The organism is Erwinia sp. STN24, assembly GCF_041320675.1.
Taxonomy (GTDB): domain Bacteria; phylum Pseudomonadota; class Gammaproteobacteria; order Enterobacterales; family Enterobacteriaceae; genus Erwinia; species Erwinia aeris.
Map to the genome: position 1 here is coordinate 1,604,135 of NZ_JBGGPM010000001.1, position 56,043 is coordinate 1,660,177.

The 56,043-nt window shown below is 58.1% G+C and carries 57 protein-coding genes and 1 riboswitch (2 of these 58 only partly in view); of the genes, 36 read left to right on the forward strand and 21 right to left on the reverse strand.

Annotated elements, in window-relative coordinates; genetic code table 11:
- The 12 genes from mdtC to ACA373_RS07750 form a co-directional block, all read left to right on the forward strand.
- Nucleotides 1-1,214 carry the final stretch of a multidrug efflux RND transporter permease subunit MdtC gene (gene mdtC / locus ACA373_RS07695; RefSeq protein ID WP_253460028.1) on the forward strand. Its footprint begins 1,864 nt before the window's first position, so only the last 1,214 of its 3,078 coding nucleotides appear in the window; its start codon lies off the left edge, out of view; its stop codon occupies nt 1,212-1,214.
- On the forward strand, nt 1,214-2,617 hold the full coding sequence (gene mdtD / locus ACA373_RS07700) for a multidrug transporter subunit MdtD (protein WP_370734294.1): 1,404 nt from the start codon (nt 1,214-1,216) through the stop codon (nt 2,615-2,617). Before mdtC ends, mdtD begins: the two co-directional genes overlap by 1 nt.
- On the forward strand, nt 2,618-4,009 hold the full coding sequence (baeS, locus tag ACA373_RS07705; RefSeq protein ID WP_253460024.1) for a two-component system sensor histidine kinase BaeS: 1,392 nt from the start codon (nt 2,618-2,620) through the stop codon (nt 4,007-4,009). It begins immediately after the preceding gene.
- 26 nt (nt 4,010-4,035) lie between these two features.
- The gene (gene baeR / locus ACA373_RS07710; protein WP_301251121.1) at nt 4,036-4,743 is read left to right on the forward strand and encodes a two-component system response regulator BaeR; all 708 of its coding nucleotides are present in this window, start codon (nt 4,036-4,038) and stop codon (nt 4,741-4,743) included.
- 88 nt (nt 4,744-4,831) lie between these two features.
- Nucleotides 4,832-6,172 (forward strand): tRNA 5-hydroxyuridine modification protein YegQ, encoded by a 1,341-nt coding sequence (gene yegQ / locus ACA373_RS07715; protein ID WP_253460020.1) that lies wholly within the window; start codon nt 4,832-4,834, stop codon nt 6,170-6,172.
- Nucleotides 6,173-6,417: 245 nt separating this feature from the next.
- A complete protein-coding gene (yegS, locus tag ACA373_RS07720; protein ID WP_301251123.1) occupies nt 6,418-7,320 on the forward strand; it encodes a lipid kinase YegS in 903 nt (300 codons plus the stop codon).
- A 493-nt stretch (nt 7,321-7,813) separates the two neighbouring features.
- Entirely contained in the window at nt 7,814-9,028 is a 1,215-nt protein-coding gene (gene manD / locus ACA373_RS07725; RefSeq protein WP_301251126.1) for a D-mannonate dehydratase ManD, read from the forward strand.
- A 10-nt stretch (nt 9,029-9,038) separates the two neighbouring features.
- On the forward strand, nt 9,039-10,049 hold the full coding sequence (locus ACA373_RS07730; RefSeq protein WP_370734295.1) for a Zn-dependent oxidoreductase: 1,011 nt from the start codon (nt 9,039-9,041) through the stop codon (nt 10,047-10,049).
- Between the two features lie 117 nt (nt 10,050-10,166).
- Nucleotides 10,167-11,450, forward strand: a complete 1,284-nt coding sequence (locus tag ACA373_RS07735) for an MFS transporter (protein WP_253460011.1) — start codon at nt 10,167-10,169, stop codon at nt 11,448-11,450.
- Nucleotides 11,451-11,490: 40 nt separating this feature from the next.
- Entirely contained in the window at nt 11,491-12,948 is a 1,458-nt protein-coding gene (locus ACA373_RS07740) for a mannitol dehydrogenase family protein (RefSeq protein WP_370734296.1), read from the forward strand.
- Nucleotides 12,949-13,053: 105 nt separating this feature from the next.
- Nucleotides 13,054-13,740, forward strand: a complete 687-nt coding sequence (locus ACA373_RS07745) for a GntR family transcriptional regulator (protein ID WP_253460007.1) — start codon at nt 13,054-13,056, stop codon at nt 13,738-13,740.
- A complete protein-coding gene (locus ACA373_RS07750; protein WP_369895615.1) occupies nt 13,727-13,894 on the forward strand; it encodes a hypothetical protein in 168 nt (55 codons plus the stop codon). The genes ACA373_RS07745 and ACA373_RS07750 overlap by 14 nt, the downstream gene beginning before the upstream one ends.
- Nucleotides 13,895-13,909: 15 nt before the next feature.
- Here the strand turns inward: ACA373_RS07750 and thiD are convergent, their stop codons facing one another.
- The 3 genes from thiD to ACA373_RS07765 all read right to left on the reverse strand — a co-directional run bounded on the left by thiD (nt 13,910) and on the right by ACA373_RS07765 (nt 15,822).
- Nucleotides 13,910-14,707: a bifunctional hydroxymethylpyrimidine kinase/phosphomethylpyrimidine kinase gene (gene thiD / locus ACA373_RS07755; RefSeq protein ID WP_370734297.1), complete on the reverse strand. Its 798-nt coding sequence runs from the start codon at nt 14,705-14,707 to the stop codon at nt 13,910-13,912.
- Nucleotides 14,704-15,489 carry a hydroxyethylthiazole kinase gene (gene thiM, locus ACA373_RS07760; protein ID WP_301251127.1) on the reverse strand — a complete coding sequence of 262 codons (786 nt, stop codon included), beginning with the start codon at nt 15,487-15,489 and terminating at the stop codon, nt 14,704-14,706. Before thiM ends, thiD begins: the two co-directional genes overlap by 4 nt.
- 32 nt (nt 15,490-15,521) lie before the next feature.
- A riboswitch (TPP riboswitch) is annotated at nt 15,522-15,618 on the reverse strand.
- 72 nt (nt 15,619-15,690) lie between these two features.
- A complete protein-coding gene (locus ACA373_RS07765; protein WP_370734298.1) occupies nt 15,691-15,822 on the reverse strand; it encodes a hypothetical protein in 132 nt (43 codons plus the stop codon).
- Between ACA373_RS07765 and ACA373_RS07770 the strand changes: the two genes are divergently transcribed.
- The 3 genes from ACA373_RS07770 (at nt 15,808) to ACA373_RS07780 (ending at nt 16,848) form a co-directional block, all read left to right on the forward strand.
- Complete coding sequence (locus tag ACA373_RS07770; RefSeq protein ID WP_253460001.1) at nt 15,808-16,041, forward strand: hypothetical protein; 234 nt, start codon at nt 15,808-15,810, stop codon at nt 16,039-16,041. The genes ACA373_RS07765 and ACA373_RS07770 overlap by 15 nt on opposite strands.
- Nucleotides 16,042-16,168: 127 nt before the next feature.
- Nucleotides 16,169-16,429: a hypothetical protein gene (locus tag ACA373_RS07775; protein ID WP_253459998.1), complete on the forward strand. Its 261-nt coding sequence runs from the start codon at nt 16,169-16,171 to the stop codon at nt 16,427-16,429.
- A complete protein-coding gene (locus ACA373_RS07780) occupies nt 16,426-16,848 on the forward strand; it encodes an N-acetyltransferase family protein (RefSeq protein ID WP_370734299.1) in 423 nt (140 codons plus the stop codon). Before ACA373_RS07775 ends, ACA373_RS07780 begins: the two co-directional genes overlap by 4 nt.
- Nucleotides 16,849-16,942: 94 nt before the next feature.
- On the opposite strand, the gene apbC is transcribed toward ACA373_RS07780, so the two are convergent.
- Nucleotides 16,943-18,049 carry an iron-sulfur cluster carrier protein ApbC gene (apbC, locus tag ACA373_RS07785; RefSeq protein WP_253459992.1) on the reverse strand — a complete coding sequence of 369 codons (1,107 nt, stop codon included), beginning with the start codon at nt 18,047-18,049 and terminating at the stop codon, nt 16,943-16,945.
- Between the two features lie 163 nt (nt 18,050-18,212).
- Here apbC and metG point away from each other — a divergent pair, with 163 nt between their 5' ends.
- From metG to ACA373_RS07820, 7 genes are all read left to right on the forward strand, one after another.
- Nucleotides 18,213-20,246 (forward strand): methionine--tRNA ligase, encoded by a 2,034-nt coding sequence (metG, locus tag ACA373_RS07790; RefSeq protein ID WP_370734300.1) that lies wholly within the window; start codon nt 18,213-18,215, stop codon nt 20,244-20,246.
- A 111-nt stretch (nt 20,247-20,357) separates the two neighbouring features.
- The gene (locus ACA373_RS07795) at nt 20,358-20,744 is read left to right on the forward strand and encodes a CidA/LrgA family protein (protein WP_253459986.1); all 387 of its coding nucleotides are present in this window, start codon (nt 20,358-20,360) and stop codon (nt 20,742-20,744) included.
- Nucleotides 20,737-21,429 (forward strand): CidB/LrgB family autolysis modulator, encoded by a 693-nt coding sequence (locus tag ACA373_RS07800; protein WP_369895608.1) that lies wholly within the window; start codon nt 20,737-20,739, stop codon nt 21,427-21,429. Before ACA373_RS07795 ends, ACA373_RS07800 begins: the two co-directional genes overlap by 8 nt.
- 126 nt (nt 21,430-21,555) lie before the next feature.
- Entirely contained in the window at nt 21,556-22,437 is an 882-nt protein-coding gene (cdd, locus tag ACA373_RS07805; protein ID WP_253459980.1) for a cytidine deaminase, read from the forward strand.
- 151 nt (nt 22,438-22,588) lie between these two features.
- Entirely contained in the window at nt 22,589-24,286 is a 1,698-nt protein-coding gene (locus ACA373_RS07810) for an NAD-dependent malic enzyme (RefSeq protein WP_253459977.1), read from the forward strand.
- Between the two features lie 164 nt (nt 24,287-24,450).
- A complete protein-coding gene (sanA, locus tag ACA373_RS07815; RefSeq protein ID WP_253459974.1) occupies nt 24,451-25,188 on the forward strand; it encodes an outer membrane permeability protein SanA in 738 nt (245 codons plus the stop codon).
- A gap of 96 nt (nt 25,189-25,284) precedes the next feature.
- On the forward strand, nt 25,285-26,037 hold the full coding sequence (locus ACA373_RS07820) for an SDR family NAD(P)-dependent oxidoreductase (RefSeq protein WP_370734301.1): 753 nt from the start codon (nt 25,285-25,287) through the stop codon (nt 26,035-26,037).
- Between the two features lie 46 nt (nt 26,038-26,083).
- On the opposite strand, the gene mglC is transcribed toward ACA373_RS07820, so the two are convergent.
- From mglC to ACA373_RS07855, 7 genes are all read right to left on the reverse strand, one after another.
- Nucleotides 26,084-27,094 carry a galactose/methyl galactoside ABC transporter permease MglC gene (gene mglC / locus ACA373_RS07825; protein ID WP_125288171.1) on the reverse strand — a complete coding sequence of 337 codons (1,011 nt, stop codon included), beginning with the start codon at nt 27,092-27,094 and terminating at the stop codon, nt 26,084-26,086.
- A gap of 17 nt (nt 27,095-27,111) precedes the next feature.
- Nucleotides 27,112-28,620 (reverse strand): galactose/methyl galactoside ABC transporter ATP-binding protein MglA, encoded by a 1,509-nt coding sequence (gene mglA, locus ACA373_RS07830; RefSeq protein ID WP_125288172.1) that lies wholly within the window; start codon nt 28,618-28,620, stop codon nt 27,112-27,114.
- A gap of 81 nt (nt 28,621-28,701) precedes the next feature.
- Nucleotides 28,702-29,694 carry a galactose/glucose ABC transporter substrate-binding protein MglB gene (gene mglB, locus ACA373_RS07835; RefSeq protein ID WP_253459968.1) on the reverse strand — a complete coding sequence of 331 codons (993 nt, stop codon included), beginning with the start codon at nt 29,692-29,694 and terminating at the stop codon, nt 28,702-28,704.
- Nucleotides 29,695-29,829: 135 nt separating this feature from the next.
- Nucleotides 29,830-30,870, reverse strand: coding sequence for an HTH-type transcriptional regulator GalS (gene galS, locus ACA373_RS07840; protein ID WP_253459965.1), 1,041 nt, complete (start codon nt 30,868-30,870; stop codon nt 29,830-29,832).
- Nucleotides 30,871-31,021: 151 nt separating this feature from the next.
- Entirely contained in the window at nt 31,022-32,173 is a 1,152-nt protein-coding gene (gene yeiB / locus ACA373_RS07845) for a DUF418 domain-containing protein YeiB (protein WP_301251136.1), read from the reverse strand.
- 52 nt (nt 32,174-32,225) lie between these two features.
- Nucleotides 32,226-32,891, reverse strand: a complete 666-nt coding sequence (gene folE / locus ACA373_RS07850; protein ID WP_125288176.1) for a GTP cyclohydrolase I FolE — start codon at nt 32,889-32,891, stop codon at nt 32,226-32,228.
- 125 nt (nt 32,892-33,016) lie between these two features.
- Complete coding sequence (locus tag ACA373_RS07855; RefSeq protein ID WP_370734302.1) at nt 33,017-34,153, reverse strand: YbfB/YjiJ family MFS transporter; 1,137 nt, start codon at nt 34,151-34,153, stop codon at nt 33,017-33,019.
- A gap of 116 nt (nt 34,154-34,269) precedes the next feature.
- On the opposite strand from ACA373_RS07855, the gene ACA373_RS07860 reads away from it, so the two are divergent.
- From ACA373_RS07860 to ACA373_RS07885, 6 genes are all read left to right on the forward strand, one after another.
- Nucleotides 34,270-35,151: a LysR family transcriptional regulator gene (locus ACA373_RS07860; RefSeq protein ID WP_253459956.1), complete on the forward strand. Its 882-nt coding sequence runs from the start codon at nt 34,270-34,272 to the stop codon at nt 35,149-35,151.
- A 75-nt stretch (nt 35,152-35,226) separates the two neighbouring features.
- Nucleotides 35,227-36,351 carry an S-(hydroxymethyl)glutathione dehydrogenase/class III alcohol dehydrogenase gene (locus ACA373_RS07865; RefSeq protein WP_253459953.1) on the forward strand — a complete coding sequence of 375 codons (1,125 nt, stop codon included), beginning with the start codon at nt 35,227-35,229 and terminating at the stop codon, nt 36,349-36,351.
- 10 nt (nt 36,352-36,361) lie between these two features.
- Nucleotides 36,362-37,204: an S-formylglutathione hydrolase gene (fghA, locus tag ACA373_RS07870; protein WP_253459950.1), complete on the forward strand. Its 843-nt coding sequence runs from the start codon at nt 36,362-36,364 to the stop codon at nt 37,202-37,204.
- Nucleotides 37,205-37,368: 164 nt separating this feature from the next.
- Complete coding sequence (locus ACA373_RS07875) at nt 37,369-37,590, forward strand: type II toxin-antitoxin system RelE/ParE family toxin (RefSeq protein ID WP_253459947.1); 222 nt, start codon at nt 37,369-37,371, stop codon at nt 37,588-37,590.
- On the forward strand, nt 37,520-37,747 hold the full coding sequence (locus ACA373_RS07880; protein WP_253459943.1) for a hypothetical protein: 228 nt from the start codon (nt 37,520-37,522) through the stop codon (nt 37,745-37,747). Before ACA373_RS07875 ends, ACA373_RS07880 begins: the two co-directional genes overlap by 71 nt.
- On the forward strand, nt 37,744-38,082 hold the full coding sequence (locus ACA373_RS07885) for a DNA-binding transcriptional regulator (RefSeq protein ID WP_253459939.1): 339 nt from the start codon (nt 37,744-37,746) through the stop codon (nt 38,080-38,082). The genes ACA373_RS07880 and ACA373_RS07885 overlap by 4 nt, the downstream gene beginning before the upstream one ends.
- A gap of 106 nt (nt 38,083-38,188) precedes the next feature.
- Here ACA373_RS07885 and ACA373_RS07890 read toward each other — a convergent pair whose 3' ends face one another.
- The 5 genes from ACA373_RS07890 to ACA373_RS07910 all read right to left on the reverse strand — a co-directional run bounded on the left by ACA373_RS07890 (nt 38,189) and on the right by ACA373_RS07910 (nt 43,085).
- Entirely contained in the window at nt 38,189-38,977 is a 789-nt protein-coding gene (locus tag ACA373_RS07890) for an ABC transporter ATP-binding protein (RefSeq protein WP_253461271.1), read from the reverse strand.
- Nucleotides 38,974-40,056, reverse strand: a complete 1,083-nt coding sequence (locus ACA373_RS07895) for an iron ABC transporter permease (RefSeq protein ID WP_253459936.1) — start codon at nt 40,054-40,056, stop codon at nt 38,974-38,976. The genes ACA373_RS07890 and ACA373_RS07895 overlap by 4 nt, the downstream gene beginning before the upstream one ends.
- A 164-nt stretch (nt 40,057-40,220) precedes the next feature.
- Nucleotides 40,221-41,687, reverse strand: a complete 1,467-nt coding sequence (locus ACA373_RS07900; protein ID WP_125288184.1) for an amino acid permease — start codon at nt 41,685-41,687, stop codon at nt 40,221-40,223.
- A gap of 150 nt (nt 41,688-41,837) precedes the next feature.
- Nucleotides 41,838-42,704: a DNA-binding transcriptional regulator YeiE gene (gene yieE, locus ACA373_RS07905; RefSeq protein ID WP_253459933.1), complete on the reverse strand. Its 867-nt coding sequence runs from the start codon at nt 42,702-42,704 to the stop codon at nt 41,838-41,840.
- Nucleotides 42,705-42,713: 9 nt separating this feature from the next.
- A complete protein-coding gene (locus tag ACA373_RS07910) occupies nt 42,714-43,085 on the reverse strand; it encodes a YkvA family protein (protein ID WP_253459930.1) in 372 nt (123 codons plus the stop codon).
- A 105-nt stretch (nt 43,086-43,190) separates the two neighbouring features.
- On the opposite strand from ACA373_RS07910, the gene ACA373_RS07915 reads away from it, so the two are divergent.
- Entirely contained in the window at nt 43,191-44,231 is a 1,041-nt protein-coding gene (locus ACA373_RS07915; protein WP_253459927.1) for a YeiH family protein, read from the forward strand.
- Nucleotides 44,232-44,291: 60 nt separating this feature from the next.
- On the forward strand, nt 44,292-45,134 hold the full coding sequence (nfo, locus tag ACA373_RS07920) for a deoxyribonuclease IV (RefSeq protein WP_301251142.1): 843 nt from the start codon (nt 44,292-44,294) through the stop codon (nt 45,132-45,134).
- Between the two features lie 55 nt (nt 45,135-45,189).
- Here the strand turns inward: nfo and fruA are convergent, their stop codons facing one another.
- The 4 genes from fruA to ACA373_RS07940 all read right to left on the reverse strand — a co-directional run bounded on the left by fruA (nt 45,190) and on the right by ACA373_RS07940 (nt 49,490).
- The gene (fruA, locus tag ACA373_RS07925; RefSeq protein ID WP_253459921.1) at nt 45,190-46,896 is read right to left on the reverse strand and encodes a PTS fructose transporter subunit IIBC; all 1,707 of its coding nucleotides are present in this window, start codon (nt 46,894-46,896) and stop codon (nt 45,190-45,192) included.
- A gap of 16 nt (nt 46,897-46,912) precedes the next feature.
- The gene (gene fruK, locus ACA373_RS07930) at nt 46,913-47,851 is read right to left on the reverse strand and encodes a 1-phosphofructokinase (protein WP_253459920.1); all 939 of its coding nucleotides are present in this window, start codon (nt 47,849-47,851) and stop codon (nt 46,913-46,915) included.
- Nucleotides 47,848-48,981 (reverse strand): fused PTS fructose transporter subunit IIA/HPr protein, encoded by a 1,134-nt coding sequence (fruB, locus tag ACA373_RS07935; RefSeq protein ID WP_370734303.1) that lies wholly within the window; start codon nt 48,979-48,981, stop codon nt 47,848-47,850. The genes fruK and fruB overlap by 4 nt, the downstream gene beginning before the upstream one ends.
- A 251-nt stretch (nt 48,982-49,232) precedes the next feature.
- Nucleotides 49,233-49,490, reverse strand: a complete 258-nt coding sequence (locus ACA373_RS07940; protein WP_125288192.1) for a YkgJ family cysteine cluster protein — start codon at nt 49,488-49,490, stop codon at nt 49,233-49,235.
- 159 nt (nt 49,491-49,649) lie between these two features.
- Between ACA373_RS07940 and yeiP the strand changes: the two genes are divergently transcribed.
- Nucleotides 49,650-50,225, forward strand: a complete 576-nt coding sequence (yeiP, locus tag ACA373_RS07945) for an elongation factor P-like protein YeiP (RefSeq protein WP_370734304.1) — start codon at nt 49,650-49,652, stop codon at nt 50,223-50,225.
- 135 nt (nt 50,226-50,360) lie between these two features.
- On the opposite strand, the gene ACA373_RS07950 is transcribed toward yeiP, so the two are convergent.
- A complete protein-coding gene (locus ACA373_RS07950) occupies nt 50,361-50,660 on the reverse strand; it encodes a type 1 fimbrial protein (RefSeq protein ID WP_253459911.1) in 300 nt (99 codons plus the stop codon).
- A 97-nt stretch (nt 50,661-50,757) separates the two neighbouring features.
- Here ACA373_RS07950 and ACA373_RS07955 point away from each other — a divergent pair, with 97 nt between their 5' ends.
- The 5 genes from ACA373_RS07955 to ACA373_RS07975 form a co-directional block, all read left to right on the forward strand.
- Entirely contained in the window at nt 50,758-51,738 is a 981-nt protein-coding gene (locus ACA373_RS07955; protein WP_125288195.1) for a GTP-binding protein, read from the forward strand.
- 38 nt (nt 51,739-51,776) lie between these two features.
- Nucleotides 51,777-52,484, forward strand: a complete 708-nt coding sequence (locus tag ACA373_RS07960) for a phosphatase PAP2 family protein (RefSeq protein WP_253459905.1) — start codon at nt 51,777-51,779, stop codon at nt 52,482-52,484.
- Nucleotides 52,485-53,002: 518 nt separating this feature from the next.
- On the forward strand, nt 53,003-53,578 hold the full coding sequence (mepS, locus tag ACA373_RS07965; protein ID WP_125288197.1) for a bifunctional murein DD-endopeptidase/murein LD-carboxypeptidase: 576 nt from the start codon (nt 53,003-53,005) through the stop codon (nt 53,576-53,578).
- Nucleotides 53,579-54,030: 452 nt separating this feature from the next.
- Nucleotides 54,031-55,605, forward strand: a complete 1,575-nt coding sequence (locus ACA373_RS07970) for a cyclic di-GMP phosphodiesterase (protein ID WP_301251146.1) — start codon at nt 54,031-54,033, stop codon at nt 55,603-55,605.
- A gap of 102 nt (nt 55,606-55,707) precedes the next feature.
- A protein-coding gene (locus tag ACA373_RS07975; protein WP_253459896.1) for an extracellular solute-binding protein crosses the window boundary here: on the forward strand, nt 55,708-56,043 show its beginning. It continues 1,470 nt past the right edge of the window; 336 of the gene's 1,806 nt are visible here — the first part of the coding sequence; its start codon is at nt 55,708-55,710; its stop codon lies beyond the right edge, outside the window.

Genomic DNA, 56,043 nt, shown 5'->3' on the forward strand with positions numbered 1-56,043 from the left:
GCGCCCAGGCGGTGATCGCCCGGCTACGCGGCAAGCTGGCGAAAGAACCGGGCGCGAGCCTGTTTTTAATGGCGGTACAGGATTTAAGAGTGGGCGGGCGCGAGTCGAACGCGGGCTATCAGTACACGCTGCTGTCGGACGATCTGGACGATTTGCGCAGCTGGGAGCCGAAAATTCGTCAGGCGTTTTCTAAGCTGCCCGAGCTGGCGGACGTTAACTCCGATCAGCAGGACAAAGGCGCCGAGATGGCGCTGGTTTACGATCGCACCCGCATGGCGCAGCTGGGCATCAACGTCGCCGACGCCAACAGCCTGCTGAATAACGCCTTCGGCCAGCGGCAGATCTCCACCATTTACCAGCCGCTGAATCAGTATAAGGTGGTGATGGAGGTCGACCCGCGCTATACCCAGGACGTCAGCTCGCTGGATCTGATGTACGTGATCAACAACGACGGCAAGGCGATTCCGCTTTCCGGCTTTGCGAAGTGGCAGCCCGCCAACGCGCCGCTGTCGGTGAACCATGAGGGGCTTTCCGCCGCTTCGACGGTGTCGTTTAACCTGCCGGAAGGCGTCTCGCTTTCTCAGGCGTCCGAGGCTATCGAGCGCAGCATGACCGCGCTGGGCGTACCGTCCAGCGTGCGCGGCAGCTTTGCCGGCACGGCGCAGATCTTTCAGGAGACGCAAAGCAGCCAGCTGTGGCTGATCCTGGCCGCCATCGCCACCGTTTATATCGTGCTGGGCATTCTTTACGAGAGCTATGTGCATCCGCTGACTATCCTCTCCACCCTGCCCTCTGCGGGCGTGGGCGCGCTGCTGGCGCTGGAGCTGTTTGGCGCGCCCTTCAGCCTGATTGCGCTGATCGGCATTCTGCTGCTGATCGGCATCGTGAAAAAGAACGCTATCATGATGGTCGACTTCGCGCTGGATGCGCAGCGCAACGGTAATCTGAGCGCGCGCGAGGCAATCTTCCAGGCCAGCCTGCTGCGCTTCCGCCCTATTATGATGACCACGCTGGCGGCGCTGTTGGGCGCGCTGCCGCTGGTGCTGACCACGGGCGACGGCGCGGAGCTGCGCCAGCCGCTGGGGATCACCATCGTCGGCGGCCTGGTGATGAGCCAGCTGCTGACGCTCTACACCACGCCGGTGGTTTATCTCTATATGGATAAGCTGCGCAGAAAACCGGCCGCGCGCAGGCGCGCAGGCGCGACCGGCTGATGGAGACGCTTCCGGCCGGCGTGCGCTGGCAGCTGTGGATTGTGGCGTTCGGCTTCTTTATGCAGTCGCTGGACACCACTATCGTCAACACCGCGCTGCCCGCGATGGCGCACAGCCTGCACCAGGATCCGCTGCAGATGCATTCGGTGGTGGTTTCCTACGTGCTGACCGTCGCGGTGATGCTGCCGGTCAGCGGCTGGCTGGCCGATCGCTTCGGCGTGCGCAATATCTTCTTCAGCGCCATCGTGCTGTTCAGCGTTGGTTCGCTGTTCTGCGCGCTCTCCTCCACGCTTGACCAGCTAATCGCCTCGCGCGTGCTGCAAGGATTAGGCGGCGCGATGATGGTGCCGGTCGGCAGGCTGACGGTGATGAAGCTGGTGCCGCGCGCGCAGTATATGGCCGCGATGACCTTTGTGACGCTGCCGGGCCAGATCGGGCCGCTGCTGGGGCCGGTTCTGGGTGGCGCGCTGGTGCAGTACGCCAGCTGGCACTGGATTTTCCTGCTGAACCTGCCGGTCGGCCTGGCGGGCGCGGCGGCAACGCTGCTGCTGCTGCCCGATCTGCGCCTGCCGCGCCGCCGCTTTGACTTTCGCGGTTTTCTGCTGCTGGCCGCAGGCATGGCGACGCTGACGCTGGCGCTGGACGGCTCGCGCGGCGCCGGTTTTTCTCCGCTGATACTCTGTTTGTTTATCCTGACGGGCGTCCTGGCCCTGCTGTCCTATCTGCTCTATGCCCGCGCCAACGACCAGGCGCTGTTCAGCCTGAAGCTGTTCGACAACCGTATTTATTCTGTCGGCCTGTTGGGCAGCCTTACCGGGCGGATCGGCAGCGGCATGCTGCCTTTTATGACGCCGATCTTCCTGCAGGTCGGCATGGGCTATACGCCTTTTCACGCGGGGCTGATGATGATCCCGATGGTGCTGGGCAATATGGGCATGAAGCGCATTGTGGTGCAGATCGTTAACCGTTTCGGCTACCGTAACGTGCTGGTCGGCGCTACCGTCGCCCTGGCGCTGGTGGTGCTGCTGTTCCCGGTGACGGCGCTGCTTGGCTGGGAGGCGCTGCTGCCGCTGGTGCTGTTCCTGCAGGGCATGGTTAACGCCATTCGTTTTTCGGCCATGAACACGCTAACGCTGAAGGATTTGCCGGACGAGCTGGCCAGCAGCGGCAACAGCCTGCTATCGATGGTGATGCAGCTGTCGACGAGCGTGGGCGTCACGCTGGCCGGGCTGCTGCTCGGCACCTTTGCTGCTCAACAGTCGCAGCCTGAGCTGATGCAGCAGGCCTTTATTTCAACCTGGATCTGTATGGCGGCGGTGATTGTTCTGCCCGCGCTGGTGTTTCGCCACGTGCCGCCAGACGTCACCAAAAACGTGGTGCTGAGCCGTCGGAGAAAGCCCTGAATGTTTGCAAAATTACGTATCGGCATCACCGCCAAGCTGTTTATCGCTATTTTTTCCACCTGTATGCTGGTGCTGATCACCATGCACTGGGGCGTGCGCCTCAGCTTTGAGCACGGCTTTATCGACTATATCAAAAAAGGCAACGAGCAGCGGCTGGGGCTGCTGAGCGACGCGCTGGCCGATCAGTACGAGCAGCACGGCAACTGGGACTTTCTGCGCCATAACAACAAGCTGGTGTTTCAGATCCTGCATTCGCTGGAGCAGAACCCGGAGGCGAATAATCAGCTGCCGCCGCACGGCTGGCGCACGCAGTTCTGGATCATCGATCAGCAATATCGCGTGATGATGGGGCCGCGCGGGCCGGTGCCGCCGGAAGGCACCCGCCGCAGCATTACCACCAGCAGCGGCCATATCGTGGGCTGGGTGATCGGCTCGCCGCCGGAAAGGCTGACCCGCAGCGCGGATATTAACTTCGATCAGCAGCAGAAGCGCACCAGCTGGATGATTGTCGGCCTGACCATGCTGCTGGCGGCGCTGGTGACCTGGCTGATGTCGCGCGGCCTGCTCGCGCCGGTGAAAAGGCTGGTCGAGGGCACGCATCACCTGGCCGCCGGGGATTTCGCCACGCGCGTTAAAGCCGACAGCCGCGACGAGCTGGGCCGCCTGGGCCAGGATTTTAACCGACTGGCCAGCACGCTGGAGAAAAACGAAAGTATGCGGCGGGCTTTTATGGCGGATATTTCGCACGAGCTGCGCACGCCGCTGGCGATCCTGCGTGGCGAGCTGGAGGCCATTCAGGACGGCGTGCGCAAGCTGACGCCGGAGTCGATTGTCTCTCTACAGGGTGAAGTCGCGACGCTGACCAAACTGGTGGAGGACGTGCATCAGCTTTCACTCTCTGACGAAGGCGCGCTGGCCTATCGCCGCAGCGATATCGATCTGGTGCCGCTGCTGGAAATGGTCGCCGCGAATTTTGCGGGACGTTACCAAAGCCGACATCTGACTTTGCAGCTTCGCCTGCCCGATTCCGCACCGCTGTTTGGCGATCCGGATCGCCTGATGCAGCTGTTCACCAACCTGATGGAAAACAGCCTGCGCTATACCGATGCGGGCGGCGGCCTGGTGGTGACGCTGCGCGCGGAACAGGGCCAGCAAATTATCGATTTTGAGGACAGCGCGCCGGGCATTACCGACGAGCAGCGCGAGCAGATTTTTGAGCGTTTCTACCGGGCGGAAAGCTCGCGCAACCGCGCCAGCGGCGGTTCCGGCCTGGGGCTGGCCATCTGTCAGAATATCGTGGAGGCGCACGAGGGCGCGATCAAAGCGGATCACTCTGCTGCCGGTGGCCTTAAAATTACGGTACACTTACCCGCAAGACTAACCCGGGCGTAATGCGCCTGCTTGCAAAGAAGAGTGTCATGAATCAGGAACCGCTTAGCCCACTGATCCTGGTGGTTGAGGATGAACCCAAGCTCGGCCAGCTGCTGGTCGATTATTTGCAGGCCGCCAATTACCGCACGCATCATCTGCTGCGCGGCGACGAGGTGCTGGAATGGGTTAAGCAGACGCCGCCGGATCTGATGCTGCTGGATTTAATGCTGCCGGGCGTGGATGGCCTGACGCTGTGCCGCGAGCTGCGCCGTTTCTCTGAGCTGCCGGTGATTATGGTTACCGCCAGAACGGAAGAGATCGACCGGCTGCTGGGGCTGGAGATTGGCGCCGACGACTATATCTGCAAGCCTTTCAGCCCGCGTGAAGTGGTCGCGCGGGTGAAAACTATCCTCAAGCGCTGCAAGCGTACGCCGGAAGAGGCGCAAAAAGCGTCGCTGCTGGTGGTGGATGAAGCGCGTTTTCAGGCCAGCTGGAACAGCACGCCGCTGGAGCTGACGCCCGCCGAGTTTCGCCTGCTGAAAACGCTGGCGCATGAGCCAGGCAAAGTCTTTTCGCGCGAGATGCTGCTGAACCATCTGTATGACGACTATCGCGTGGTGACCGACCGCACCATCGACAGCCATATCAAGAATCTGCGCCGCAAGCTGGAGGCGCTGGATGCCGATCAGCCCTTTATCCGCGCGGTCTACGGCATGGGCTACCGCTGGGAAGCGGACGTGTGCCGCTTGATCTAGCGCAATTTACATTCCTGCCGCCAGCTTTTACAATCCCCGCACATTTTGTAAGGCCGTCATACGGCCTTATGCCAGGATTGAGACCTCTATGTTTAAACCAGAACTGCTTTCTCCCGCCGGCTCGCTGAAAAACATGCGCTACGCCTTTGCCTATGGCGCGGACGCCGTCTATGCCGGTCAGCCTCGCTACAGCCTGCGCGTGCGCAACAATGAGTTCAACCACGAAAATCTGGCTATCGGCATCAGTGAAGCGCACGCGCAGGGAAAGCGATTCTACGTCGTGGTGAATATCGCGCCGCATAACGCCAAGCTGAAAACCTTTATCCGCGATCTGACGCCCGTCGTGGCGATGGGGCCGGACGCGCTGATTATGTCCGATCCCGGTTTAATTATGATGGTGCGCGATGCCTTCCCGGAGATGGACGTTCACCTTTCCGTGCAGGCCAACGCGGTCAACTGGGCCACGGTCAGGTTCTGGCAGCAGATGGGGCTGACGCGCGTTATCCTCTCGCGCGAGCTTTCGCTGGAGGAGATCGCCGAAATCCGCGAGCGCGTGCCGGAAATGGAACTGGAAATTTTCGTGCACGGCGCGCTCTGCATGGCCTATTCCGGCCGCTGCCTGCTTTCCGGCTATATCAACAAGCGCGACCCGAATCAGGGCACCTGCACCAACGCCTGCCGCTGGGAATATAAGGTGCAGGAAGGCAAAGAGGATGAAATCGGCAATATCGTGCACCAGTATCAGCCCATTCCGGTAAAAAACGTCGAGCCGACGCTGGGCGTGGGCCAGCCAACCGACAAAGTCTTTATGATTGAGGAAGCCATGCGTCCCGGCGAGTATATGACCGCCTTTGAGGATGAGCACGGCACCTATATTATGAACTCCAAAGATCTGCGCGCGGTGGCGCACGTGGAGCAGCTGACGAAGATGGGCGTGCACTCGCTGAAAATTGAAGGCCGTACCAAATCGCATTATTACTGCGCCCGCACCGCGCAGGTTTATCGTCGCGCCATCGATGACGCCGCCGCAGGCAAACCCTTTGATGCCTCCCTGCTGGAAACGCTGGAAGGCCTGGCCCATCGCGGCTATACGGAAGGCTTTTTACGCCGCCACACGCATGACAGCTACCAGACTTACGACCGCAGCTTCTCCGCTTCCGAGCGCCAGCAGTTTGTCGGCGAGTTTACCGGCGAACGCCGTGGCGACATGGCGCTGGTCGAAGTAAAAAACAAGTTCAGCCTGGGCGACAGCCTGGAGCTGATGACGCCGGCAGGCAACGTCAATTTCCGCCTGGAGCAGATGGAAAATCAAAAAGGCCAACCGACCAGCGTCGCGCCGGGCAACGGCCACTTTGTCTGGATCCCGGTGCCGGAAGCGATCGACCTCGCTTTCGCGCTGCTGATGCGCAATTTTCCTGAATCGGCATAACGTTCAGGGTGCTAAAAGTTTCCTGACGTGACTTTTAGAATGCCATCACATTCCGGCGCGCCGTTTCCGGTTATGATGCACGGGCCTCGAATGAAAAATTCTAAATAGCGGTTTTTAAAACCACCTCCTGGCCCGCCCGGCTCGCCGAGCGGGCCTTTCTTTTAGCCCACGGTTTTTTCCACCGATGGTCGGATGTGCTATAACAGAAGCTCGTCTGGCTAAGGCCATTTTGACAGGAAAAGAAGATGGACCAACAATCGCTTACGCTGGTAATCCTTAATGGTAAAGGTGCAGGTAATGAGGAACTGCGCGAAGCTATTCTGTCGCTGCGCGAGGAAGGACTGCAGATTGAAGTCCGCGTTACCTGGGAACACGGCGATGGCGAACGCTTCGTCAAAGAGGCGGTAGATCTGCACGCGGCGACCGTGGTTGCGGGCGGCGGCGACGGCACGATTAACGAAATCGCTACCGCGCTGGCGGGCGTGGATGCGCCGCTACGTCCGGTATTGGGGATTATTCCCCTCGGCACCGCCAACGATTTTGCCACCAGTGCGGGCATACCTGAAGAGATGGAGCACGCGCTGCGGCTGGCTATCGTCGGCAAGGCCACCTCCGTCGATCTGGCGCGGGTCAATCAGGATCGCTACTTTATCAATATGGCGACCGGCGGCTTCGGCACGCGTATTACCACCGAAACGCCGGAGAAGCTCAAATCAGCGCTGGGCGGCGTCTCTTATCTGATCCACGGCCTGTTGCGCATGGATACGCTTAAGGCGGACAGCTGCGAACTGCGCGGCCCGGACTTTAGCTGGCAGGGCGACGCGCTGGTGATCGGTATCGGCAACGGACGCCAGGCGGGCGGCGGCCAGCGGCTCTGTCCGACCGCGCTGATCAACGACGGCCGGCTGGAGCTGACCATTGTCACCTCAAAAGAAATTTTGCCGACGCTGTTTAACTCGCTGACCGGCGGCGATGATGAAAATCCAAACATCATTCGCGCTTCGCTGCCGTGGCTGGAAATTACCTCGCCAAACGAGATGGCCTTTAATCTTGATGGCGAACCGCTGCGCGGCACCACTTTCCGTATTGAGATTTTGCCCGCCGCGCTGGCCTGCCGCCTGCCGCCTTCCTGCGAGCTTCTGGCCTGACCGACCGGGGCCATTGCGCCCCGGTTTTGGACAGCGATGCATAAAGGCGAAGGCAGGCTTTTAGCCTTGTCCCACGCAGGCCGCCAGCCTGAACGTTCAGGGCGACCGGCGCTGACCGCAAGCCTTAGCGTTCAGGACGACCGGCGCTGACCGCCAGCCTTAACGTTCAGGGCGACCGGCGCTGACCGCCAGCCTTAGCGTTCAGGGCAAACCGACGCTGACCGCCAGCCTTAGCGTTCAGGGCGAACCGGCACGCGCCCTCTTCCGCCGTTACCGATCTTATCTCCTGCCGCATAGCGGCGCCGTTTCCGTCTGGATGCTGAAAAGCGCGCTTCCGGTGGATCCGGCATCGGCTTCCGCCAGCAAAAATGCCTCTCTGCTCATAACAATGCTTTCACAAGTGTGATCGCTATCGGAGTTTCGTCGCCTGCAACTTGTATGGTAGTACGCCAGAACGTATTTTCTCCTCATTCTCTTCACCAGGACGACAAGAATGAAAATTGTAAAAGCGGAAGTCTTTGTTACCTGCCCCGGCAGGAACTTCGTTACGGTTAAGATCACCACGGATCAGGGGCTGACCGGCATCGGCGACGCCACGCTGAACGGCCGCGAGCTGCCGGTGGCCTCCTATCTGAAAGATCACGTTTGCCCGCAGCTGATCGGTCGCAACGCGCATCAGATCGAGGACATCTGGCAATATTTCTATAAAGGCGCCTACTGGCGTCGCGGCCCGGTGACCATGTCCGCCATTTCGGCTGTCGATCAGGCACTGTGGGACATCAAAGGCAAAGCGGCCAATATGCCGGTCTACCAGCTGCTGGGCGGCGCCTCGCGCGAGGGCGTGATGGTTTACTGTCACACCACCGGCCACAGCATTGATGAAGTCATGGACGACTACGCAAAGCATAAAGAGATGGGCTTTAAGGCTATCCGCGCGCAGTGCGGCGTGCCGGGCATGAAAACCACCTACGGGATGGCCAAAGGCAAAGGCCTGGCCTACGAGCCAGCCACCAAAGGCGACTGGCCGGAAGAGCAGCTCTGGTCTACGGAAAAATACCTCGATTTTACCCCTAAACTGTTTGCCGCCATTCGCGACAGGTTCGGTTTTAATGAGCATCTGCTGCATGATATGCACCACCGCCTGACGCCGATTGAGGCCGCCCGCTTTGGTAAAAGCGTGGAAGATTACCGCCTGTTCTGGATGGAAGATCCTACGCCTGCCGAAAATCAGGAGTGCTTCCGCCTGATCCGCCAGCACACCGTTACGCCGATTGCGGTAGGCGAAGTCTTCAACAGCATCTGGGACTGCAAGCAGCTGATAGAAGAGCAGCTGATCGACTATATCCGTACCACCATCACCCATGCGGGCGGCATTACCGGTATGCGCCGCATCGCCGATTTCGCTTCGCTTTATCAGGTACGTACCGGTTCGCACGGCCCGTCCGATCTGTCGCCAATCTGCATGGCGGCCGCGCTGCATTTTGACCTTTGGGTACCGAACTTCGGCGTGCAGGAATATATGGGCTATTCCGAACAGATGATGGAAGTGTTCCAGCACAGCTGGACTTTTGAAGACGGCTATATGCATCCGGGCGATAAACCGGGCCTGGGCATTGAGTTTGACGAGAAGCTGGCGGCGAAATACCCCTATGAGCCTGCCTACCTGCCGGTAGCCCGCCTTGAAGACGGCACTTTATGGAACTGGTGAGGAAAATAAAATGAAAAGCGTCGTTATTGCTAAACCCGGCGAGCTGGTAATTGAGGAGCGCGCCTTACCGGAGCCAGCCGCTGGCGAAGTACGGGTAAAAATAGCCTATGCCAGCATCTGCGGTTCAGACGTGCATATCTGGCACGGCCACAATCCTTTCGCCCGCTATCCGCGCGTGATCGGCCACGAGTTTTTTGGCGTGATCGAGGCAGCAGGCCCGGGCGTAGAGGCATCGCGCGTTGGCGAGCGCGTAGCGGTCGATCCGGTGGTCAGCTGCGGCCACTGCTATCCCTGCTCCGTTGGTCGCCCCAACGTTTGTAGCGAGCTACAGGTGATCGGCGTCCACCGCGACGGCGGTTTTAGCGACTATGCCGTCGTACCGACGCGCAACGCTTACGTGGTGCCGCCATCGATCCCCGATAAGCTCGCCAGCCTGATCGAGCCTTTTACCATCGCCGCCAATATCTGTGCTTTCCTGAAGCCCGTGCCGGACGATGTTGCGCTGATCTTCGGGGCCGGCCCGATGGGCTTAACCGCTATCCAGGCGCTGAAAGGCGTATTCAACGTGCGTAACGTCATTGTGGCGGACAGGCTGCCGGAAAGGCTGACGATGGCGCAAGAAAACGGCGCGGATACCGTGCTGGATAACAGCGAGATCCCGCTGGCTGCCCAGCTGGAAGGGGTCAAGCCAACGCTGATTATCGATGCCGCCTGCCATCCCGCTATTCTGGCCGAAGCCGTCGCGCTCGCTTCGCCAGCGGCGCGTATCGGGCTACTGGGTTTTTCCGGCGAGCCGTGCACCGTAACGCAGCAAAGCCTGACCAGCAAAGAGCTCTCCCTGTTTACCTCAAGGCTGAATAGCCACCGTTTCCCTCAGGTGATCGAGTGGATGGAAAAACGCCTGATCCAGCCAGAAAAGCTGGTCACGCATTATCTGCCGCTGAGCGAGGTGGAGGCAGCGATGACGCTGTTTGAAAAAGATCCGCGCAGCTGCTGCAAAGTTGTCCTTAAAGTCAGTTAACGAACGCCGGGCTTAACGGTCAGGGCGGTAGTCGGTAAGGGAGGGCCAGCCTCCCGTTACCAGGCTCCCTGAGTCGTCAAGAGAATCACTTAAAACCATAAGAAATAAGGATTTTATATGTTCAAGCATCTCCGCTGGACTATCGTACTCCTGCTGTTTCTGGTCTACATGATCAACTATCTCGATCGTGTGGCGCTCTCTCTGACCGTGCCGATGATTGAAAAAGATCTGTTGCTGAACGCCGAACAGTTCGGTTTGATTTTCGGCAGCTTTTTCTTTGGCTATGCGATTTTCAACTTTGTTGGCGGCCTGGCCACCGATAAATATGGCCCGACGCTGGTGCTGGGGATTGCCGTCGGCCTGTGGTCGCTGTTCTGCGGCTTTACCGCGCTGGCTACCGGCTTCTGGTCGATGCTGATCCTGCGGGTGCTGTTTGGCATGGCCGAAGGGCCGATCTGCGCCTCGGCGAATAAGGCGATCAACGGCTGGTTTCCTAAAAAACAGGCCGCGACCGCGATGGGCTTTCTCAGCGCCGGTTCGCCGCTGGGCGGCGCGGTAGCCGGCCCGATTATCGGCTATCTGGCGCTGGCCTTCGGCTGGCGGCCGGCGTTTATGATTATTTGCTCTATTGGTATCGTCTGGATGGTGGCGTGGTTCTTTATCGCCGCGGATAACCCGTTAAAAAGCCGCCTTGTCAGCGCGCGCGAGCGTGAGCTGATTGCCAGTCTGAAAGCGGAGCAAACCACGCCGGACGAAGAGCTGGCGCAGGCGTCCCACGGCCTGGGCTACTATCTGCGCCAGCCGATTATCCTGGTGACCGCCTTTGCCTTCTTCTGCTACAACTATATTCTGTTTTTCTTCCTGAGCTGGTTCCCGGCCTATCTGGTGCAGGCGCATAACCTTGATATCAAATCGATGAGTATGACTACGGTGATCCCCTGGGTGGTGGGGTTCGTCGGGCTGGCGCTGGGCGGCTTAATCTCCGACAAAATCTTTAAGGTCACCGGTAAGCTCCTGCTCTCCAGAAAAATTGTGCTGGTGGTGTCGCTGCTGGCCGCCGCTATCTGCGTCGCTTTCGCCGGCTCGGTAAAAGGGGTTTATCCGGCCGTTATCCTGATGTCGGTCTCTATCTTTTTCCTCTATATCACCGGGGCTATCTACTGGGCGATTATTCAGGATGTGGTGCATAAAAGCCGCGTCGGCAGCATCAGCGGCTTTATCCACCTGATCGGCAGCCTTTCCGGCATTATCGGCCCTGTCGTTACCGGCTATATCGTGCACCACACCGGCAAGTTCGACAGCGCTTTCGTGCTGGCCGGCGTGATTGCCGCCGTGGGCGCGGTGCTGGTACTGCTGGTGATCAAAAGCCCGAAAAACGCGGCGGCGCGAGTTTCCGTCTGACTGGCGCATTGCGGCGCCTTTTATTTGATAAGGATTTATCATGTTACTTGTCGATGTGTTACCTGAAGGCACCCTCCTCCCGCGTTACGATCGTAGCGCGCTGCGTACGCGTATCGTGCATTTTGGCTTCGGCGCTTTCCATCGCGCTCATCAGGCCGTGTGTACCGACAGGCTGGCCGCCGAGCAGCAAAGCGACTGGGGCTATTGCGAATGCCAGCTTAACAGCGGCGATCTGATTAAAGCGCTGCGCGAGCAGGATTGTCTCTACAGCGTAACGGAAAAAAACGCCGACGAGCTGCGCACCCGCGTGGTTGGCGTGGTCAAAGAAGCGCTCTTTGCGCGCGAAGACGGCGTCGAGCGCGTTATTACCGCGCTCTGCCAGCCGGACGTGGCGATTGTCTCCGCCACCATCACGGAAAAAGGCTACTGCTACCAGCCTGCCAGCGGCGAGCTAAACCTGACGCATCCGTCCATTGTGCATGACCTGGCTCATCCTGAGCAGCCTGTTTCTTTTCCGGGGATCGTGCTGGCGGCCATCAGACGTCGGCGCGCGCTCGGCCTGCCGCCCTTCAGCGTGATGTCCTGCGACAATATGCCGGAAAACGGTCGGGTAACGCGCAACGTCATCACGCAGCTGGCGCAGCAGCAGGAGCCGGCGCTGGCCGACTATATCCGTAAACACCTTACCTTCCCTTCCACTATGGTGGACCGCATCGTGCCCGCCATGACGCCGGAAGCCTTTGACGAACTGAGCCGCAAGCTGGGCTGCGCCGATCCGGTGGGCGTCGAATGCGAGCCTTTTTTCCAGTGGGTCATTGAAGATAATTTTGTGAATGGTCGCCCGGCATGGGAAAAAGCGGGCGCGGAGCTGGTGGCGGATGTGCTGCCATTTGAGGAGATGAAGCTGCGGATGCTCAACGGCAGCCATTCGCTGCTGGCCTACCTCGGCTATCTGGCTGGCTATGAGCATATCAGCGACTGTATGGACGATCCTTACTACCTCAAGGCCGCCCGCAGCCTGATGCTGGATGAGCAGGCGCCCACGCTGAGCACTAAAAATGTGGATCTGACAGCCTATGCGGATTCGCTGATCGCGCGTTATCGCAACCGGGCGATTAAGCACCGCACTTATCAGATCGCTACCGACGGCACGCAAAAGCTGCCGCAGCGCTGGCTGGACAGTATTCGCTGGCATCTGGCTAACGGCAGCGATTTTACGCTGCTGGCGCTGGGCGTGGCAGGCTGGATACGCTTTGTTGGCGGCGTGGATGAGCAGGGCAAGCCAATCGTCATTAACGATCCGCTGCGTGCGGAGCTGGCGCAGCGGGTAAACGACAGTCAGGAAGGCGATGAGCGCGTCGCCGCTCTGCTCTCGCTGCGGGCTGTTTTTGGCGAGGATCTGCCCGATAATTCGCTGTTCCGCGAAAAAGTCGGCCATTACTACGCGCTGTTACTGAAGTTGGGCGCGAAAGAAACGGTCAGGCAGGTTATCGGCTGACCGCCGCTTAATGGCAAAAGAACTGGCGCTGGCGCAGCAGGCTGATTAGACTGGCTGTTTCCAGCGTCAGGCTTCGCGACGCACTAATGAAATGAAAATTGCCGCATGTCTACTGCCTATATCATTACCGCCAGCGAACCAGTCAATCAGCAAATCTATCGCTTTTTACGCCAGGATATTGTGACCTGCGTGATTTCACCGGGTGCCTTACTGTCTGAAAAAGAGGTTTCTGCCCGTTTCAGCGTCTCGCGCCAGCCGGTGCGGGAAGCCTTTATTAAGCTGGCCGAGGCCGATCTGGTGCAAATTCTGCCGCAGCGCGGCACCTTTGTGCGCAAGATTTCTGCGCGACGCGTTGCCGACGGCCGTTTTATTCGTGAAGCGGTGGAAACGGCGGTAATAAGGCGAGCGGCGACGGAAGCGACCCCAGAGGCGCTGGCCCGGCTGGAGCATAATTTGCGCCTGCAAAAGCTGTCTGCGGAGCGCAACGACAGCCAGGCGTTTTTGCTGCTGGATGATGAGTTCCACCGCCTTATCGCGCAGAGCATCAACTGTGAGCTGGCATGGGAAACGGTAGAAAATATCAAGGCGACGATGGATCGCGTGCGCTTCCTGACCCTCAGTAAGGTTTCGCCGCCGGAAAGCCTGATCAATCAGCATGAAGAGATCCTGCAGGCGCTGCTGGCGAAAGACGCCGACGCCGCCGAACGGGCGCTGCGGCATCATTTGCAGGAGATGATTTTTTCCATCACGCCGATTGCAGAGCAAAACGGCGCGTGGTTTGAACAGGAGTAATCCTGCCGGGCTGGCGAGCGGTTCCGGCCGTCAGCGTCCTTCCACCCGCGCGTCTCATCACTACCGCTACACGCGCCGGTTCAGCCGTAACGTTTTCGCTCGTCGATGCACTACTAATCATCCTCTCCCGGCCCGTCAGCAGTTTGCCCGCTGATAGCGTTCCAGCGCGCTACCACCAGCGGTAGAAATGATGCACCGGGCCAATGCCTTTACCCACTCCCAGCGTATCTGCGTGCTGCAATGCGCCCTGCAGCCACTGTTTCGCTGCGCTTACCGTACCCGGCCAGCTGGTATGACGCGGGCGCAGCGCGGCCAGCGCGGAAGAAAGCGTGCAGCCGGTGCCGTGCGTATTTTTAGTCGGCACGCGCGGCGCGGTAAAGCGCTCTTCTCCTTCCGGGGTCAGCAGCCAGTCCGGGCTTTCGTTGTCGCTCAGGTGGCCGCCTTTCATCAGCACCGCCTGACAGCCCAGCGCCAGCAGCGCCCTGCCCTGTTGCAGCATCTCCTGTTCGTTGCGGGCCGGTGAGCACTCCAGCAGCGCAGCGGCTTCCGGCAGATTCGGCGTGATAATGGAAACCTGCGGCAGCAGTTTTTCCCGCAGCGTCGCCACGGCCCGCCCGGAAAGCAGCGGATCGCCGCTTTTCGCCAGCATCACCGTATCCAACACCCGCCAGGGGATCGCCGCCTTTGCCAGCCCTTCTGCTACCGCCTCCACAATATCGCTGTCCTGCAACATACCGATTTTGACGCTGTCGATGCGCACGTCGCTTAATACCGAGGCTAGCTGGGCCGAAACAAAATCGGCCGCCACGGGATAGACGGCCTGCACGCCGCAGGTGTTCTGCGCCACCAGCGCGGTGATCACGCTGGTACCGTAGGCTTCAAGCGCGGAGAACGTTTTCAGATCGGCCTGGATCCCGGCTCCGCCGCTGGGATCCGTACCGGCGATGGTCAATGCGTTGACTCTCATACCGCCTCCTTGTACAGACGGTAGAGCGCATCGAGAAACAGCGGTTCAAAGGTGCCCGGCCCGTTGGCCGCCGCCGCCGCCTGCTCGCCCGCCTGGCTCATTACCCGACAGGCGGCAGCGATATGCAGCAGCCTGTCGCCCGGTAGTGCGCAAAATGCGGCCACCACGGCGGAGAGCGCGCAGCCCGTGCCAACCACGCGCGTCATCAGCGGAGAGCCGCCCGATACCGCCAGCAGCCGCCGTCCATCGGTGACGTAATCCGTTTCGCCCGTCACGGCAACCACCGCGCCGCTGGACTGCGCCAGCTGAATAGCGGCCTCCAGCGCGGCGGAAGGATGATGCTGGCTGTCGACGCCGCGACCGGAAACCGCCTGTCGGGCCAGCGCCATAATTTCAGAGGCGTTGCCGCGAATGGCGGCAGGACGGAATGCCAGCAGCCGCTGGCAAAAATCGCTGCGAAAAGTCAGCGCGCCGACGGCAACCGGATCCAGCGTCCACGGTCGGCCTGCCGCCGTCGCTCCCTGCACCGCGGCCAGCATCGCTTCGCTACGTGCAGCGGTCAGCGTGCCGACGTTGATCAGCACGGCATCGGCAATGGCGCTGAACTGTGCCGCTTCCACAGGTTCAGTCACCATCGCGGGCGACGCGTCCAGCGCCAGCAGCACGTTAGCCGTCAGGCTTTGTACCACATCATTGGTCAGGCAGTGAACCAGCGGCGACCGCTGGCGGAACAGAGCAAGAGACGCGGCCGGGCTGGCCGTATAGTGAGTAGGTTGGATCATAGCGCTCCCAACCGGCGATCAAGAAGGCGATGCGATAAAGCATCTGACTTCCCTCCGCTGGCATTATCCAGTTCAGGTTCAACGGGTATTTCTCAGCCTTCACAAGGAAGGGCACCCCGAGTCGTAGTGCTTGCCAGCATAGGGAAACGCGCTGTTTTACGCAAGCGCGGAACGGCTTGCTAACGCAGATAGCGCCAGGGTTTACACTGCTGCCAGCGCCAGCGCCAGCAGCAGCAGCGGCAGACGGCATGGATTGGCGGCCTGGCCTGGGATTACACGCTGCCGATAGTCCCTGGCACCCTGCATCTGGGCATGGACATGCACTGGCTTCATCGTCCGGCAGGCCAGGGCAAAGTAACCGTTAGCGATGGCCACAACCGTGACGCCTTCCGTACCGGCAACGGCGGCGATGCGCTGGCTGTGCAAGCGGAGGCCAGGCTGGCCGTTACCGACAATGTGACCTTCTCCACCCGCCTCAACCATCAGCGCAGGCTGCAACGGGAAGGCGCCAACGACTGGCTGCTGGCTGGCGGCGTGACGGTGAATTTCTGATTATTTTCCGGCGGCCTCTTTTGCCGCCGGGAATTTTTGCGTCATACTCTCCGATCCCGTAGCGGCTTTTGATAAAGTCCGCCCATTCGCTAATCTGAACGCCATTCCTGTCCTGACGAGAAGTAAGATGACAAGACCGCTTAATGAACAATACGGCATCAGCGTCGCGGCGCTGCAAATGCTGCACTATCTGCAACAGATAGCGCGCGGCGATCGTGCCTTTACCATTCAGGATACCGTGCTGAATAGCCGCTGTAACGTTACGCCCCCGGACAATTTCCGCTTGCTGGATCAGCTTTTTGAAGCGGGCAAAATCGACTATGACTATCGCGGCACGGGCATTGAGGGCGAAAGACACGTAAAGCCCGTCTGGGGAGAAAACGGATGACGGTACGCGCCTTTACCGAAGCCGACCGCCCTTTTCTGCGCACGCTGTTTCTGGCCGCCCGCAAGGCGAACTGGCACTGGCTTGACGGCAGCGACTGGCAGCTGGAGGATTTCGACCGCGTGACGCTGGGCGAACGCATCCTGGTCGCCGAGCACGACGGCCACCGCACGGGCTTTGCCGCGCTGCTGCCCGCCGATAATTTCCTGCACAGTTTATTTGTCGATCCTGCGCATCAGGGGCAGGGTATTGGCAGCGAGCTGCTGGAGGCGGTGCAGGCCGGCTTCACCTCGACCGGCGCGCTAAAGTGCCTTAAGGCAAACGACCGGGCGCTGGCTTTTTATCAGCGTCACGGCTGGCAGGTTATCAGCAGCGGCGAAGGCGACCAGGGAGAATACCTGCTGCTGCACTACGTGCTGTAAAAGAAAACGGGCGCATGATGCGCCCGTCGGTTACTGACAAACTTAAAAGCCTGGCGGCGCCCTGTCGTTTTGCAGCAGCAAAGCCGAGTTGCCGTCAGACTACGCGGAAAGCGATATCGTCCGGGATCACTTCGCCATCCCAGTAGAGCTGTGCGGCGACCTGGCCTGCCAGCTGGCGATACAGCCAGGTAAATTCGCTGTCGGGACGGCGCACCACCGTCGGCATCCCGTCGTCCAGATCCTCGCGCAGCGTGATGTGCAGCGGCAGCTGGCTCAGCAGGCGCGTATGATACTGCTCTGCCAGCGCCAGCGCGCCGCCGCTGCCGAAAATCGGCTCGTGATGGCCGCAGTTGCTGCACACGTGCACGCTCATATTCTCGACGATGCCCAGCACCGGCACGCTGACCTTTTCAAACATCACAATCCCCTTACGGGCATCGATCAGCGCGATATCCTGCGGCGTGGTCACCACCAGCGCGCCGGTCACCGGCACGTTTTGCGCCAGCGTCAGCTGAATATCGCCCGTGCCCGGCGGCATATCCAGGATCAGGTAGTCCAGATCCGGCCACAGCGTTTCGTTCAGCAGCTGCATCAGCGCCTTGCTGGCCATCGGCCCGCGCCACACCATCGCGTTGTCATCGGTCACCAGATAGCCGATAGAGTTGGTCGCCAGCCCGTGCGCCATAATCGGCGCCATATGCGTGCCGTCCGGCGAGGTTGGCCGTTCGTTTTGCGTGCCGAGCATATCGGGGATCGACGGGCCATAGATATCCGCATCCAGCAGGCCGACTTTTGCGCCTTCGGCCATCAGTGCCAGCGCCAGGTTGACCGCCGTGCTGGATTTGCCGACGCCGCCCTTGCCGGAGCTGACGGCAATAATATTTTTCACGCCCTTTACGCCTGGCTGGTTCTTCACCCTTTTCAGCGTGGCGATATCCAGGCTCAGCTTCCAGCTGATGGCGGTGGCATTAGTCAGGCGCAGCAGCTCCGCGCTGGCGCTCTCCTTTAAGGCTTCAAAGCCGCTGTGCCAGGCGAAAGGCATCAGCAGTTCAATATGCAGGGTGTTGTCCAGCATTGCGCAATGGTGCAGCGCCTTCAGCGCGGTGAGGTTGCGCTGTAGCGTTGGATGTTCAAACGTGGTTAAAACGCCCATCACTATCGCGCGCAGCGCTTCAGGTGAATGTTGGGATTGAGGCATCATCCCGGCTCCTTTTTTTCTGTGACGTTATTCAGAGCATATCAGATAAGGCTGTCGGCGGCAGGCAGTAAAAAACGGCACGGTCGGCGCGGCGTTGTTTACGCAGGCCGGGCCTTTCGGGTAACATCGGAACCCCCTATTTTAAACAGGTATAGCAAGTCTCACTATGACTCAAGTCGCGAAAAAAATATTGGTAACGTGCGCACTCCCTTACGCCAACGGTTCTATTCATCTCGGCCACATGCTCGAGCATATCCAGGCGGATATTTGGGTCCGTTACCAGCGAATGCGCGGCAACGAGGTTTACTTCATCTGCGCCGACGATGCGCACGGTACGCCGATCATGCTGAAAGCTCAGCAGATGGGCATTGCGCCTGAGCAGATGATTGCCGAGATGAGTCAGGAACATCAGAATGACTTCGCCGGTTTCAATATCAGCTACGATAACTACCACTCCACGCACAGCGAGGAGAACCGCGAGCTGTCGGAGCTGATTTATACCCGTCTGAAAGAGAACGGTTTTATCAAGAACCGCACTATTTCGCAGCTTTACGATCCGGAAAAAGGCATGTTCCTGCCGGATCGCTTTGTGAAAGGCACCTGCCCGAAATGTAAATCGCCGGATCAGTATGGCGACAACTGCGAAGTGTGCAGCGCCACCTACAGCCCGACCGAGCTGATCGACCCTAAATCCGTGGTGTCCGGCGCGACGCCGGTGCTGCGCGACTCCGAGCACTTCTTCTTCGATCTGCCGGAGTTCAGCGCCATGCTACAGGCCTGGACCCGTTCCGGCGCCTTGCAGGAGCAGGTCGCCAACAAGATGCAGGAGTGGTTCGAGTCGGGTCTGCAACAGTGGGATATCTCCCGCGACGCGCCCTACTTCGGCTTTGAAATTCCGGGCGCGCCGGGCAAATATTTCTACGTCTGGCTGGATGCGCCTATCGGCTATATGGGCTCGTTTAAAAATCTCTGCGACAAGCGCGGCGATATTGATTTCGACGCCTTCTGGCAAAAAGACTCCGGGGCCGAGCTGTATCACTTTATCGGCAAGGACATCGTCTATTTCCACAGCCTGTTCTGGCCAGCCATGCTGGAAGGCAGCAACTTCCGCAAGCCGAACAACCTGTTTGTCCACGGGTACGTGACGGTTAACGGCGCGAAAATGTCCAAGTCGCGCGGCACCTTTATCAAGGCCAGCACCTGGCTACAGCATCTGGATGCCGACAGCCTGCGCTATTACTATGCCGCCAAGCTCTCTTCGCGCATTGATGATATCGACCTGAATCTGGAAGATTTCGTCCAGCGCGTGAATGCGGATATCGTTAATAAAGTGGTTAACCTGGCGTCCCGTAACGCCGGATTTATCAACAAGCGCTTTGGCGGCAAGCTGTCCGCCGAGCTGGCCGATCCGGCGCTGTATCAATCCTTTGTGGACGCCTCCGCCAGCATTGCGGAAGCCTGGCAGAGCCGTGAGTTTGGCCGTGCGGTGCGTGAAATCATGGCGATGGCGGACGTAGCGAACCGCTACGTTGACGAGCAGGCGCCGTGGGTGGTGGCGAAGCAGGAAGGCCGCGATGCCGACCTGCAGGCGATCTGCTCAATGGGCATCAATATGTTCCGCGTGCTGATGACCTGGCTGAAGCCGGTGCTGCCTTCGCTGAGCGAGCGCGCCGAAGCCTTCCTGAACCAGGAGCTGAGCTGGGACGGTATTGCGCAGCCGCTGCGCGATCACACGCTTTCCGCCTTTAAAGCGCTGTACAACCGCGTCGAGATGGACAAGGTCAACGCGCTGATCGAGGCCTCGAAAGAGGACGCGGCGGCGGCGAACAAACCGGCGCTGACCGGCCCGCTGGCGGACGATCCGATTCAGGAAACCATCACCTTTGACGACTTTGCCAAAGTGGATATGCGTATCGCGCTGATCCAGAACGCCGAGTTTGTCGAAGGCTCCGATAAGCTGCTGCGCCTGACGCTGGATCTGGGCGGCGAAACCCGCAACATTTTCTCCGGCATTCGTACCGCCTATCCGGATCCGTCGGTGCTGGTAGGCCGCCTGACCATGATGGTGGCTAACCTGGCGCCGCGTAAGATGCGCTTCGGCATCTCGGAAGGTATGGTGATGGCCGCCGGCCCTGGCGGCAAAGAGATCTTCCTGCTGTCGCCGGACAGCGGCGCTCAGCCGGGAATGCAGGTGAAATAAGCAACGGAGACGGGCGAAGCGATTCGCCCGTTTTTTTGCGGCCCACTGTGATCTCTGGCACAAATCTCCTGCCGATCGTATGATTAATGCGTTGCAAAACCGGAGCTTATCATGCGTACCGTACTGTTGATCCTCTGGCGCTATCTGCGCGCCTTTCTGATTATCTATCTCTGCCTCTATGCCGGAAACGCGCTGGGGCTGCTGCTGCCGGTCACGATCCCGGGCAGCATTATCGGTATGCTGATCCTGTTTTTTCTGCTGGCTTTTCAACTGGTTCCACCCGACTGGATCAGGCCCGGCAGCCTGCTCCTGATCCGCTATATGGCGCTGCTGTTTGTGCCGATCAGCGTCGGCGTGATGAGCTATACCGACCTGCTCAGCGCGCAGTTCGGCCCGATAGTGGTTTCCTGCGTGGTCAGCACCTTTATTGTTTTGCTGACCGTGGGGCTGGCTTCGCACCAGCTGCATGGCAAAGTGAAAGGAACAGGCGATGAGTGATATCTGGTGGTCTCTGCCGCTGACCATGCTGGTCTTTTTCGGCGCTCGCCGGGTGGCGGCGAAGGTGAAAATTTCCCTGCTCAATCCGTTGCTGATCTCCATGGCGATCATCATTCCGCTGCTGCTGCTGATGCAGATGCCCTACGCCCGCTATTTTCAGGGCAGCGCGATCCTGAACCAGCTGTTGCAGCCCGCCGTGGTGGCGCTGGCGCTGCCGCTGTATGAACAGATGCATCAGATCCGCGCGCGCTGGAAGTCAATTATCGGCGTCTGCTTTATCGGCAGCATGACGGCGATGATTTCCGGTACGGCTATCGCGCTGTGGATGGGCGCCACGCCGCAGATAGCGGCGACTATTATGCCTAAATCCGTGACCACGCCGATTGCCATGGCGGTTTCCGCCACGCTGGGCGGCATTCCGGCCATCAGCGCCATTTGCGTGCTGATTGCGGGCGTACTCGGCGCGGTTTTCGGTCATATGCTGCTTAACCTGCTGAAGATCCGCAGCAAGGCCTCGCGCGGTCTGGCGATCGGCAACGCTTCTCACGCGCTGGGTACGGCGCGCTGCTCGGAGCTGGATTACCAGGAAGGCGCCTACAGCTCGCTGGCGCTGGTGATCTGCGGCATTATCACTTCGCTGCTGGCACCGTTTCTTTTTCCGCTACTGATGCATTTCTGGCGATAAAACTTGCGATGCGTCGCGCATTTTGTGGTTCTCTTTCATAAATTGCATAATCTGTGTGATTATAATCACATACATTAGCCTGGCTGCCCGCCAGAATAAGCGGCCACTTATGCAAGAGAAGCCACTATGCAACCACGTTTTCAAGCGGCTTTCGCCGCGCTGCCTTCCCCGCTGCAGGCGGCGTTGCAGCCTTTGCTGACCGACACCTTTCCCGCTTTTTTTACCCCAGAACAAATGGCCGCCATCAGAACCGAAACCGGTCTGGACAACCGCGAACTTACCTTTGCGCTGCTGCCGCTGGCGGCCGCCTGTGCCGTCGCGCCGCTGTCGCGCTTTAACGTCGGCGCGCTGGCGCTGGGCCGCAGCGGCCATCTCTATTTTGGCGCAAACATGGAGTTTTCCGGCGCGACCATGCAGCAAACCGTCCACGCCGAACAGAGCGCGGTAACCCATGCCTGGCTGCGCGGCGAAAAAGGTCTTGAGGCGATTACCGTCAACTACACGCCCTGCGGCCACTGCCGCCAGTTTATGAACGAGCTGAACAGCGGCACCGCGCTGCGCATTCATCTGCCGGGACGCGAACCGGCGACGCTGGGCGATTACCTGCCAGATGCTTTCGGCCCGCGCGATTTAGCGATTGAGACGCTGCTGCTGGACGAGGTCGATCACGGCCTGACCATTACCGGCGACGCGCTGGTCAGGGCCGCGCTTGAGGCGGCTAACCGCAGCCATGCGCCTTACTCGCAGGCGTTAAGCGGCGTGGCGCTGCAAATGGCCGACGGCGCGATTTTTGCCGGCAGCTATGCGGAAAACGCCGCCTTTAACCCAAGCCTGCCGCCGCTGCAGGCCGCGCTGATCCTGCTGAACCTTGCAGGCTACGACGTGCTGCAAATTCAGCGCGCCGTGCTGGCGGAAGCGCCCGATGCCCGCCTTATCCAGCGACAGGCAACCGCCGCGACGCTTCAGGCGCTGGGCTGCGCGACGTTGCAAACCGTGCCGCTGCGCTGATCCGCTTCGCCAGCCCGCAAGCCCCGCTGCCGGCTGGCTTTTTATTGCCAAAAAAGTGCCCGCATTTGTTATAAGCTGTTAACAAATGCTGTACTTTCGGATGAATTATTTTAGGATTGGGCCACTACCGATCCCAGTGAGCATTGATTACATGGAACTCGACTACGAAAGTAAACGCCCTCTCTACATTCCCTACGCTGGCCCTATCCTGCTGGAATTTCCGCTGTTGAATAAGGGCAGCGCCTTCTCTATAGAAGAACGCAATGACTTTAACCTGAACGGTCTGCTGCCCGAGACGGTGGAAACCATTGAAGAGCAGGCCCAGCGCGCCTGGCGTCAGTTTCAGGATTTCAAAAACGCCAACGACAAGCACGTTTATCTGCGCAACATTCAGGACACCAACGAAACGCTGTTCTACCGCCTGCTGGATAATCATCTTGAAGAGATGATGCCGATTATCTATACCCCGACCGTCGGCGCGGCCTGTGAACACTTTTCTGAAATCTATCGTCGCGCGCGCGGGCTGTTTATCTCCTATCCGAACCGCGCCAGCATTGAAGATATGCTGCAAAACGCCACCAAGCAGAACGTGAAGGTCATCGTAGTCACCGACGGCGAGCGTATTCTTGGCCTGGGCGATCAGGGCATCGGCGGCATGGGCATTCCTATCGGCAAGCTGTCGCTGTATACCGCCTGCGGCGGCATCAGCCCGGCCTATACGCTGCCGGTGGTGCTGGACGTCGGCACCAACAACCAGCAGCTGCTGAACGATCCGCTCTATATGGGCTGGCGTCATCCGCGTATCACCGGCGAAGAGTACGATAACTTCGTTAATGAATTTATCCAGGCGGTAAAAAGCCGCTGGCCAAACGTGCTGCTGCAGTTTGAGGATTTCGCGCAGAAAAACGCCATGCCGCTGCTGGAGCGCTATCGCGATGAAGTCTGCTGCTTTAATGACGATATCCAGGGCACCGCCGCCGTCACGCTGGGCACGCTGATCGCCGCCAGCCGCGCAGCAGGCAGCAAAATGAGCGAGCAGAAAGTAGTGTTTTTGGGCGCGGGGTCTGCCGGCTGCGGCATCGCCGAGCAGATTATCGCGCAGATGAAATCAGAAGGTCTGAGCGACGAAGAAGCCCGCGCGCGCGTCTTTATGGTGGATCGCTTCGGCCTGCTCACCGACAAGCAGCCAAACCTGCTCAGCTTCCAGAGCAAGCTGGTGCAGAAGAGCGAGGATCTGGCCGACTGGGATTCCAGTTCCGATTCCCTGTCGCTGCTGGACGTGGTGCGTAACGCGCGCCCGGATATTCTGATCGGCGTTTCCGGCCAGCCCGGCCTGTTCAGCGAAGAGATTATCCGCGAGATGCACAAGCACTGCGCGCGCCCAATCGTCATGCCGCTCTCCAACCCGACCTCCCGCGTGGAAGCAACGCCGCAGGATATTATGGCGTGGACCGACGGTGCCGCGCTGGTCGCGACCGGCAGCCCGTTCGCGCCGGTCACCTGGAAAGAGCAAACGTTCCCGATCGCGCAGTGCAACAACTCCTATATCTTCCCCGGCATCGGCCTGGGCGTGATCGCTTCGGGCGCCACCCGCGTGACCGACAGTATGCTGATGGCCGCCAGCCGCGCGCTGGCCGACTGTTCACCGCTGGTCAACGACGGCGCTGGCCCGGTGCTGCCGGAAGTGAAAGATATTCAGGGCGTGTCGAAAATAATTGCGATGGCCGTAGGCAAAGCGGCGCAGCTGGCCGGCGTGGCGGTGGTCACCTCGGAAGATGTGCTGTCCAAAGCGATTGCCGCCAATTTCTGGTTGCCGCAGTACCGTAACTATCGCCGTACTTCTATTTAATACCGCTGACCGGGCGCGCCGTGCGCCCGGTTTTTATCCCCTTTCCACAGCGTTTGACGATTTTGTGCAAAAAGCCGCCAGCCGGTGCGCTACCGCTTGCTTCACCTCGTCGGGTACAGTAGCCTTGAGCCACCTTTTCGGCTTCAGTCTGAGTACCGTACGGCATGATAAAACGCTTGATCTACGGCCTGATTATCATCGTTACCCTGATGGTAATAACCGCGCTCGGCCTGGATCGCTGGATAAGCGTCAAAACCGCGCCTTACGTCTACGATAATCTCAAATCCCTGCCCCATCGTCAGGTCGGCGTCGTATTAGGCACGGCAAAATATTATCGTACCGGCGTCATCAATCAGTATTACCTTTATCGGATGCAGGGCGCGCTCAACGCCTATAACAGCGGCAAGGTTAACTATCTGCTGCTGAGCGGCGATAATGCGCAGCAAAGCTACAACGAGCCGATGACCATGCGGCGGGATTTGATTGCCGCCGGCGTGGCGCCTGCCGATATTGTGCTGGATTACGCCGGCTTCCGTACGCTGGATTCTATCGTGCGCACGCGCAAGGTCTTCGACACCAACGACTTCATCATCATCACCCAGCGTTTCCACTGCGAGCGCGCGCTGTTTATTGCGCTGCATATGGGTATTCAGGCGCAGTGTTACGCGGTGCCCTCGCCGAAGAACATGCTGAATATCCGCACCAGGGAAGTGGCGGCTCGCCTGGGCGCGCTGGCCGATCTGTATCTGATGAAGCGCGAACCGCGCTTTTTGGGGCCGCTGGTGCCGATCCCGGCGCGGCACGAAGTCCCGGAAGATGCGCAGAGCTATCCGGCGGTCACGCCTGAACAGCTGCTGGAGCTGGAACAAAAAATGAAGGCGGATGCCCGTCCGCCAGCGTGACATGCCGCCGTTAACGCACTGATTGTTATGAACCTGCCCGCTTCTTCTGTCAGTCTGTCTGCCGAATAGATCACTAAACGTTAACAGGAGAGACAAATGGATCTGAACTTGAAGGATCGTCGCGTACTGGTCAGCGGCGGCTCGCGCGGCATTGGACGAGCAATTGTGGAATGCTTTCTTGCCGAAGGCGCACGAGTGGAGTTTTGCGCGCGCAGCCCTGAAGGCGTGCAGGAAGCGCAACAGGCGCTGGGTTCACGCGCAAACGGCACGGCGGTCGATGTCACCTCCCCAGAGCAGATGCAAACATGGATTCAGGAAGCGGCAAACCGCCTTGGCGGGCTGGATATTATCGTGCCTAACGTCAGTGCGCTGGCGGCAGGCAGCGATCCGGACGTGTGGCGTAAAGCGTTCGACACCGACCTGATAGGCACCGTAACGATGGTGCAGGCCGCCCTTCCTTACCTGAAAAAATCCTCTGCGGCATCCATAGTGCTGATCTCCAGCGTGGCGGGACGCGAGGTCGATATGTTTGCCGAGCCGTACGGCATCATGAAAGCGGCGCTGATCCATTACGGCAAAACCTTATCGGAACGCCACGCGGCAGACGGCATTCGCGTGAATACCGTTTCGCCGGGCAACGTTTATTTCAGTGAAGGCGTGTGGGGCGATATTGAACGCAACCAGCCGGAAACCTTTGCCAAATGCCTGGCGGCGAATCCGCTGGGAAGAATGGCGACGCCGCAGGAAGTAGCGAAAGCCACGGTGTTCCTTGCCAGCGAGGCGGCCAGTTTCACCACCGGCACTAATCTCCTGGTGGACGGCGGGCTGACCAAAGGCGTGCAGTTCTGACAGGAAAAAGAGAAAGGCCGGGCTGGCCTTTCTCTACAGGAGGACACTATTTCTTGCGGGCGTATTTCAGGGAGTCGAGCGCCACGGCGAAAATAATGATGCCGCCTTTGATAATGTACTGCCAGTAAGGGTTAACGCCGATATAGGTCAGGCCGTAGTTGATAACGGTGAAAATCAGCACGCCCGTTACCACACCGGCCACGGTGCCCACGCCGCCGGCGAAGGAGACGCCGCCTACTACGCAGGCCGCAATCGCATCCAGCTCGTACATAAAGCCCAGGTTATTGGTTGCCGAGCCGATACGCCCCGCTTCCAGCATCCCGCCGAAGGCGTAGAACACGCCGGAAAGCGCATAAATCAGGATCAGGTTGAAGTTAACGTTCACGCCCGACACTTTTGCCGCTTCCGGGTTGCCGCCGATAGCAAAGATGTTTTTGCCAAAGCGGGTCTTGTTCCACAAAATCCAGACAAAGAAGATAGCAATAGCCGCATAGAACGTAATGTAGGAGAGCTTGAAGTCGCCCAGGCGAATAAAGCCCTGCGCAAAGGTCGAGAATTTCTCATCGAACCCGGCGATCGGCGAAGCGCCTACATAGTCGTAATAAAGGGAGTTAATGCCGTAAACGATAATCATCGTGCCCAGCGTGGTGATAAAAGGCGTCACCTTCAGATAGGCGATGATCACGCCGTTGATCAGGCCAATCAGGCCGCCGACAACGCAGACAATCAGGATAACCAGCGGGATCGGCACGGTATCCATATGTGGAAACACCTTGTTGGCGTTATCCATCGCCTGGAGCAGCGTCGCCGCCACTACCGCGGCCAGACCAACCTGACGACCGGCGGAAAGGTCGGTGCCCTGCGTTACAATCAGCCCGGCCACGCCAAGCGCAATAATAATGCGCACGGAGGACTGGGTCAGAATATTACTCAGGTTCATCAGGCTTAAAAATGTCGGATCCTGGAAAATAATAATTGCCAGCAGAACCAGCAACACTACATAGATGCCACCCTCTTTCAGCCAGGTGAGCGCATTCTTCTTATTCACAGCATTCATGGACAGCCCTTACCTCATTAAAGGTGCTTGGATGCTAAACGTAATATTTCGTTTTGCGTGGTAGTTTTGGTTTCGACAATGCCTGCGACCATGCCGTTGCTCATGACCAGGATCCTGTCGGTAATGCCCAGCAGCTCCGGCATTTCGGAAGAGATAATAATGATGCCCTTCTCTTTTTTCGCCAGATCGGAAATCAGCTGATAAATTTCAAACTTTGCGCCGACGTCGATGCCGCGCGTCGGTTCGTCCAGCATTAATATTTCCGGCTGGGTTAACAGCCAGCGGCCAATAATGACTTTCTGCTGGTTGCCGCCCGAAAGCGAGCCGATAGAGGTCGCGTGTCCCGGCGTTTTTACCCGCATGGCATCGATAACCCATTGGGTATCGCTTTTCATCCGGTTATTATCCAGCAGGCCAATCGAGTTTTTATATTTGCGAATATTTGAAATCAGCGAGTTAAAACCGATATCCAGAAACGCATAAATCCCCGTGGCGCGACGCTCCTCCGTCACCAGCGCAAAGCCGTGATTAATCGCTTCGTTAGCCGAGTTATTGTTGATTTTTTTGCCGTGCAGCTTAATGGTGCCGCCGGACTTTTCGCGGATGCCGAACAGCGTTTCCACGATATCGGTACGTTTAGCCCCCACCAGCCCGGCCACGCCAAGGATTTCGCCCTTGCGCAGATCGAACGAAATATCGCGAATAGACGGCTGGCGCAGCGAGGTAAGGTTACGCACCTCCAGGATAGTTTCGCCCGGCACGTTGGACTTATCCGGGAAGCGCTGGTTCAGCGAGCGCCCTACCATCATGGCGATGATCTTATCCATATCCAGCCCTTCCAGCGGCTGGGTAGCGATCCACTGGCCGTCGCGCAGAATAGTAATTTCGTCGCACAGCTGGAAAATCTCTTCCATCTTGTGGGAGATATAAACTATGCCGCAGCCGCGATCTTTTAATTTACGGATAATAGTGAACAGGTGGTTCACTTCTTTTTCCGTTAATGAAGAAGTCGGCTCGTCCATAATGACGATTTTGGCATCATAAGAGAACGCTTTAGCTATCTCTATCATCTGCATCTGCGAAACGGAAAGGTTAATCACTTTGTCGCGCGGATCGATATCAATATCCAGCTCTTCAAAAATGGCTTTGGTATCGCGATACATTTTATCCTGGTCGACGAAAAAGCCTTTTCGCGGATAGCGGCCCAGCCACATGTTATCCATGACCGTGCGCTGTAAAACCAGGTTTAATTCCTGATGCACCATAGATACGCCGTTTTCCAGCGCCTCTTTGGAGCTTTTAAAGTCGATCTCTTTGCCCTGAAAAAGAATGCTTCCCGTGTCTTTGCTATAAATACCAAACAGGCATTTTAATAAAGTCGATTTGCCCGCGCCGTTTTCCCCCATCAGCGCGTGAACCGAATGGGGACGAATTTTTAAATTAACGTTATCTAACGCCTTTACGCCCGGAAAGGACTTGCTGACGTTAGTCATTTCCAGCAGATACTGCCCCTGATCGCTGCTCATAATTCTACCTGGCGGATCGTTTTACGATCGGGCCCGTTCTGCGACGGGCCCGGTAACGGACGCGAGTGCGCCCGGAAAGACTTATTTACTGAACTGAGCGAGGTTCTCTTTATCAACCGGCACATAGGCCACGCGCACCACTTTACCTTCCAGCTTGTAGTTGGTGCCTTCGGTCGCCGGTTTGCCCGCCGCCAGGTTTTTCGCCATTTCAAAAGTGGCTCTGGCCTGGTTTTCCGCATCGTTCAGCACGGTGCCTTCCATCGCGCCGGATTTCACCATCGCCATCGCTTCCGGCAACGCATCCACGCCGAAGACCGGTACGGACGTTTTGTTATGCGCCTTCAGCGCCTCTACCGCGCCCATCGCCATCGCATCGTTATTGGCGATCACCACTTCGATTTTGTTGCCGTTCGGGCCGGAGAGCCACGCGTCCATCTTGTCTTTTGCCTGAGCGGTATCCCACATGGCGGTATCCAGATGCAGCTGCTGCGTTTTCAGGCCGTCTTTATTCAGGGTTTCGATCACGTATTTGGTACGCGCTTCGGCATCCGGGTGGCCCGGCTCGCCTTTCAGCAGCACAAACTGCACCACGCCGTCTTTGTTCAGATCCCAGTTGGCATTGGCTTTCCAGTGTTTCTCAATCAGCTCGCCCTGCTTGACGCCGGACTCTTTAGAATCGGTACCGACATAGTAAGCTTTGTCGTAGCTGGCCAGCGCTTTAGCAGAAGGCTCTTTGTTGAAGAAAACAATCGGAATATCGTTGGCTTTGGCTTTACTGATCACCACCGCCGCCGCCGCCGGATCGACAAGGTTAATCGCCAGCGCCTTCACGCCTTTCGCCACCATCACGTCAATCTGATCGTTTTGCGTTGACTGGCTGTTCTGCGAATCGTTCATCAGCAGCTGAATGCCGCTGCTGTTTTTCGCTTCCTTCTCGATATCCTTGCGCACCACGGACATAAAGTTGTCATCATATTTATAAATGGTTACGCCAATGCGGGTATCGGCCGCCTGCGCCGTTGCGCCAAACATCATGCTGGCAACCAGGGCTGTGAGGGTGAATGCCTTCTTCATTGTTCTCTCCGGTTCTTTGTAGGGTCGGTATGCGTGTGCAGCCGGACCGTGTTGTTATTCTGTCCCGGCCAGGCACGGCCATCTTAGTGAAGCAGATGTTAATTAACTGTGAACTTACTCACGGATTGAAAACGGTTACATGGCGGTATCGTTGCGTATAGTGATCGCCGCCACACTTTGGCAGGGCGCGACGGAATGACGGCGCACCAGCGTTGGCATAAAGCAGTGACCGGCCGACTCGTCCAGCAGGCCCGCCGCGCCTTTCAACGCCAGTTCGGTAGCCAGTTTAGCCATGGAAACAATAGGATAGCGGACGGTCGTCAGCTGCGGGTCGGTATAGCGGGAAATGGGGATATCGTCGAAGCCAATCACCGACAGCTGCTGCGGCACCGCAATGCCGTTATCTTTCAGCGCGGTCAGTGCCCCGGCGGCCATGCTGTCGTTATAGGCGAACACGGCGCTGAGGTGGAGATTACGCCCCAGCAGCTCCACCATCGCCGCCTCTCCGCCCTGCATATCCGGCTCGGCGCTGGCGATCCAGCTTTCGGCAGGCTGGGTAGCCTGCTCGGCCAGCGCCTGCCGCCAGCCCGCGCGTCGCTGGTCTGTATCTTCGATAGTATGGCTCGACCCCAGATAACCGATGCGCCGGTGGCCCTGCTGTTGCAACATGCGCATCGCCATCAGCGCGCCGCTGACGTTGTCCAGGCAGACGCAGCGGTGCGCGTAGCCCGGCACGACGCGGTTGATCAGCACCATGCCGGGCACCTGATCCATCAGCGAGGCCAGCTCGTCGTCTGCCAGCGCTTTGGCATGAACGATCAGCGCGCCGCAACGCTGACGGATCAGCACCTCGATAGCGTGCCGCTCTTTGTCCGCCTGATGATAGGAGTTGTTGATAAGTACGTGTTTTTGCATACGCTGCGCGACGGTATCCACCGCTTTGACCAGCGCGCCGAAGAAGGGATCGGAGACGTCCATCACCACCACGCCGATGGTATCGCTGACCTGGGAAGCCAGCGCCTGCGCGTTGGCGTTGGGTCGGTAGCCCAGCTGGCCGACGATGCCCAGCACTTTTTCCCGCGTTTCCTGTGTGACCGCCGCGCTGTGGTTAAGCACGCGTGAAACCGTCGCCACCGATACGCCAGCCTCACGGGCTACATCGCGAATGGTGATCATGGCTGACTGCCTGTGGAAGATAAGGTTTGCATAGCCCTCCCGGATGCGTTGTTTGCGGGGCTATTCTGACAAAGGGCAAGGCAAGACTGCGTGAATCAGGTCACACCGATGAAAACGGTTACATCCCTTTCCGTCACATTTGTGACACTTATCATTTTTGTAACATTACGTCGCGGCTGCTCAGACGGGTGAGCTGACGCCAGCACCATTCGACCGGCCCCTGGCGGAAATAGCGCAGCCAGCACAGCGAAAAGAGGAGATTTACCAGCCAGACCAGCAGCACTACCACCAGCAGCTGCGGCCGATCGAGCCGGTTGAACCAGCCGAAATGGTTAAAAAGCGTGGTGCAAAGCAGCGTTTGCAGTAAATAGTTGCTCAGCGCCATCCGCCCTACGCTGCTGATGGCGCGCGTGAGGGTAAAACGGGCCAGCGTAGGCCAGAAACCAAAGCAAAGCGCGGCATAGCCGATAGCCTGAAGCGGCGCGCTCAGCTCGCGCGGCAGCTGTAAATAGAACGCTGACGGATAAAATGCCCAGCCGCAAGCCCACTGCAGATAAATGCCCGGTATTTCGATGATGGCCGCCAGCAGCAGCAGGATCAGCGCAGTACGCCGGTAGTGGGTCAGGCTCCAGCGCCCCTGTAGCCAGCCGCTGCGCATCAAGGCGCCGCCAATCAGCATCAGGCCGGCCAGCTGCCAGCCGTACTGCGCCGCCAGCGACAGCAGGCCTGACGAGAGCAGATCGAGACGGTTGCGCACCGCTTCCCAACCGCCGTGGGTTTTCCAGAAGGTTTCATACTGAATATCCGCCGCCCCCGCCAGCCAGGAATTGTTAGGCTGATGGCCCGACAGCAGGCCGAACACCAGCAGCACGCCGCAGCCCACGATATAAAGCATCACGCCGGTATTAAACAGCTGCCGCGTCGAGGAGACGTCGCGGATCATCCGCCAGGCTACCAGCCCAATCAGCCCGTAATCCAGCAGGATGTCCCCTTCCCAGAACAGCAGACAGTGCAGAAAACCGAGCAGCACCAGCCAGCTCAGGCGCGCCTGTAGCCAGCGTTTGCCGCGCGAAAGCAGCAATTGCAAGCCGCCGCCAAACAGCAGCGCAAACAGCGCGAGGAATTTCAGCTGGGCAAAGAAATCGATCAGCGCCCACGTCCAGGCATCGCCCGGCGTAACGCTGCCCTGCCACGCCGGGTTCAGATAGGCGGCGCCCGGCAGACCGAAGGCGTTAATGTTGAGCAGCAGGATCCCCAGAATGGCGATGCCCCGAATAAAATCCAGCGTCTGAATACGAGGCATCGGCAGGCCCTGACTGTGGTGAAGGGTAACGACTACGACGGCGCGCCGTAGCTTAGCTGTGGCGAACGGCGCGCAGAAACTCCTGACGGGTGTTCTGGCTGGATTTGAACAGGCCGCCCAGTGAAGTGGTGGTGGTGGCGCTGGTCGCATCACGAATGCCGCGCGCTTTTACGCAGTAGTGCACCGCGTCGATGGAAACCGCGACGTTATTGGTGCCAAGCAGCGTTTGCAGCGCAACCAGGATCTGCTGGGTCAGCCTTTCCTGTACCTGTGGACGGGAAGAGAAAAACTGCACGATGCGGTTAATCTTCGACAGGCCAATCACTTTATCTTTCGGGATATAGGCTACCGTCGCTTTGCCGTCGATGATCACAAAGTGGTGCTCGCAGGTGCTGGTCAGCGTGATATCCCGCACCGTCACCATTTCGTCCACCTTCATTTTGTTTTCAATCAGGGTGATTTTCGGGAAGTTGGCGTAGTCCAGGCCGGAGAACACCTCATTCACATACATCTTAGCGATGCGGTGCGGCGTTTCCATCAGGCTGTCATCTTCTAAATCAAGATTAAGCAGCTGCATGACTTCGGTCATGTGCCCGGCGATCAGCCGCCTGCGGGTTTCGTCATCCATATCACGCGCAGGCGAGCGTAGGGGTGTTTCCAGTCCACGCGCAAGCAGCGCTTCGTGAACAAGTGTGGCTTCCTGACTTAACGTAGCCATGGCGATCTATTCTCCAGCAGGTGTAACGCCGGTCCCGACGGGACCGGTACAATTTCAGAGGGCGTATTTTGGTACACAACGCGTCGTTAATCCAGCGAATCAAGCTAAACCACCCTGAAACTGTTTCATGCAGCACCGGGATCGCGCCGCCAGACCAGCAGCCCGGCCACCAGCAGTCCCGCGCCCGCGACGTAAAGCGCTGGCTCAAGGCGATGGGTAAAAGTGGTGGAAAGTGCGGAAACCAGCGGCCCGGCCAGCTGGCCGATAGCGTAACCGGTGGTCAGCAGGCCTGCCATATACCGGCTATGGCGCGGCGCCATCTCGCGGGCATATTGCAGCGAAAGCGACACCAGGTTAAGAAAGCCAATGCCCATCAGTATTGAACCGACCACCAGCCCGCTCAAACCCGGCACCACGGCGGCGCACAGCACGCCCAGCGCCTGCGCCCACAGGTTAAACGCCAGCCGCGTATTGGATGAACCAATATGCCGCATAACAATGCCCAGCCCGACGCCTAACACCGCCGTGCCGCCAAAAATGGGCCAGACAAACTGCGCAAAAACGCTGGCAGGAAAACGGGCCGCCGCCATCTGCGACAGAAACGTGGCGGGAATGATGTAGCCAAAGCCGGCCAGGCTATAGCTCCAGACCAGCTTTTTCAGCCCGCTGGTCAGCACCAGCGGTTCCGGCGTGGTTTCGGGCCGGTGCAGCTCGCCTTTACGCGGCAGGAAACGAAAAATAAGAGAAGCCAGCACCAGCGCCAGCACGCCATAGGCGCACCAGGCCTGCGCGGCGCTGACCTGGCGTGCGTGAAGAAACACGGCCAGCAGCCCGCTCAGAAAGATGCCCATGCCCGGCCCGGCGAAGACGGCGGCGCTTAAGCCGGGACGGCCATATTTATGCAGCTGCTCGTTGCTCCATGCCGCTACCAGCACCATCGCCCAGCCGCTGGCCCAGCCGATCGCAAAGCGCACCACGCCGTGCAGCCAGGCATCGGACACGCAGGCGGAAAGCAGCGTCAGGATCACCGCGCCGCCGATGCCTGCCTTAAGCCTGGCCTCCACGTGCGTGGTCGTCCGCATCGCGTTCCAGGAGCCGCAGAGGTAGCCCAGGTAGTTGAAGGCCGCGACCACCGCCGCGCTGGTCAGCGTCAGCTGATGCTCCGTAATCATCAGCGGCACCTGCGGCGTAAAGGTAAACCGCCCAATGCCCATCGCGACAATCAGCGCAATAAAAGCGCTTAGCGCTACCCGTATTACCATTTGTTCTCCCTTCCGGCTTTATCCGGCTTGATGAAAGTGTTGCAGTCAGTCTGCATCATGGCTAGACTTACAAAAAGTGAATAATACAAACCAACTTGTTTACGAAAAGAGAATAAATGGATCTGACCCAGCTTAAAATGTTCTGCGCGGTAGCGGAGACCGGTTCGCTGGCGCGCGCCGCCGAACAGCTGCATCGCGTGCCGTCCAACCTGACGACCAGGCTGCGCCAGCTGGAGCAGGAAACGGGCATCGATCTTTTTATCCGCGAAAAGCAGCGCCTGCGGCTGTCGCCGATGGGCCATAATTTTTTGTGCTATGCGCAGCGGATCCTGGCGCTCAGCGAGGAAGCGCTGGCAATGACGCACAACGGCGAGCCTGGCGGCATATTTGCGCTGGGATCGATGGAGAGCACCGCCGCTGTCCACCTGCCCTCTTTATTGTCGACCTACCATCAGCGCTATCCTGAGGTCACGCTGTCGCTGGTCACCGGTACCTCGGGTGAAATCATTGAGCAGGTGCGGAAAGGCACGCTGGCCGCCGCGCTGGCCGAAGGCCCGGTCGTGGCCGACGAGCTGAACAGCTGCAAAACCTTTAGCGAGCGCATGGTGCTAATCAGCAACCTGCACCATGCGCCCATTCAGCGCCCTGAAGATGCCGCAGGCGATACGCTGTTCGCCTTCCGTCCCGGCTGCTCTTACCGTCTGCGTTTAGAAAACTGGTTTCGTCAGGCGGGGATTTCACCCGGCCCGTTTATGGAGATCCAGTCCTATCACGCCATGCTGGCCTGCGTAGCCAGCGGCGCCGGGCTGGCGATACTGCCGGAATCGGTGCTGGAAAGGATCGCCGCGCCGGGCCAGGTGCAAAAACATGCGCTGCCTGCGGATATCAGCGAGACCACGACTTACCTGGTGTGGCGTCGGGATGCGTTTACCCCCAACGTCAAGGCGCTGAAGTACCTGATTATAGAGCAATCCCCGGACGATGAAATTCAGCCATAATTAAATGGTTTGAGCGGCGTCAGGCCGCTCGCCAGATCCCTGCCAAATGGCAACCTCTACAAGGAATAAACTGATATGCAGATGATTAAAACTCGCGCCGCTGTTGCCTGGGCCGCCGGCGAGCCGCTGTCGATTGAAGAAGTCGACCTGATGCCGCCGCAGAAAGGCGAAGTGCTGGTACGCATCGTCGCGACCGGCGTCTGCCACACCGATGCCTATACCCTTTCAGGAAAAGATCCTGAGGGCGTGTTCCCGGCTATTCTGGGCCACGAAGGCGGCGGTATTGTCGAAGCGGTTGGCGAAGGCGTTACCAGCGTGGCGGTCGGCGATCACGTCATTCCGCTGTACACGCCGGAATGCGGCAAATGTAAGTTCTGCCTCTCCGGCAAAACCAACCTGTGCCAGGCTATCCGCGCCACCCAGGGCAAAGGGCTAATGCCGGACGGCACCACCCGTTTCTTTAAGGACGGCAAGCCGATTTTCCACTATATGGGCACCTCGACCTTCTCTGAGTACACCGTTATCCCGGAAATTTCACTGGCGAAAATCAGTAAAGAAGCGCCGCTGGAAGAAGTTTGCCTGCTGGGCTGCGGCGTCACCACCGGTATGGGCGCGGTGATGAACACGGCCAAGGTAAAAGAAGGCGATACCGTGGCGATCTTCGGTCTGGGCGGCATCGGCCTTTCGGCGATTATCGGCGCGAAGATGGCGAAAGCGGGCCGGATTATCGGTATCGATCTCAATACCAGCAAGTTCGATCTCGCCAGAAAGCTGGGCGCCACCGACCTGGTTAATCCAAAAGATTACGATAAGCCCATTCAGGATGTGATTGTTGAAATGACCGATGGCGGCGTCGATTTCTCCTTTGAGTGCATCGGCAACGTTAACGTGATGCGTTCCGCGCTGGAGTGCTGCCACAAAGGCTGGGGCGAGTCCGTGATTATCGGCGTGGCTGGTGCAGGCGAAGAGATTTCTACCCGCCCGTTCCAGCTGGTGACCGGACGCGTCTGGCGCGGCTCCGCGTTTGGCGGCGTGAAAGGCCGCTCGGAGCTGCCGGGGATCGTCCAGCGCTACCTGGATGGTGAATTCCAGCTGAATGATTTCATCACCCACAATATGCCGCTGGAAGAGATCAACGACGCGTTCGATCTGATGCACGAAGGGAAATCTATCCGTTCCGTGGTGCATTTTTCTAAATAAGGAGACAAGGATGGTATCCACCCTGGAGTTACTGGAAGAACACCGCATGTTTGGCGGCTGGCAGCAGCGCTATCGCCACCAGTCGGCCACGCTGAACTGCTCTATGACCTTCAGCATTTTTTTGCCGGGTCCGAAAGGCGATACCGCCCCGCCGGTGCTCTGGTTTCTGGCCGGGCTGACCTGTAGCGACGAGAATTTCTCGACCAAAGCGGGCGCGCAGCGCGCGGCGGCAGAGCTGGGTCTGGTGCTGGTGATGCCGGATACCAGCCCGCGCGGCGAAGTGGTGCCCAATGACGAAGCCTACGATCTGGGCCAGGGTGCCGGATTCTATCTGAACGCGACCCAGGCGCCGTGGGATGCGCATTTTCGGATGTACGACTACCTGACGGAAGAGCTGCCCGCGCTGATTGCCGGCAACTTTAACGTCAGCGATAAGCAGGCGATTATGGGCCATTCTATGGGCGGTCACGGCGCGCTGATGCTGGCGCTGCGTAATCCGCAGCGCTATGTTTCGGCCTCCGCCTTTGCGCCGATCGTTAATCCAACGCAGGTGCCGTGGGGCGAAAAAGCCTTTACGGCCTATCTGGGCGAGGATCGCGCGCTGTGGGAAGCCTGGGACAGCTGTCTGCTGATGCAGCAGGCGACGCATCCGCTGCCGATGCTGCTGGATCAGGGCGACAGCGATCAGTTCCTCGCCGATCAGCTGCGCCCGGAACGGCTGGAAGCGGTGGCCAGCGAGAAAAACTATCCGCTGACCGTGCGCATTCAGCCCGGTTACGATCACAGCTACTACTTTATCGCCAGCTTCGTGGAAGATCATCTGCGCTTCCATGCCCGCTATTTGCTGGCGTAACCCTTCAGGGCCGGGATCTTCCCGGCCTTTTTTTTCTTGCGCTCCCCTCAGGATCCGCCCTGCAATAGCAATACATCCTCCTGTCGGCATGGCCATAACCACTTGTAGTGAAGCCGTAATGGTTATTATAATAATGGTTACTATATGGAGCGGAGGCCAGGGAAATGGCGATTTATATCCATAAGCGCCTGGACAAGATGTTTGCAAAAGCTGGCATTGCAGATACCGACCTTTGTCTGGCCGCAAGGGAGATTGAGTGCGGCAACTATGAGGCAGATTTGGGCGGGGGCGTTAAAAAAAAGCGGATTGCTTTGAATGCAGGCAAACGCGGCGGCGCCCGCACAGTGGTATTTTTTAAAAAAGATAACAATCTGTTTTTTTTATGATGGCTGGCTGAAAGACGGTTCGAAAAAAGCGGCAAAAGAGATTGGCGAGGATGAGCTGGAGATTTATAAGAAGCTCGCCAGAGCTTATTTTAAAGCGGATAAAAACATGCTGGATCGACTGAAAGCAAGCGGGACGTTCAGAGAGGTAAAACAATGAAAACGAAACCGGCCGAGTTACATGAGATGCTTGACGATGCTAAAGAGCTACAGGCGCTGGGGCTAATGAGCAATAACGATGTGCAGGAAATCGCTGCCCGCGTCAGCCTGCGTGAGTTTCGTCAACGTATTGCCGCAGTCCGCACCATGTCCGCCAGCGAAATCAAAGCCGTTCGCGCCCGCTGGGGACTGACCCAGGCCACGCTGGCCTATACGTTGGGCATGACGGTAGACAGCGTTTCCAAATGGGAGCGTGGCGAGATTACCCCAAGCGGCCCGGTTCTGCGCATACTGAACACGCTGGCGGTAAAAGGCCCCGATGTTTTCGCTATCTGAGCACAAACGCAGGGTAAAAATCTGAGCGTCAGGGAATTAACAATGATGCGCCAGACAGAGAGGGAAGCAATGCACAAGAGAGCCGGCAAGAAACCGACTCGTCCATTCAGGAAACCGGCTCGCTGACCAGGCCATCAATCAGCACCTGCGGCGTCCCCTGCGAGCAGCGCTCAATACGGCCCCGCACGCCGTATACCTTCGCCAGGCTTTCTGGTGTAATCACCTCTTCCGGCAGACCGTCAGCAATCAGGCCGCCGTTTTGCAGCATCAGCACGTGCTGACCGTGACGCAGAGCGATATTGATATCGTGCACCACGACTACGGTAACGATATTCCGCTTGCTGGTTTCCCGGCGCACTAAATCCATGACGTGGAACTGATAGTTAAGATCCAGCGCGCTTAGCGGCTCGTCCAGCAGCAGCAGCTCCGGGCGACGGATCAGCGACTGCGCCAGGCCAACCAGCTGCTTCTGGCCGCCGGAAAGCTGATCGAGGTAGCTCAGCGCCAGATGCGCGATGCCCAGCCTTTCCAGCAGCGCCATCACTTCCGCCTCGCTCGTCGCGCTACCGCGTGCGCCGGAAGCGCGCTGGGCGACAATAATGGATTCAAGCACGTGCAGATGCACGCCAGCGGGCAGCGACTGCGGCAGGTACACCACTTTTTCCGCCCGGCGGGCAAACGGCTGGCTCAGCAGCTCCGTGCCGTTCAGCCACAGCTCGCCCTGCGCCTGATTCAGTCCGGCAATCGAGCGCAGCAGCGTGGATTTTCCGCAGCCGTTCGGCCCCAGCAGCACGGTGATTTTGCCTCGCGGCAGCAGCGGCACGTTCAGGTTGCTGATAATCTTGCGTTTAGGATAACCGGCGTGAAAGCCTTTAATAGCTAAACCGTCCATCAGACGCTCCCCCGATGACGCAGAATAATGCTCAGGAAGAACGGCACGCCGACCAGAGAAGTGACGATGCCGACCGGGATAATCACGCCGGGCACCAGGTTTTTCGACACCACCGACGCCATTGACAGCACCAGCGCGCCGGTCAGCGCGCTGGCTGGCAGGTAAAAACGGTGATCCTCGCCAAAGATCAGGCGAGCGATATGCGGCGCCACCAGGCCGATAAACCCGATTGGGCCGACAAAAGCCACCGCCAGCGCGGAAAGCACGCTGATGCGCAGCAGCGTGCCCAGACGCAGGCGGCGCACGTCAATACCAAAACTGACGGCGCGATCTTCGCCCAGGCGCAGCGCGGTGAGCTTCCAGGCACTCATCATGGAGAACGGCAGAACCAGCAGCAGCGCCAGCGTCAGCACGCCCAGTTTCTCCCAGGAGGCGCGCGCCAGGCTGCCCATCGTCCAGAACACCAGGCCCTGCAACGTATCTTCGCTGGCGATAAACTGCATCATGGATACCAGCGCGTTAAAGGTAAACACCAGCGCGATGCCGAACAGCACCACGCCGGAAGTCGCCACGCGCGTCCAGCGGGTAACGCCGTCCAGCATCAGCGCGGCCAGCAGCGCAAAAATAAAGGCGTTAGCTGAGATAAACCACTGATCCGGGATACCGGGCAAACCGATGCCCAGCACGATAGCCAGCGCGGCGCCAAAGGCGGCGGCGGAAGAGACGCCCAGCGTAAACGGACTGGCCAGCGGGTTATTCAGGATAGTCTGCATTTCCGCACCGGCCAGCCCCAGCGCCAGCCCGACCACCACTGCCATCAGCGCGTAAGGTAAACGAATATCCCAGACGATAACGCGCGAACCGGCATCCACGCTCTGCGGCGACAGCAGCGTTTGCCACAGCGTTTCCAGCGACAGGCCCGACGGGCCTAAAGTAAAGTCGAACAGCAGCGAAGCGAGGATAGCCAACACCAGCACGCCCATAAAAAACAGGCGGCGGCGCAGCAGATGATGATAACGATCCATCGCGCCTTCGTGCTGTTGGACGCTGGCGTAGCGGTCGGTGTTGTGGGTCACGCTCATGGTTTCTACCTGTCATGGAGTTCGCACCAGGCCGGCTGCAAACCCTGAAAATTAGCAAAGCGGAAAACGTACGGCGCTAACAATAAAGGAAATGATAATAGTTATCAATCCTATATGTAACAGAGTATGTCAAAGAAAAAGGCGCGGAAACCGCGCCTTCACCCTTATTTAAATTTGGGGAACTGCATTTCGCTGTATTTCACAAAGCGCGTGCGCTTCGTCAGCTTGTAGCCGAACCAGATAATCAGGAACAGCGGGATGCCGATATAGGTTGCCGCCGCGCCGTACCAGTCAATGCGATCCGCCAGGAACGCCTGGTAGTTTTGCCCCAGGGTGATGATCAGGCAGAGCACGAAAGCGAAGATCGGCCCCAGCGGGAAGAACTTAGAGCGGTACGGCAGATCGTTGATATCGTAGCCCTGCGAGACAAAGCCGCGACGGAAACGGTAATGGCTGATGGCTATCCCCAGCCAGGCGATAAAACCGGTCATGCCGGAAGTATTCAGCAGCCAGAGATAGACCGTCTGGTTGCCGAACATTGAGGTCAGGAAACAGAGCGCGGCAACCACGGTGGTGGCATACAGCGCATTGCGCGGCACGCCGCCTTTTGACAGCTTGCCAAACATACGCGGCGCTTTGCCTTCGCGCGCCAGCGTAAACAGCATACGGGTCGACGCATACATCCCGGAGTTGCCCGCTGACAGGATAGCGGTGAGGATCACGGCATTCATGATCGCCGCCGCTGAAAGCAGCCCGGCATGTTTAAACACCAGCGTGAACGGGCTGACGCTGATGTCTTTCACATCGTTACGCAGCAGGCTTGGGTCGGTGTAAGGGATAATCAGGCTGATCACCAGGATCGCCAGGATATAAAACAGCAGGATGCGCCAGAAGACCTGACGAACCGAGCGCGGAATATTTTTGGCCGGATCTTCCGATTCGCCTGCGGCGATACCAATCAGTTCCGTTCCCTGGAAGGAGAAGCCGGCAATCATCGCCACGCCGATCATGGCGGAAAAGCCGCCGGAGAAAGGCGCATCGCCGATCTGCCAGTTACCCCAGCCCGCGACCGGCTGGTCGCCGCGCAGAATGCCGAGGATCATCATCACGCCCACTACGATAAAAATCACTACCGTGACCACTTTGATCAGGGAGAACCAGTATTCTGCCTCACCAAAGCCCTTTACCGAGATGTAGTTGAGCAGGAAGATAACGCTCAGAAAGAGTACGCTCCAGATCCAGCCGGGCGTATCCGGGAACCAGTAGGTCATCACCAGCTGCGCGGCAACCAGTTCAATCGCCACGGTCACGGCCCAGTTGTACCAGTAGTTCCAGCCCAGCGCAAAGCCGAAGCCTTCTTCAACGAAGTTGGAGCCGTAGGTAGAAAAGGAGCCGGATACCGGCATAAAGGCGGCCAGTTCGCCGAGGCTGGTCATCAGGAAATAGACCATCAGGCCGATCAGGGCATAGGAAAGCAGTGCGCCGCCTGGGCCTGCCTGGGAGATAGTCGCGCCGGAAGCGACAAACAGGCCGGTGCCTATGGAACCGCCGATGGCGATCATCGTCAAATGACGCGCCTTTAGTTTGCGCTGTAATTCAGGCTGTTGTGTTGTTTTTGTGTCATGATCCATTGGTAAATGCTGTGCTCTGGCTAAAATGAGGCGCGATTGTAACAAACTCCTTCGTCAGAAGAAGTCATTCCGCGACGTTATAAGATAGCTTCATGATCTGCGGCGAATTATTAGCGCCTGATTAAGCCCCGTTTTTCTGACTGCTCCGCTTTATTCCGCGCAGTAGCTTAGAAAACGCAGCAGCGCCTTCGAGAGATGCTTCTGCCGATGATGAATACGGTACAGCGTGCGTTTGAGTTTGGGCAGCGGGATCGGCACTTCTTTTAACGTGCCTGCCGCCAGCTGTTCCGCAATAACCCGCCGCGACAGACAGCTGATGCCCATCCCGTGGCGCACGGCATGCTTGATTGCCTCTGAGTTGCCCAGCTCCAGCGCCAGGCTAAACTGCGGCAGATGCGAAAGCAGCAGATAATCGACGATTTCGCGCGTGCCGGAGCCGTGTTCGCGCAGGATCCACGACGCGGCCGCCAGGCTTTCCAGCGTCACCGGCTGACGCAGAATAGCCGCGTCGGCGGCGGCAAAAACCACCAGCTCATCTTCCAGCCAGGGTTCGCCAACCAGCTCGCTGACGTGGCACGGCCCTTCGATAAAGCCCACATCGACGCGAAAATCAGCCACGGCGTTAATCACATCCTGGCTGTTGCCCACGCTCAGCTCCAGCGGCAGCTCGGGAAAGTCGCGCCGCCAGCCGGCAATCATGCCCGGCAACAGATAGTTACCAATGGTGCTGCTGGCGTAGACCCGCAACGCGCCGTTATCTTCGCGAAACAGCTGTTCGATTTCAGTGGTTTGCTCCAGCAGCGCCACCGCCCGTGGATAAAGCAGGCGGCCGTGCTCGTTAACCACCAGCCGTTTTCCAACCCTGTCGAACAGCTGAACGCCCAGCTGATTTTCCAGATCCGCCAGCGCCGCGCTGACCGCCGACTGCGACAGCGACAGCACCTGCGAGGCCTGAGTTGTCGAGCCGCTTTTCAGCACCTCAGCAAAGACCTCAAGCTGCCTTAATGTGATATGCATTGTTCTTCCTTACTGACTCCATGTCTTCACCAGCCAGATAATCATCGCCAGCCATACCAGCAGCACTATCGCCAGCCAGCCGCCAAGCTTCTTTTTCCTGTGGGCCTGCCGGGCGGTTCGCTGTTGGCTGGCGGCCCTGACCTCCGCCGGCAGCAGGCGCAGCAGCAGCATCATGCCCGACGGCACGATAATAGCGTCGTCCAGTAGCCCAACAAAGGGAATAACGTCGGGAATAAAATCAACGGGGCTTAGCGCATAAACCGCCAGCAGCACGGCCATGCCCTTTTGCCACAGTGGCGTACGCGGATCGCGGCAGGCATACCACAGCGTGACGCCATCTTTTCTGATTACGCTTACCCATCTTGTTAATCGCCTGAACATCCCCGCCCTCTCATATCACTTATTCTGGTTAATTATAAATATATAATCAATTTCTCTTTTAAGCCAGCCTGCGCCATGCTGCGTCTGTCTACTAAGGAGGCTGATATGGCTGAACTGGCATTTCCTTCTTCTCGTCCGCTGCGCTATGGCGCAGGCCTCGGGCTGGCAATGCTGCTGGCCGCTGCTGCCCTTCAGGCTGGCAACCTGCCCGTGCTGAAAACGGCCGGGCTGGGCACCTTAACGCTGGCGATGCTGTTGGGGATCGTAGCAGGCAATACGGTTTATGGCCGCCTGGCTGCGCGCTGCGGCACAGGCGTACACTTTGCCAAACAGCAGCTGCTGCGGCTTGGCATCATGCTGTACGGTTTTCGGCTGACCTTTCAGCAACTTGCCGATATCGGCTTAAGCGGCGTGCTGACCGATCTGCTGCTGCTGACCTCCACTTTTCTGCTGGCCTGCTGGCTGGGCCGTCGCGTGTTGCATCTGGATCGCGATACCGCCTGGCTGATTGGGGCGGGCAGCAGCATTTGCGGCGCGGCGGCGATTATGGCGACGGAGCCGGTAATTAAAGCGGAGCCGCAAAAAGTGGCGGTAGCGGTGGCTACCGTGGTGCTGTTCGGCACGCTCGGCATCTTTCTTTATCCACTGCTATGGCATGAGCTGGCCGCTCTGCTGCCGGGCCTGACGCCGACGCAATGGGGGATCTTTACCGGCTCTACGCTGCATGAAGTGGCACAGGTAGTGGCGGCCGGGCACGCCGTGAGCGCGGAAACGGAGAACGCGGCGGTCATTACTAAAATGCTGCGCGTGATGATGCTGGCGCCCTTCCTGCTGCTGCTCAGCCGTTTCGTGCGTGCCGACGACAGCGGCGGCGGCGAAGTAAGCTTTCCCTGGTTCGCGCTGGGTTTTATCGGCGTGGCGCTGTTTAACTCGCTGCATCTGCTGCCGCCGTCGCTGGTTAGCGGCCTGAACGAGCTGGACAATTTTTTACTGGCCGTGGCGATGGCGGCGCTGGGATTAACCACGCAGTTCAGCCTGTTGAAAAAGGCGGGACTAAGGCCTTTACTGCTGGGCCTGCTGTTATTCGTCTGGCTGCTGCTGGGCGGCGGCGCGATAAACCTGGCTATCCAGCATTTGCTGGCATAAATCCGCGCCGTTTCCGGTTATCATGGCCCGCTTTACAGTAAAACCAACAGGAGAGCAGGCATGAAATATATCGGCGCCCACGTCAGCGCATCCGGCGGCGTGGATCAGGCGGTGCTTCGCGCCCATGAAATCGAGGCGACGGCCTTTGCGCTTTTCACTAAAAATCAGCGTCAGTGGCGCGCGGCCCCGCTGAGCAAAGAGGTGATTGCCGCTTTCCGCAACGCCTGCGAAAAATATCACTACAGCGCCGCCCAGATCCTGCCGCACGACAGCTTTTTAATTAACCTGGGCCATCCACAGGAAGAGGCGCTGGAGAAGTCCCGCCTCGCCTTTATCGACGAACTACAGCGCTGCGAGCAGCTGGGCCTGACGCTGTTGAACTTCCATCCCGGCAGCCATTTGCAGCAGATTGACGAGGACGCCTGCCTGAAGCGCATCGCCGAATCGGTTAACGTCGCGCTGGATAAAACCCAGGGCGTCACCGCCGTGATTGAAAATACCGCCGGTCAGGGCAGCAATCTGGGCTTCCGCTTTGAGCACCTGGCAGCCATTATCGACGGCGTAGAGGATAAGTCGCGCATCGGCGTCTGTATTGACACCTGCCACGCCTTTGCGGGCGGTTACGATCTGCGTACTGAAGAAGATTGCGTGAAAACCTTTGAGGAGTTTGGTCGCGTGGTGGGCTTTGAGTATCTGCGCGGGATGCATCTTAACGATGCCAAAAGCGCGTTTGCCAGCCGCGTTGACCGTCATCACAGCCTGGGCGAAGGCAATATCGGCAAAACGGTGTTCAGCTGGCTGATGAAGGACGCTCGCTTCGACGGTATTCCGCTGATCCTGGAAACCGTCAATCCTGATATCTGGAAAGATGAAATCGCCTGGCTTAAGTCTCAGCAGGTCTGATCTATAGACGTAAAAAAAGCGCGGTTGCCCGCGCTTTTTACTGTGGCCACCTGGATCAGGCTTTAGCCATTTCCGCTTCCGGGCGCTTCAGCACCGCGTAAGAGAGTCCGGCAACCAGCGTGCCGACGATAATCGCTATCAGATAGCCCAGCACCGGCGTAATAGCGCCAGGGATCAGCAGCACAAACAGCCCGCCGTGCGGCGCCATCAGCTTCGCGCCTACCCACATAGAGATAGCGCCGGTCAGCGCGCCGCCAACGATACAGCATGGCAGAACGCGCATCGGGTCACGCGCCGCAAACGGAATAGCGCCTTCGGAAATAAAGCACAGGCCCAGCACCAGCGCCGCTTTACCGCCTTCCTGCTGGCCTTTGTTGAATTTCCGGCGCGCCACCAGCGTAGCGACACCCATCGCCAACGGAGGCACCATGCCGCCCGCCATAATGGCCGCCATCGGCGCATAGGTTTGCGAACTGAGCAGGCCGACGCCAAACGCATAGGCCACTTTGTTCACCGGGCCGCCCATATCGGTACACATCATGCCGCCCAGTACCGCACCCAGCAGAACCGCGTTACCCGTGCCCATATTGCTCAGCCAGTGGGTCAGCCCCGCCATAATCTGGGCAACCGGGCCGCCAACCACATAAATCATCAGCAGGCCGGTGATCAGACTGGCGACCAGCGGAATAATCAGGATCGGTTTTAACGCCTCCATACTCTGCGGAAGCTTAAGCTTAGCGCTGATAAACTTCGCGGCGTAACCGGCAATAAAACCGGCAATAATGCCGCCAAGGAAACCGGCGTTGATGGTGCTGGCCAGCCAGCCGCCAATCAGGCCAGGCGTCAGGCCAGGACGATCGGCAATCGAGAAGGCGATAAAGCCCGCCAGCACCGGCACCATCAGTTTGAAGGCGCTGCCGCCGCCGATTTCCATCAGCGCCGCCGCCAGCGTGCCCTGCTCTTTAAACGCGGTAATGCCGAAGGCGAAAGAGAGCGCGATGCTCAGGCCGCCTGCCACCACCATCGGCAGCATATAGGAAACGCCGGTCAGCAGATGACGATAGGCGCCTGCGCCCTCTTTTTTCTCGCCCTGCGCCGCTGGCTGGCCGCCGCCCTGCGGCTGATAAGGTTTGGCCTGCGCCAGCGCCTTATCAAACTCCTGTGCGGTTTTCTTCAGCGCCAGGCCGGTCGAGGTGCGATACATCGGCTTACCGGCAAACTTAGCCAGATCGACTTCAATATCCGCCGCCACGATAACCAGGTCAGCCTGGGCCACTTCTTCCGGCGTAATGGCATTGCCCGCGCCTACGGAGCCGCGCGTTTCGACTTTCACCCACCAGCCGCGTTTTTTCGCTTCGGCGTCAATGGCTTCGGCCGCCATAAAGGTGTGCGCCACGCCGGTTGGACAGGCGGTAATGGCGACGATGCGTTTTGGCCCACTGGCAACCGCGTCGGCCGTGTTCACCGCGGCAGGTTTAGCTACGGCGGCAGGCGCCTGCCAGGCTTTCGCCTCGGTTTGCGCGCGGGCCAGCTCTGCTTCCGGCTGGCGCAGCAGCTGCTCCGCCGTGGTCTGATAAACGGTTTTACCCGTCAGGTCGATGTTGGCGGGCAGCGTGTCGCCCACCAGGATCACCTGGTCCGCTTCGGCCAAATTTTCCGTTAGCGTCAGCCCTTTTGCGGCCGCGCTCGCTCTGGTGATATTTTTTGCCAGATGACCGGTAGCCAGTCCCAGCGAAGGATCAAGTATCAGCAGCGTTTTCATTATGCCTCTCCTGCTGTCAGTTAAAAGGTTTCAGGTCGACGCGCGCCATCATCGCGGCCAACTGGGTACGATCGCTTACGCCCACATTGCTCTGGCTTACGGCCAGGGCTGCTACGGCGGTAGCCAGGCGTAGGGTATGCTCGCTGGATTCGCGCATCAGCAGGCCGTAAATCAGCCCGCCCACCATCGAATCCCCGGCCCCCACGGTACTCACCACTTCACAGGCCGGCGGTTTGGCGATCCATTCGCCTGAAGCGTTAACCCACAGCGCGCCTTCTGCGCCCAGCGAAATCACCACGTGGGCGATCCCCTGTTCACGCAGCGCATGCGCCGCCTCAATCACATCCTGCAGGGTCGGCAGCTTGCGCCCGGCCCAGATTTCCAGCTCGCGACGGTTTGGCTTAACCAGCCAGGGCGCGGCTTTCAGGCCCGCCACCAGCGCTTCGCGGCTGCTGTCGAAAATAATGCACGGGCAGTGCGTGCGCAGCGCGATCATCCACTCCGTAAAGGCATCGGGATTGACGCCTGCGGGCAGGCTGCCGCTGACGCAGACCATATCGAACTGGCCCAGCCACGTCAGAGAATCCGTGGTGAAGCGCTCCCAGTCCTGCGGGGTGACGTCAAAGCCGGAAAAGTTAAGATCGGTGACCTCGCCATCTTTTTCAGTCAGCTTAACGTTGATGCGGGTACGGCCTTCGACCACCTGAAAACGGTTAGCAATGCCCAGATCGCTAAACAGATGCTGAAAGCCATCCTGATTCTCTTTGCCCAGGAAGCCGCCAACGGTGACATCGATGCCCAAATCTTTCAGCACTTTGGCGACGTTGATGCCTTTCCCGGCGGCGTGCAGGCCGGTGGTTTTCACCAGGTTGACTTCGCCGCGCTCGATTTCCGGCGTATAGCCCACCAGATCGTAAGCGGGGTTCAGCGTGATGGTTGCTACGCGTCTGCTCATGCCGCCCCCTCGCCTAAACCAGCGCTGATAGCCTCGCCGATCGCATCCAGCGCCGCGCGGGCATCTTCGCCGCTGGCGGTGAAGCGCAGGCGGTGGCCTTTTTTCACGCCCAGCGCCACTACTTTCATCAGGCTGCGGCCGTTAGCCGGCTTGCCGCTGCCGTCAAGGTTGGTCACCGTGACGTCGCAGTTGAATTTTTTAATGACGCTGACCAGCGCCGTGCCCGGACGGGCATGCAGGCCGTGCTCGTTGCGGATAGTAAACTCTTCCGTCAGCGTATCGGCCTGTTCGGAGACTTCGCTGGTCAGCAGCGCCAGGATCCCTGCGGCATCGGCGCTCAGCAGGCGATCCGCTTTTTGCTTAATCAGCAGATCGCTTAGATAGTTCAGCACGTTCAGCGGCTGCTCGTCGGCTACGGCAACCGTCACCAGCAGCGCGGCTTTTTCGCCGTCTACTTCAAAGGGTGTCGCGCTGCGGCTTACGGCGACGGCGCTGCCCAGGTTGCCTTCGGTGCTGTCGCTCAGCCAGACGCCCTGCCCTAAATTCAGCGGACGCGAAGCGATAACGCGGCTGACAAAGCTCGCATCAACCGCGCCGGCCTGCTGTAGGCGACCGGCGTTCAGCGCCTGGAGCGTCATCAGATCGGAGGCCGCCACGTCAACTGTGATCAGCGAGGTGTCGAATTTAAATTCCGTTCCCTGCTTTTCCCCCATCAGCAAACCGCGCAGCGTTTCTGCGGAGTCCGTGGTTTTCAGCTGTTCAGCCACGCTGTCATCGCTCAGCACGTGCGTCAGCTGACGCAGCAGCGCCAGATGCTCGTCCGATTTAGCGGCGATGCCGATCACCACATAGGCGGTCTGGTCTTCGCCCCAGGCGATGCCCTGCGGAAACTGATAAACCTGCACGCCGGTTTTCAACACCAGATCGCGCGTGTCGGTCGTGCCATGGGGAATAGCGATGCCGTTACCCAGATAGGTCGAGGTTTGCTGCTCGCGGGCCAGCATACCGTTAACATATCCTTCACCCACGTTGCCGGCTGAGGTTAAAGCGGCTGCCACCTGTCGGATGGCCTCTTCTTTATCTCCGGCCCTGGCACCGGGATGGATTGCATTCAGTTCAAGCTGGAACATAGTTCTCCTCACTGCTTCATTGAATCGTTTCAGCTGGCGGACGGAAAAATAAGCTTTCAGGCCGCTAACTGCCTGTGCAGACGACGCTGAAACGTTTCAATGATTTTGGCCCCGTTCCTGCGTTTATGGCAAGTTTTACTGCCAACGGCATAGCAGATTTTTGAAGCGACGCACACTTCGACTTTTCTTTTTGGGAAAAAGGTCTCATCGGCCGATGGATGGCTGATGCCTTACTTTTAGCCAACAGGCAATTAACACCAGGCGGTCTGTTTTTCCAGATCCAGTAGCCAGACCATCGCCTCTTCCCGACTGTTACGGCACATTTCAGCATCGGGTTTCAGGCTGCCGCAGACCGACGGCCGCAGCGGCGAGGTAAAGATTTTGCAGCGCTGCTGTTCATCCAGCTGAACGCAGGGCGTGTTGGCCGGTTTGCCGTCGGGCATTCCGGGGATCGGTGTGGAAATAGACGGCGCGGTACAGCAGGCGCCGCAGGAAGCTCGACATTGCATTGGTTATCCCCTTTAAGAGACGCGACAATAGCAGGCGCGCAGTGGGAATACTATGGTCGCCATCCCCGCTTTTCTTCCTCGTTCAGCACTTGCCTGAAGCCGTCAGCAAGAGTAATTTGTCGCGAACATTTTCATTGCCCCTTTCATCGAGATAACACAATGCCAAGAGCAAACGAAATCAAAAAAGGCATGGCCGTCAGCCATAACGGTAAGCTGCTGTTAGTCAAAGATATTGATGTCCAAAGCCCCAGCGCGCGCGGGGCTTCTACCCTTTATAAAATGCGTTTTACCGATATTCGTACCGGCATGAAAGTCGAGGAGCGCTTCAAGGGTGACGACATCCTGGAAGCGATCTCGCTGAGCCGTCGTCAGGTTACCTTCTCTTACGTAGACGGTGACGAATACGTCTTTATGGATGACGAGGACTACACGCCTTACGTCTTCAAAAAAGATCAGATCGAAGAAGAGCTGCTGTTTATCCCGGAAGGCGGCATTCCGGGCATTCAGGTGCTGACGATGGACGGGCAAATTTTGGCGCTTGAGCTGCCGCAAACGCTGGATATGGAAATTATCGAAACCACGCCGGGCATTAAAGGCGCTTCCGCCAGCGCGCGTACCAAGCCTGCCACCATGAGCACCGGCCTGGTGATCCAGGTGCCGGAATACCTCAGCAGCGGCGAGCGCATCCGCATCCATATTGCCGAACGCCGCTATATGGGCCGCGCAGACTCATAAAAAGGTATTCGCGCCTGCCCTTATGGGCCACGCAGAATAACAATAACGGCAAGCGCGCCAGTTCTCATAGGCCGCGCAGACTAATAAAACGGCGAGCGCGCCACGCCTCGCCGTTATTGTTATATTATTACACTACTAGCGATAGCTAACGGTCAGTATGCCCTGTCGTCGCGCCTGGTCCAGCCATTCAACGTCGATACGGGCGATGCCGGATGGCAGCGTACCGTTGGCCTGTAGCGAGATCGGCGATACTTTTAGCTGGCCGTCGCGATAACAGGTAGCGCTGATTTGATTCTGTTCCTGTTGCACAGCGCAACCCGGCTCCGTGATCGCTCCGGAAAAAGTGATAACGCCGGTGCCTGCGGCTACCGTCGCCAGCGCGCTACCTGCCGGAACCATCAAAAAAAGGGCCAGCGAAAAGTTAAGTTTGCTCATACTTACCTCATTTATTAGCGTCTCTTAATTAACATAGTCGGCAATACGCTTTCCGAAAGCCGATAAGCACAACCGGCCACAACTCAAGGAGAAAATAATGACTCGCGTAAACCTGATTACCGGTTTTCTGGGCAGCGGCAAAACCACTACGCTGCTGCATCTGCTGGCGCAGAAACCACAGGGAGAAAAGTGGGCGGTGCTGGTTAATGAGTTCGGCGAGGTAGGTATAGACGGCGCGCTGCTGGCGGAAAGCGGCGCGGTGCTAAAAGAGATCCCCGGCGGCTGCATGTGCTGCGTTAACGGCCTGCCGATGCAGGTGGGCCTGAATATGCTGCTGAAGCAAACCAGGCCCGACCGTCTGCTGATTGAGCCGACCGGCCTTGGTCACCCTAAACAGATCCTCGACCTGCTGTCTGCGGAGGTTTATCAGCCCTGGCTGACGCTGGATGCCACGCTCTGCCTGCTCGATCCACGTCAGCTAGGCGATGCCCGCATTACGGCTAATGAAAACTTCCGCGATCAGCTCGCCGCCGCCGATATTATCGTGGCCAATAAAGAGGATCGCTGGGATGAGGCCACGCTGGCAGCGCTGCAAGACTGGCGCGCGCAGGACGCTTTACAGCGCCCCATTATTCCCGCGCGTTTCGGCCAGATCGCTGGCGAACTGCTGACGCGTCCACGGTTGAATCAGCAGCCGCTGCCGCAGGCGGCACACCATCATGCCAGGCCCGCTTCGCGACTGGCGGCGCTGGCGCCCGTGCAGAATACGCGCTGGCGGCGTTCGCTGAATCAGGGCCAGGGCTACTATTCCTGCGGCTGGGTGTTTGATGCAGAAACCGTGTTCGATACGGTTGGCCTGTTGGAGTGGGCGCGGCTCGCTCCGGTTAGCCGGGTAAAAGGCGTGGTGCGCATTCAGGAAGGCCTGCTGAGCGTGAATCGTCAGGGCGAGGATCTTAATATCGAAACGCGTCAGGCTGCGCCGCCAGACAGCCGGATCGAAATTATTCATGAAGAAGAAGCCGACTGGAACAGCCTCCAGGCATCTTTGTTGAAACTTCGTTTAACTGCTGTTGTATAATGTACGCCGTCACTTCTTCTTAACTTAATCTTAATAAAATGCGTGCTAATCAACTGATCACTATCCTGGTGCTTAACGCGCTGGGACTGGCGCTCTTTTTTTCCTGGTATTTGCCGGAGAATCACGGCGCCTGGTTTACGCTCGATAAAAACCTTTTTTATTGGTTTAACGAGCGGCTGGCAACCAATAAAGCGCTGTTATGGCTGGTTGCTATTACCAACTTTCGCCCTTTTGACGCGGTGTCGCTGCTGGCGATGGGCGCGCTTTATTACAGTTTCTGGCGGCGTGAAACGCCCCAGGGGCGCAGGCGGCTGCTGGCTATCGGCATCGCTATGCTGCTGACGGCGGTGGTGCTGAACCAGCTTGGTCATCTGATCCCGGTTTCGCATCCCAGCCCGACCAAATATTTCCCGGACGTTCATCACGTGACGACATTAACCGGCATTCCAACTAAAGATGCCTCTTCCGATAGTTTTCCTGGCGATCACGGCATGATGCTGATGATTTTTGCCAGCTTTATGCTGCGCTACTTTGGCGTTCGTGCTTTTTTAATTGCCGTGGGGATCGTGCTGATATTCGCTACGCCGCGCATTATGATTGGCGCGCACTGGTTTACCGATGTCGCGGTAGGCTCGCTTTCCGTGGTGCTGGTAGGGACGAGCTGGTGGTTAATTACGCCGGGCAGCGACTGGCTGGTGAATATTTTATATCGTGCTTTACCAGGTAAATATAAGCCGGCTAATTAATTAAGCCGCTTTTTTTACCGTTTTCAGGAAGCAACGAAAAGTGATTTACGCCACTTTCGTTGCTTTTTTATGCGATGTAGCTCTCAAAATCCCACTTTATGCTACAGCTGCAGTGATGTTTGATCCCCAGCGGAATCTTCTGCCTTTAAGAAACGTACAGCAGTATTAAACTGAATTGTGGCTAACACGCATTTTTTAACGCTCTTTTAGCCTTTCACGCCTCAGGTTTTCAGCGTTTGTGCCGATAAAGTGGCCAGACTACGACCTCTCTGTTTCTTATGATAAAAATCAATAAAAAAGTCGTTAAAACCCCTCGCCAGCACGCAGTTAATCGGGTAATCTCATTTCCGATTAGGACAAAGCTGTAAGATATTTCCATTATTTACATTTTAAACTGTGCGCTTTCGCACAATTTGAATTTTGTGGAATTGTTTTGCCCGTGTGCGCTAATTAATCTCGTTCCGTTTCGCATAGCTAGCGACTTCTGTCGTTAAGGACTTCAAGGGATCACAAACATAATGGTCAAGTCTCAACCGATTCTGAGATATATATGGCGGGTATTGCCCGCAGTGGCTTTAGCCACGCTGCTTTCAGCCTGTAGCTCGACGAATACCAACAGCAATGCACAAACTGATACGCATGCAGTTAATGGCCATAACGGCTTTTTACTTCAGGCGTCTCAGGATGAATTCGAACAGATGGTTCAGAATGTGGATATTAAATCCCGCCTGATGGATCAATATTCGGACTGGAAGGGCGTTCGTTACCGTCTTGGCGGTACCAGTAAACGCGGCATTGACTGTTCTGCCTTTGTGCAGACCACCTTTCGTGAACAGTTTGGCCTGGATCTGCCCCGCTCAACCTATGAACAGGAAGACACCGGCAAAAGCATCCAGCGCGGCAAACTGCGCCCGGGCGATTTAGTGCTGTTCCGCGCCGGCTCTACCGGCCGCCATGTCGGCATCTACCTGGGCAACGATAATTTCGTGCATGCCTCTACCAGCAGCGGCGTGATGATTTCCAATCTCAACGACGCCTACTGGAAAAATCGCTATCGCGAAGGCCGCCGGGTACTAAGCCGAACGCAAAGCTGATCCCCCTGAAGTCTGTGCAAAACGGTTCCGAGCCCCGCTATAAGCGGGGTTTTTTATGGGTAAAGGCTGGCTGCTTCCTGGCTCTTCCCCTTTTTCACTAAAGCCCCGTTGGAAAACGGCAAAGAGAGGCCAGCACAAAGAAACCTGTTTCCCGCTGAGCCTGACACTCTTGCTTTAATATTAACTGGCACTAATTTGTTATTAATAACAGACGCACAAATATTTATATTCAAAAGCTTTTTGGCTACATCGGCCGTTCTGATGGTTTGTTTTATTGCGCCCTGCCTGCGCGCACGAGCGAAATAACTGACATAATGCGTTAAAAAACCGAAGCTAATCATAATAATAAGAAGACAAACGGCACTTTCCCGGTATATCCTGCCGGATTGAAACGGCGTCTGTTGTGCAGGACAGCGCAATGACTTAACCGGCACTTTCGGGAGATAAACCCCATGCCACTCTCATCAAGCCTTACGCGGCCACTTCTCAATCCTCGCAAGATTGCCTGCTTCAGCGCGACCCTCGGCTTACTTCTTTTTCTGGCATTTATCATCATCGCGCTGGCCGTTATGCTTCATCGCCGGGCCGACAATCACGATGAAATGGCCAGAAACACCCAGGCCTATGTGCTGACGATGCTCGATGAACTAAAGCGGAAACTGTTGCCGCTACAAACGTCGCCTCGCCCTGCCTGCTCCGCCATAAAAAATGACCTGATTGAGCGCGCCGCCCTGGATGATAATATTCAGGCTATCCTGATGGTTAATCACAATCGGGCATGGTGCTCTTCGCTGGCCGGAGAAACCCAAATCGCTATGCGCCAGTTTTCCCCTACGACGGACACCCGCAAGCCGCTTGATATTCAGCTTGCCGCCGCGCCGCTGACGCCTGATAAACCGGTTCTTCACCTCTGGTTGCAGAATGGCGAGGCAGGCAACGGCCTGCTGGTCACGCTAAAGATTAATCTGACGCCCTGGCTGCTGTATACCGAACGGCAGCATGAGATTTCAGGTATAGCTATTGTGACCGGCAAGCGGGCGTTAACCAGCTGGGAACAGCGCGTAACGGCAACCAGCTCGCTGCCCGACGATCCGTCAAAAACCATGACGCTACCCGGCTATCCTTTACAGCTAAAGCTTTATGGCGGCAGGCTGAATAGTGACGATATTACGCTGGTGCTGCTGGCCGGTTTGTTGCTGAGCCTGACCGGCGGCTTTGCCTGCTATGCCCTGCTCACGCTCTTTATCCGACCGGGCAAGGAAATCCTGCAGGGCATTCGGCGCGGGGAATTCCACGTAGAGTACCAGCCGGTTATTGCCGCGGCGACCGGCCAGGCCTGCGGTCTGGAAGCGCTACTGCGCTGGACGCATCCCGAAGCTGGCGCCATTCCGCCCGACGTTTTTATCCGCTACGCCGAAAACAAAAATTTGATTGTGCCCTTAACCCGGCACCTGTTTGAACTGGTGGCGCGCGATTGCCATACGCTGCAACATGCCGTGCCGGCCGGCATCAATCTCAACCTGAACCTTTCGCCTGCTCACCTGGGCGATAAAACCTTTTTCCAGGACGTTTTAGCGTGGCTGGAAGCGATGCCTAAGGATCACTTCAGCTACGTTTTTGAAATTACCGAACGGACTATGGTAGAAACCCGCAACGCCCAGTCGGTGTTCGACTGGCTGCGCGGCCAAAATATTCGTATCGCGCTGGATGATTTCGGCACCGGACACAGTGCCTTAATTTATCTGGAAAAATTCCGTTTTGACTACCTGAAAATAGATCGGGGATTTGTAAAAAACATCGCCCGCGAGTCGTTTTCTTCGCCGGTGCTGGATGCGGTGCTGGCGCTGGCGAAAAAACTCAATCTGCTGACGGTAGCTGAAGGCGTAGAAACCGGTGAGCAGGCGCGCTGGCTGCGCCACCGTGGCGTCTGTCATTTTCAGGGCTATTTATTCAGCCGCCCGCGTACGGTGACGCAGCTGATTGATTATTTTCAGCATGAGCCCCGCAGCGAACCGGCTGCCGGATGAGTTATTGCGCTACGCTTTTTAAATGTGCTTCGCTGGCGCATTGCGCAATGCTCTGGCAGGCTGGGGATCGCGCTGCGTTTTTTATCAGGATCGGATAATAAGATGATTTTTCGCTGGTTAGCTTTGCTGCTGTTCTGCTGCGCCGCGACGACGGCTCGGGCTGAAGAAATTCATGAGAGCTACGCCTTTGCCCAGCTGGGCGAGCCTAAATATGCCGTGAACTTCACGCATTTTGACTACGCCAATCCGGCTGCGCCCAAGGGCGGTAGCGCGACGCTTGCCGCTATCGGCACTTACGATAACTTTAACCGTTTCGCCTCGCGCGGCAATCCGGCGCAGGGCACGGATACGCTTTACGATACGCTGTTCGTGAACTCAGAAGACGAAGTGGGCAGCTACTATCCGCTGATTGCCGAATTCGCTCGCTACCCGGATAGC

Bases quoted from the DNA above. Each gene is read 5' to 3' on its own strand.
- yeiP (WP_370734304.1), top strand. From the start codon at position 49,650: ATGCCAAGAGCAAACGAAATCAAAAAAGGCATGGCCGTCAGCCATAAC.
- ACA373_RS07940 (WP_125288192.1), bottom strand. From the start codon at position 49,490: ATGCAATGTCGAGCTTCCTGCGGCGCCTGCTGTACCGCGCCGTCTATT.
- mdtD (WP_370734294.1), top strand. From the start codon at position 1,214: ATGGAGACGCTTCCGGCCGGCGTGCGCTGGCAGCTGTGGATTGTGGCG.
- ACA373_RS07960 (WP_253459905.1), top strand. From the start codon at position 51,777: ATGCGTGCTAATCAACTGATCACTATCCTGGTGCTTAACGCGCTGGGA.
- ACA373_RS07900 (WP_125288184.1), bottom strand. From the start codon at position 41,687: ATGGATCATGACACAAAAACAACACAACAGCCTGAATTACAGCGCAAA.
- manD (WP_301251126.1), top strand. From the start codon at position 7,814: ATGAAAATTGTAAAAGCGGAAGTCTTTGTTACCTGCCCCGGCAGGAAC.
- ACA373_RS07775 (WP_253459998.1), top strand. From the start codon at position 16,169: ATGACAAGACCGCTTAATGAACAATACGGCATCAGCGTCGCGGCGCTG.
- mglB (WP_253459968.1), bottom strand. From the start codon at position 29,694: ATGAAGAAGGCATTCACCCTCACAGCCCTGGTTGCCAGCATGATGTTT.
- thiM (WP_301251127.1), bottom strand. From the start codon at position 15,489: ATGATCCAACCTACTCACTATACGGCCAGCCCGGCCGCGTCTCTTGCT.
- folE (WP_125288176.1), bottom strand. From the start codon at position 32,891: ATGGCTACGTTAAGTCAGGAAGCCACACTTGTTCACGAAGCGCTGCTT.
- mglA (WP_125288172.1), bottom strand. From the start codon at position 28,620: ATGAGCAGCGATCAGGGGCAGTATCTGCTGGAAATGACTAACGTCAGC.
- baeR (WP_301251121.1), top strand. From the start codon at position 4,036: ATGAATCAGGAACCGCTTAGCCCACTGATCCTGGTGGTTGAGGATGAA.
- ACA373_RS07910 (WP_253459930.1), bottom strand. From the start codon at position 43,085: ATGTTCAGGCGATTAACAAGATGGGTAAGCGTAATCAGAAAAGATGGC.
- ACA373_RS07970 (WP_301251146.1), top strand. From the start codon at position 54,031: ATGCCACTCTCATCAAGCCTTACGCGGCCACTTCTCAATCCTCGCAAG.
- ACA373_RS07800 (WP_369895608.1), top strand. From the start codon at position 20,737: ATGAGTGATATCTGGTGGTCTCTGCCGCTGACCATGCTGGTCTTTTTC.
- fruA (WP_253459921.1), bottom strand. From the start codon at position 46,896: ATGAAAACGCTGCTGATACTTGATCCTTCGCTGGGACTGGCTACCGGT.
- ACA373_RS07820 (WP_370734301.1), top strand. From the start codon at position 25,285: ATGGATCTGAACTTGAAGGATCGTCGCGTACTGGTCAGCGGCGGCTCG.
- cdd (WP_253459980.1), top strand. From the start codon at position 21,556: ATGCAACCACGTTTTCAAGCGGCTTTCGCCGCGCTGCCTTCCCCGCTG.
- ACA373_RS07795 (WP_253459986.1), top strand. From the start codon at position 20,358: ATGCGTACCGTACTGTTGATCCTCTGGCGCTATCTGCGCGCCTTTCTG.
- fruK (WP_253459920.1), bottom strand. From the start codon at position 47,851: ATGAGCAGACGCGTAGCAACCATCACGCTGAACCCCGCTTACGATCTG.
- galS (WP_253459965.1), bottom strand. From the start codon at position 30,870: ATGATCACCATTCGCGATGTAGCCCGTGAGGCTGGCGTATCGGTGGCG.
- yegS (WP_301251123.1), top strand. From the start codon at position 6,418: ATGGACCAACAATCGCTTACGCTGGTAATCCTTAATGGTAAAGGTGCA.
- ACA373_RS07895 (WP_253459936.1), bottom strand. From the start codon at position 40,056: ATGAGCGTGACCCACAACACCGACCGCTACGCCAGCGTCCAACAGCAC.
- apbC (WP_253459992.1), bottom strand. From the start codon at position 18,049: ATGATGCCTCAATCCCAACATTCACCTGAAGCGCTGCGCGCGATAGTG.
- ACA373_RS07765 (WP_370734298.1), bottom strand. From the start codon at position 15,822: ATGAAGCCAGTGCATGTCCATGCCCAGATGCAGGGTGCCAGGGACTAT.
- nfo (WP_301251142.1), top strand. From the start codon at position 44,292: ATGAAATATATCGGCGCCCACGTCAGCGCATCCGGCGGCGTGGATCAG.
- ACA373_RS07915 (WP_253459927.1), top strand. From the start codon at position 43,191: ATGGCTGAACTGGCATTTCCTTCTTCTCGTCCGCTGCGCTATGGCGCA.
- mepS (WP_125288197.1), top strand. From the start codon at position 53,003: ATGGTCAAGTCTCAACCGATTCTGAGATATATATGGCGGGTATTGCCC.
- ACA373_RS07865 (WP_253459953.1), top strand. From the start codon at position 35,227: ATGCAGATGATTAAAACTCGCGCCGCTGTTGCCTGGGCCGCCGGCGAG.
- yegQ (WP_253460020.1), top strand. From the start codon at position 4,832: ATGTTTAAACCAGAACTGCTTTCTCCCGCCGGCTCGCTGAAAAACATG.
- ACA373_RS07950 (WP_253459911.1), bottom strand. From the start codon at position 50,660: ATGAGCAAACTTAACTTTTCGCTGGCCCTTTTTTTGATGGTTCCGGCA.
- ACA373_RS07880 (WP_253459943.1), top strand. From the start codon at position 37,520: ATGCAGGCAAACGCGGCGGCGCCCGCACAGTGGTATTTTTTAAAAAAG.
- ACA373_RS07745 (WP_253460007.1), top strand. From the start codon at position 13,054: ATGTCTACTGCCTATATCATTACCGCCAGCGAACCAGTCAATCAGCAA.
- baeS (WP_253460024.1), top strand. From the start codon at position 2,618: ATGTTTGCAAAATTACGTATCGGCATCACCGCCAAGCTGTTTATCGCT.
- yeiB (WP_301251136.1), bottom strand. From the start codon at position 32,173: ATGCCTCGTATTCAGACGCTGGATTTTATTCGGGGCATCGCCATTCTG.
- ACA373_RS07955 (WP_125288195.1), top strand. From the start codon at position 50,758: ATGACTCGCGTAAACCTGATTACCGGTTTTCTGGGCAGCGGCAAAACC.
- sanA (WP_253459974.1), top strand. From the start codon at position 24,451: ATGATAAAACGCTTGATCTACGGCCTGATTATCATCGTTACCCTGATG.
- ACA373_RS07740 (WP_370734296.1), top strand. From the start codon at position 11,491: ATGTTACTTGTCGATGTGTTACCTGAAGGCACCCTCCTCCCGCGTTAC.
- ACA373_RS07885 (WP_253459939.1), top strand. From the start codon at position 37,744: ATGAAAACGAAACCGGCCGAGTTACATGAGATGCTTGACGATGCTAAA.
- ACA373_RS07860 (WP_253459956.1), top strand. From the start codon at position 34,270: ATGGATCTGACCCAGCTTAAAATGTTCTGCGCGGTAGCGGAGACCGGT.
- fruB (WP_370734303.1), bottom strand. From the start codon at position 48,981: ATGTTCCAGCTTGAACTGAATGCAATCCATCCCGGTGCCAGGGCCGGA.
- metG (WP_370734300.1), top strand. From the start codon at position 18,213: ATGACTCAAGTCGCGAAAAAAATATTGGTAACGTGCGCACTCCCTTAC.
- ACA373_RS07810 (WP_253459977.1), top strand. From the start codon at position 22,589: ATGGAACTCGACTACGAAAGTAAACGCCCTCTCTACATTCCCTACGCT.
- mglC (WP_125288171.1), bottom strand. From the start codon at position 27,094: ATGAATGCTGTGAATAAGAAGAATGCGCTCACCTGGCTGAAAGAGGGT.
- ACA373_RS07735 (WP_253460011.1), top strand. From the start codon at position 10,167: ATGTTCAAGCATCTCCGCTGGACTATCGTACTCCTGCTGTTTCTGGTC.
- thiD (WP_370734297.1), bottom strand. From the start codon at position 14,707: ATGAGAGTCAACGCATTGACCATCGCCGGTACGGATCCCAGCGGCGGA.
- fghA (WP_253459950.1), top strand. From the start codon at position 36,362: ATGGTATCCACCCTGGAGTTACTGGAAGAACACCGCATGTTTGGCGGC.
- ACA373_RS07770 (WP_253460001.1), top strand. From the start codon at position 15,808: ATGCACTGGCTTCATCGTCCGGCAGGCCAGGGCAAAGTAACCGTTAGC.
- ACA373_RS07855 (WP_370734302.1), bottom strand. From the start codon at position 34,153: ATGGTAATACGGGTAGCGCTAAGCGCTTTTATTGCGCTGATTGTCGCG.
- yieE (WP_253459933.1), bottom strand. From the start codon at position 42,704: ATGCATATCACATTAAGGCAGCTTGAGGTCTTTGCTGAGGTGCTGAAA.
- ACA373_RS07875 (WP_253459947.1), top strand. From the start codon at position 37,369: ATGGCGATTTATATCCATAAGCGCCTGGACAAGATGTTTGCAAAAGCT.
- ACA373_RS07780 (WP_370734299.1), top strand. From the start codon at position 16,426: ATGACGGTACGCGCCTTTACCGAAGCCGACCGCCCTTTTCTGCGCACG.
- ACA373_RS07730 (WP_370734295.1), top strand. From the start codon at position 9,039: ATGAAAAGCGTCGTTATTGCTAAACCCGGCGAGCTGGTAATTGAGGAG.